Annotated in this window: 56 protein-coding genes, 4 tRNA genes and 1 pseudogene (2 of these 61 running past the window's edge); 40 read left to right on the top strand and 21 right to left on the bottom strand. The window is 57.2% G+C overall.

What is annotated here, in order from left to right:
- Nucleotides 1–302 carry the start of an AraC family transcriptional regulator N-terminal domain-containing protein gene (locus ABUK12_RS12815; RefSeq protein ID WP_410012198.1) on the bottom strand. It extends 601 nt beyond the left edge of the window, so 302 of the gene's 903 nt are visible here — the first part of the coding sequence; the start codon lies at nt 300–302; its stop codon lies beyond the left edge, outside the window.
- A 135-nt stretch (nt 303–437) separates the two neighbouring features.
- Between ABUK12_RS12815 and ABUK12_RS12810 the strand changes: the two genes are divergently transcribed.
- Genes ABUK12_RS12810 through ABUK12_RS12800 form a run of 3 tightly spaced genes read left to right on the top strand, consistent with a single transcriptional unit; the run spans nt 438 to nt 1974 of the window.
- Nucleotides 438–572: a hypothetical protein gene (locus tag ABUK12_RS12810; RefSeq protein WP_410012197.1), complete on the top strand. Its 135-nt coding sequence runs from the start codon at nt 438–440 to the stop codon at nt 570–572.
- 17 nt (nt 573–589) lie between these two features.
- A complete protein-coding gene (locus ABUK12_RS12805; RefSeq protein WP_410012196.1) occupies nt 590–994 on the top strand; it encodes a VOC family protein in 405 nt (134 codons plus the stop codon).
- Complete coding sequence (locus ABUK12_RS12800; protein WP_410012195.1) at nt 991–1974, top strand: saccharopine dehydrogenase family protein; 984 nt, start codon at nt 991–993, stop codon at nt 1972–1974. Before ABUK12_RS12805 ends, ABUK12_RS12800 begins: the two co-directional genes overlap by 4 nt.
- Before the next feature lie 246 nt (nt 1975–2220).
- Here ABUK12_RS12800 and ABUK12_RS12795 read toward each other — a convergent pair whose 3' ends face one another.
- From ABUK12_RS12795 to ABUK12_RS12780, 4 genes are all read right to left on the bottom strand, one after another.
- Nucleotides 2221–2940, bottom strand: a complete 720-nt coding sequence (locus ABUK12_RS12795) for an SDR family oxidoreductase (RefSeq protein WP_410012194.1) — start codon at nt 2938–2940, stop codon at nt 2221–2223.
- Between the two features lie 46 nt (nt 2941–2986).
- Nucleotides 2987–3658, bottom strand: a complete 672-nt coding sequence (locus ABUK12_RS12790) for a peroxiredoxin-like family protein (protein ID WP_410012193.1) — start codon at nt 3656–3658, stop codon at nt 2987–2989.
- A gap of 97 nt (nt 3659–3755) precedes the next feature.
- A complete protein-coding gene (locus ABUK12_RS12785; RefSeq protein WP_410012192.1) occupies nt 3756–4526 on the bottom strand; it encodes an enoyl-CoA hydratase/isomerase family protein in 771 nt (256 codons plus the stop codon).
- Nucleotides 4527–4551: 25 nt separating this feature from the next.
- Nucleotides 4552–5190, bottom strand: a complete 639-nt coding sequence (locus tag ABUK12_RS12780) for a glutathione S-transferase family protein (RefSeq protein WP_410012191.1) — start codon at nt 5188–5190, stop codon at nt 4552–4554.
- A 69-nt stretch (nt 5191–5259) separates the two neighbouring features.
- On the opposite strand from ABUK12_RS12780, the gene ABUK12_RS12775 reads away from it, so the two are divergent.
- The 5 genes from ABUK12_RS12775 (at nt 5260) to ABUK12_RS12755 (ending at nt 8211) form a co-directional block, all read left to right on the top strand.
- Nucleotides 5260–6177, top strand: a complete 918-nt coding sequence (locus ABUK12_RS12775) for a LysR family transcriptional regulator (protein ID WP_410012190.1) — start codon at nt 5260–5262, stop codon at nt 6175–6177.
- Nucleotides 6178–6309: 132 nt separating this feature from the next.
- The gene (locus ABUK12_RS12770) at nt 6310–6648 is read left to right on the top strand and encodes a metalloregulator ArsR/SmtB family transcription factor (protein ID WP_410012189.1); all 339 of its coding nucleotides are present in this window, start codon (nt 6310–6312) and stop codon (nt 6646–6648) included.
- Nucleotides 6638–7066, top strand: coding sequence for a YeeE/YedE family protein (locus tag ABUK12_RS12765; protein ID WP_410012188.1), 429 nt, complete (start codon nt 6638–6640; stop codon nt 7064–7066). The genes ABUK12_RS12770 and ABUK12_RS12765 overlap by 11 nt, the downstream gene beginning before the upstream one ends.
- Before the next feature lie 22 nt (nt 7067–7088).
- Nucleotides 7089–7514, top strand: coding sequence for a DUF6691 family protein (locus ABUK12_RS12760; RefSeq protein WP_410012187.1), 426 nt, complete (start codon nt 7089–7091; stop codon nt 7512–7514).
- A gap of 70 nt (nt 7515–7584) precedes the next feature.
- A complete protein-coding gene (locus ABUK12_RS12755) occupies nt 7585–8211 on the top strand; it encodes a class I SAM-dependent DNA methyltransferase (protein WP_410012186.1) in 627 nt (208 codons plus the stop codon).
- Nucleotides 8212–8860: 649 nt separating this feature from the next.
- Here ABUK12_RS12755 and ABUK12_RS12750 read toward each other — a convergent pair.
- Entirely contained in the window at nt 8861–9562 is a 702-nt protein-coding gene (locus ABUK12_RS12750; protein WP_410012185.1) for a hypothetical protein, read from the bottom strand.
- A 350-nt stretch (nt 9563–9912) separates the two neighbouring features.
- Here ABUK12_RS12750 and ABUK12_RS12745 point away from each other — a divergent pair, with 350 nt between their 5' ends.
- From ABUK12_RS12745 to lepA, 3 genes are all read left to right on the top strand, one after another.
- Nucleotides 9913–10596: a TetR/AcrR family transcriptional regulator gene (locus ABUK12_RS12745; protein WP_410012184.1), complete on the top strand. Its 684-nt coding sequence runs from the start codon at nt 9913–9915 to the stop codon at nt 10594–10596.
- A gap of 42 nt (nt 10597–10638) precedes the next feature.
- Nucleotides 10639–11439, top strand: coding sequence for a MipA/OmpV family protein (locus tag ABUK12_RS12740; RefSeq protein ID WP_410012183.1), 801 nt, complete (start codon nt 10639–10641; stop codon nt 11437–11439).
- A 394-nt stretch (nt 11440–11833) separates the two neighbouring features.
- A complete protein-coding gene (gene lepA / locus ABUK12_RS12735) occupies nt 11834–13627 on the top strand; it encodes a translation elongation factor 4 (protein ID WP_410012182.1) in 1794 nt (597 codons plus the stop codon).
- 409 nt (nt 13628–14036) lie between these two features.
- Here the strand turns inward: lepA and ABUK12_RS12730 are convergent, their stop codons facing one another.
- Complete coding sequence (locus ABUK12_RS12730) at nt 14037–14627, bottom strand: malonic semialdehyde reductase (RefSeq protein WP_410012181.1); 591 nt, start codon at nt 14625–14627, stop codon at nt 14037–14039.
- 102 nt (nt 14628–14729) lie between these two features.
- Between ABUK12_RS12730 and ABUK12_RS12725 the strand changes: the two genes are divergently transcribed.
- On the top strand, nt 14730–15056 hold the full coding sequence (locus ABUK12_RS12725; RefSeq protein ID WP_410016633.1) for a winged helix-turn-helix transcriptional regulator: 327 nt from the start codon (nt 14730–14732) through the stop codon (nt 15054–15056).
- Between the two features lie 392 nt (nt 15057–15448).
- Here the strand turns inward: ABUK12_RS12725 and ABUK12_RS12720 are convergent.
- The 6 genes and pseudogenes from ABUK12_RS12720 to aspA all read right to left on the bottom strand — a co-directional run bounded on the left by ABUK12_RS12720 (nt 15449) and on the right by aspA (nt 20906).
- Nucleotides 15449–16124 (bottom strand): annotated as a pseudogene (locus ABUK12_RS12720) (integrase arm-type DNA-binding domain-containing protein).
- A gap of 326 nt (nt 16125–16450) precedes the next feature.
- Nucleotides 16451–16526, bottom strand: a tRNA-Phe gene (locus tag ABUK12_RS12715).
- A 107-nt stretch (nt 16527–16633) separates the two neighbouring features.
- The gene (gene dicD / locus ABUK12_RS12710) at nt 16634–17209 is read right to left on the bottom strand and encodes a division control transcriptional repressor DicD (RefSeq protein WP_410012179.1); all 576 of its coding nucleotides are present in this window, start codon (nt 17207–17209) and stop codon (nt 16634–16636) included.
- Nucleotides 17210–17252: 43 nt separating this feature from the next.
- Nucleotides 17253–18980, bottom strand: a complete 1728-nt coding sequence (locus ABUK12_RS12705) for a protein-disulfide reductase DsbD (protein WP_410012178.1) — start codon at nt 18978–18980, stop codon at nt 17253–17255.
- Entirely contained in the window at nt 18956–19264 is a 309-nt protein-coding gene (gene cutA, locus ABUK12_RS12700) for a divalent cation tolerance protein CutA (RefSeq protein WP_410016632.1), read from the bottom strand. The genes ABUK12_RS12705 and cutA overlap by 25 nt, the downstream gene beginning before the upstream one ends.
- A gap of 208 nt (nt 19265–19472) precedes the next feature.
- The gene (gene aspA / locus ABUK12_RS12695; protein ID WP_410012177.1) at nt 19473–20906 is read right to left on the bottom strand and encodes an aspartate ammonia-lyase; all 1434 of its coding nucleotides are present in this window, start codon (nt 20904–20906) and stop codon (nt 19473–19475) included.
- Nucleotides 20907–21273: 367 nt separating this feature from the next.
- Between aspA and ABUK12_RS12690 the strand changes: the two genes are divergently transcribed.
- The 4 genes from ABUK12_RS12690 to ABUK12_RS12675 all read left to right on the top strand — a co-directional run bounded on the left by ABUK12_RS12690 (nt 21274) and on the right by ABUK12_RS12675 (nt 24518).
- The gene (locus ABUK12_RS12690; RefSeq protein ID WP_410012176.1) at nt 21274–21750 is read left to right on the top strand and encodes an FxsA family protein; all 477 of its coding nucleotides are present in this window, start codon (nt 21274–21276) and stop codon (nt 21748–21750) included.
- 218 nt (nt 21751–21968) lie between these two features.
- A complete protein-coding gene (locus ABUK12_RS12685) occupies nt 21969–22262 on the top strand; it encodes a co-chaperone GroES (RefSeq protein ID WP_132925602.1) in 294 nt (97 codons plus the stop codon).
- A gap of 45 nt (nt 22263–22307) precedes the next feature.
- Entirely contained in the window at nt 22308–23957 is a 1650-nt protein-coding gene (groL, locus tag ABUK12_RS12680; protein WP_410012175.1) for a chaperonin GroEL, read from the top strand.
- A 204-nt stretch (nt 23958–24161) separates the two neighbouring features.
- Nucleotides 24162–24518, top strand: coding sequence for a DUF4156 domain-containing protein (locus ABUK12_RS12675; protein ID WP_410012174.1), 357 nt, complete (start codon nt 24162–24164; stop codon nt 24516–24518).
- 44 nt (nt 24519–24562) lie between these two features.
- Here the strand turns inward: ABUK12_RS12675 and epmB are convergent, their stop codons facing one another.
- Nucleotides 24563–25591 carry an EF-P beta-lysylation protein EpmB gene (epmB, locus tag ABUK12_RS12670; RefSeq protein ID WP_410012173.1) on the bottom strand — a complete coding sequence of 343 codons (1029 nt, stop codon included), beginning with the start codon at nt 25589–25591 and terminating at the stop codon, nt 24563–24565.
- A gap of 40 nt (nt 25592–25631) precedes the next feature.
- On the opposite strand from epmB, the gene efp reads away from it, so the two are divergent.
- The 4 genes from efp (at nt 25632) to sugE (ending at nt 27320) form a co-directional block, all read left to right on the top strand.
- Nucleotides 25632–26198, top strand: coding sequence for an elongation factor P (efp, locus tag ABUK12_RS12665; RefSeq protein ID WP_410012172.1), 567 nt, complete (start codon nt 25632–25634; stop codon nt 26196–26198).
- Between the two features lie 81 nt (nt 26199–26279).
- Complete coding sequence (locus ABUK12_RS12660) at nt 26280–26417, top strand: entericidin A/B family lipoprotein (protein ID WP_410012171.1); 138 nt, start codon at nt 26280–26282, stop codon at nt 26415–26417.
- A 180-nt stretch (nt 26418–26597) separates the two neighbouring features.
- Nucleotides 26598–26729: an entericidin A/B family lipoprotein gene (locus tag ABUK12_RS12655; protein WP_162364129.1), complete on the top strand. Its 132-nt coding sequence runs from the start codon at nt 26598–26600 to the stop codon at nt 26727–26729.
- Between the two features lie 276 nt (nt 26730–27005).
- Nucleotides 27006–27320 (top strand): quaternary ammonium compound efflux SMR transporter SugE, encoded by a 315-nt coding sequence (gene sugE, locus ABUK12_RS12650; protein WP_410012170.1) that lies wholly within the window; start codon nt 27006–27008, stop codon nt 27318–27320.
- 6 nt (nt 27321–27326) lie between these two features.
- On the opposite strand, the gene blc is transcribed toward sugE, so the two are convergent.
- Entirely contained in the window at nt 27327–27851 is a 525-nt protein-coding gene (gene blc, locus ABUK12_RS12645) for an outer membrane lipoprotein Blc (RefSeq protein ID WP_410012169.1), read from the bottom strand.
- A gap of 167 nt (nt 27852–28018) precedes the next feature.
- On the opposite strand from blc, the gene epmA reads away from it, so the two are divergent.
- Nucleotides 28019–28996: an elongation factor P--(R)-beta-lysine ligase gene (epmA, locus tag ABUK12_RS12640; RefSeq protein ID WP_410012167.1), complete on the top strand. Its 978-nt coding sequence runs from the start codon at nt 28019–28021 to the stop codon at nt 28994–28996.
- An 84-nt stretch (nt 28997–29080) separates the two neighbouring features.
- On the opposite strand, the gene mscM is transcribed toward epmA, so the two are convergent.
- The 3 genes from mscM to rsgA all read right to left on the bottom strand — a co-directional run bounded on the left by mscM (nt 29081) and on the right by rsgA (nt 34420).
- Complete coding sequence (mscM, locus tag ABUK12_RS12635; protein WP_410012166.1) at nt 29081–32386, bottom strand: miniconductance mechanosensitive channel MscM; 3306 nt, start codon at nt 32384–32386, stop codon at nt 29081–29083.
- Nucleotides 32387–32414: 28 nt separating this feature from the next.
- Nucleotides 32415–33302, bottom strand: coding sequence for an archaetidylserine decarboxylase (gene asd / locus ABUK12_RS12630; RefSeq protein ID WP_410012165.1), 888 nt, complete (start codon nt 33300–33302; stop codon nt 32415–32417).
- A gap of 71 nt (nt 33303–33373) precedes the next feature.
- Nucleotides 33374–34420, bottom strand: coding sequence for a small ribosomal subunit biogenesis GTPase RsgA (rsgA, locus tag ABUK12_RS12625; RefSeq protein ID WP_410012164.1), 1047 nt, complete (start codon nt 34418–34420; stop codon nt 33374–33376).
- Nucleotides 34421–34522: 102 nt separating this feature from the next.
- On the opposite strand from rsgA, the gene orn reads away from it, so the two are divergent.
- From orn to ABUK12_RS12610, 3 genes are all read left to right on the top strand, one after another.
- Nucleotides 34523–35068 carry an oligoribonuclease gene (gene orn, locus ABUK12_RS12620; protein WP_410012163.1) on the top strand — a complete coding sequence of 182 codons (546 nt, stop codon included), beginning with the start codon at nt 34523–34525 and terminating at the stop codon, nt 35066–35068.
- A 270-nt stretch (nt 35069–35338) separates the two neighbouring features.
- Nucleotides 35339–35413: transfer RNA gene (locus ABUK12_RS12615), tRNA-Gly, on the top strand.
- A 93-nt stretch (nt 35414–35506) separates the two neighbouring features.
- Nucleotides 35507–35581 (top strand) — tRNA-Gly (locus ABUK12_RS12610).
- Nucleotides 35582–35729: 148 nt separating this feature from the next.
- On the opposite strand, the gene ABUK12_RS12605 is transcribed toward ABUK12_RS12610, so the two are convergent.
- Nucleotides 35730–36602: a phosphonopyruvate hydrolase gene (locus ABUK12_RS12605; protein WP_410012162.1), complete on the bottom strand. Its 873-nt coding sequence runs from the start codon at nt 36600–36602 to the stop codon at nt 35730–35732.
- A 419-nt stretch (nt 36603–37021) separates the two neighbouring features.
- Here ABUK12_RS12605 and ABUK12_RS12600 point away from each other — a divergent pair.
- Nucleotides 37022–37096: transfer RNA gene (locus tag ABUK12_RS12600), tRNA-Gly, on the top strand.
- 300 nt (nt 37097–37396) lie between these two features.
- Here the strand turns inward: ABUK12_RS12600 and queG are convergent.
- Nucleotides 37397–38536 carry a tRNA epoxyqueuosine(34) reductase QueG gene (queG, locus tag ABUK12_RS12595; RefSeq protein ID WP_410012161.1) on the bottom strand — a complete coding sequence of 380 codons (1140 nt, stop codon included), beginning with the start codon at nt 38534–38536 and terminating at the stop codon, nt 37397–37399.
- On the opposite strand from queG, the gene nnr reads away from it, so the two are divergent.
- The 13 genes from nnr to rlmB all read left to right on the top strand — a co-directional run bounded on the left by nnr (nt 38535) and on the right by rlmB (nt 54919).
- Nucleotides 38535–40049: a bifunctional ADP-dependent NAD(P)H-hydrate dehydratase/NAD(P)H-hydrate epimerase gene (gene nnr / locus ABUK12_RS12590; protein WP_410012160.1), complete on the top strand. Its 1515-nt coding sequence runs from the start codon at nt 38535–38537 to the stop codon at nt 40047–40049. The genes queG and nnr overlap by 2 nt on opposite strands.
- A gap of 9 nt (nt 40050–40058) precedes the next feature.
- Nucleotides 40059–40538 (top strand): tRNA (adenosine(37)-N6)-threonylcarbamoyltransferase complex ATPase subunit type 1 TsaE, encoded by a 480-nt coding sequence (gene tsaE, locus ABUK12_RS12585; protein ID WP_410012159.1) that lies wholly within the window; start codon nt 40059–40061, stop codon nt 40536–40538.
- Complete coding sequence (amiB, locus tag ABUK12_RS12580; protein ID WP_410012158.1) at nt 40535–42250, top strand: N-acetylmuramoyl-L-alanine amidase AmiB; 1716 nt, start codon at nt 40535–40537, stop codon at nt 42248–42250. Before tsaE ends, amiB begins: the two co-directional genes overlap by 4 nt.
- 19 nt (nt 42251–42269) lie before the next feature.
- Nucleotides 42270–44195 carry a DNA mismatch repair endonuclease MutL gene (gene mutL / locus ABUK12_RS12575; protein ID WP_410012157.1) on the top strand — a complete coding sequence of 642 codons (1926 nt, stop codon included), beginning with the start codon at nt 42270–42272 and terminating at the stop codon, nt 44193–44195.
- Between the two features lie 4 nt (nt 44196–44199).
- Nucleotides 44200–45132, top strand: a complete 933-nt coding sequence (gene miaA / locus ABUK12_RS12570; RefSeq protein WP_410016631.1) for a tRNA (adenosine(37)-N6)-dimethylallyltransferase MiaA — start codon at nt 44200–44202, stop codon at nt 45130–45132.
- Nucleotides 45133–45247: 115 nt separating this feature from the next.
- Nucleotides 45248–45559, top strand: coding sequence for an RNA chaperone Hfq (hfq, locus tag ABUK12_RS12565; RefSeq protein WP_331121869.1), 312 nt, complete (start codon nt 45248–45250; stop codon nt 45557–45559).
- Between the two features lie 96 nt (nt 45560–45655).
- A complete protein-coding gene (gene hflX, locus ABUK12_RS12560; RefSeq protein WP_410012156.1) occupies nt 45656–46936 on the top strand; it encodes a ribosome rescue GTPase HflX in 1281 nt (426 codons plus the stop codon).
- Nucleotides 46937–46993: 57 nt separating this feature from the next.
- Nucleotides 46994–48259, top strand: coding sequence for an FtsH protease activity modulator HflK (gene hflK, locus ABUK12_RS12555; protein WP_410012154.1), 1266 nt, complete (start codon nt 46994–46996; stop codon nt 48257–48259).
- 3 nt (nt 48260–48262) lie between these two features.
- Complete coding sequence (gene hflC / locus ABUK12_RS12550; protein WP_410012153.1) at nt 48263–49279, top strand: protease modulator HflC; 1017 nt, start codon at nt 48263–48265, stop codon at nt 49277–49279.
- 303 nt (nt 49280–49582) lie between these two features.
- Complete coding sequence (locus tag ABUK12_RS12545) at nt 49583–49783, top strand: DUF2065 family protein (protein ID WP_410012152.1); 201 nt, start codon at nt 49583–49585, stop codon at nt 49781–49783.
- Between the two features lie 100 nt (nt 49784–49883).
- Nucleotides 49884–51182: an adenylosuccinate synthase gene (locus ABUK12_RS12540; protein WP_410012151.1), complete on the top strand. Its 1299-nt coding sequence runs from the start codon at nt 49884–49886 to the stop codon at nt 51180–51182.
- A 409-nt stretch (nt 51183–51591) separates the two neighbouring features.
- Nucleotides 51592–54099, top strand: a complete 2508-nt coding sequence (gene rnr / locus ABUK12_RS12535; protein ID WP_410016547.1) for a ribonuclease R — start codon at nt 51592–51594, stop codon at nt 54097–54099.
- Between the two features lie 82 nt (nt 54100–54181).
- Complete coding sequence (gene rlmB / locus ABUK12_RS12530) at nt 54182–54919, top strand: 23S rRNA (guanosine(2251)-2'-O)-methyltransferase RlmB (RefSeq protein ID WP_410016546.1); 738 nt, start codon at nt 54182–54184, stop codon at nt 54917–54919.
- Nucleotides 54920–54989: 70 nt separating this feature from the next.
- Here rlmB and bsmA read toward each other — a convergent pair whose 3' ends face one another.
- Nucleotides 54990–55295, bottom strand: a complete 306-nt coding sequence (gene bsmA, locus ABUK12_RS12525; RefSeq protein WP_410016545.1) for a biofilm peroxide resistance protein BsmA — start codon at nt 55293–55295, stop codon at nt 54990–54992.
- Nucleotides 55296–55367: 72 nt separating this feature from the next.
- Between bsmA and yjfP the strand changes: the two genes are divergently transcribed.
- Complete coding sequence (yjfP, locus tag ABUK12_RS12520; RefSeq protein ID WP_410016544.1) at nt 55368–56114, top strand: esterase; 747 nt, start codon at nt 55368–55370, stop codon at nt 56112–56114.
- Between the two features lie 451 nt (nt 56115–56565).
- Nucleotides 56566–56759 carry the start of a 30S ribosomal protein S6 gene (rpsF, locus tag ABUK12_RS12515; RefSeq protein ID WP_162364108.1) on the top strand. It continues 202 nt past the right edge of the window, so the window shows 194 of its 396 coding nt (coding positions 1–194); it begins with the start codon at nt 56566–56568; its stop codon lies beyond the right edge, outside the window.

Raw genomic sequence — 56759 nt, 5'->3', positions numbered from 1 at the left:
GTCAGGCTCACGGCCAGATAGGGCTCCCCCGTCGCGGACGGATGAACCGCGCCCACCGCGGGTAAATCAACCGACATCACAAAATACGAGGCCGGGTCATAGTTAAAGACCCGTTCTCCCACCGTCATCGTTTTGCTTCCCCTGAGGATCAGGTTGACCATGGGCTCATATACCGCGGCAAGCGCCGCTGGCGGAACATTCCCCTGCACCATCGCCACGCGTGGAATGCCGGTTTCCGTGCGCCAGTGACTGGCATGTGCGGCCAGGCCGCACAGCTCGTCAAGCTGGGATTGCAACGCCATGTCCCACATCCTCGGCATCGGTATTTAAAAAGAGCATAAAGCAGAAACAGGTAAGAATCGAGCAGGAACACGGAAGCGCTTGTGCCGTCCTTCCTTTACTCTCACGTCATGGCTGGCAAAGAGAGAGGAAACATCATGAAAGTTATTCTTATAACGGGCGGAAGCGGCGGTATCGGCGCCAGTACGGCAATCCAGTGCGCGGCGCGCGGCATGGGTGTGATACTCACCTACCATCATCATGCCGACGCCGCCGGCGGCTACCCTATTTAATGGTTTGAGGAGATTTCATGCTCGATCATATCTTTTTATCGGTGAGCGACCTCGATCGTTCGGTGGCGTTTTACACCGCGGCATTGGCGCCGCTCGGCATTAGGACGCGAGTGGACTATGACGGCCGCGACGGACCGCCGGGGCATCCCGATCTCAAGGGTTTTGGCGCGAACGGGCGTATTTTTTTCTGGCTGCGCGCGGGGACCGCCGCCGGCGGTAGCACGCATGTCGGTTTCGTCGCCGAGAGTGAAGCCATGGTTGACGAGGCCTATGCTACGGCAATGCGCGCGGGAGCCGCCGACAACGGCGCGCCGGGCGCGCGCCTTTATTATGATCCCCGCTATTATGCCGCCGGTGTTATCGATCCCGACGGCTATACCCTGGAATTCGTCTACAAAAGTTGGCAGCACAACCCATCATGAAAACATTACTTATATACGGCGCCACCGGTTATACCGGGCGCATGATTGCCGAACAGGCAAAAGCAGCCGGTCTTGACGTTGTCATTGCCGGCAGAAATAAAGAAAAACTGGCTGAGTTGGCCCAGATATTAAACGTCGGCGCCGCCGCCTTTGCGTTACAACACGGCGAGGCCCTCTCCCGCAGCCTGGACGGCATAAGCGTGGTGCTGAACTGTGCCGGGCCATTTGCCAGCACGGCGGAACCATTGATGAGGGCCTGTATACAACGCGGAATCCATTACCTGGACATCACCGCTGAAATCAATGTCTACCGGCTGGCGGAGTCACTGCATGACCTGGCTGCCGGGACCGGGAGCATGCTGATGCCCGGCGTGGGCTGGGATGTGGTGCCGACCGACTGTCTCGCGGCGACGCTTGCGGTAAAGGTCCGCGAACCGGTACGGCTGAGAATCGCGCTTCAGGTGGCGGGCGCCATGTCGCGCGGATCGGCGGTGAGCGCCGGGGAAATTATCAGCGCTGGCCTGCTGGCCAGGGTTAACGGGTCGCTGATGACCAAAACACAGGCGGAAACCGACTTTTTCGATTTTGGCGCGGGGAAAGTAGCATGCATGCCGTTTTCTTTCGGCGATCTTGTCACTGCCTGGCATTCAACCGGCATCCCCAACATTGAAATGTATGTCCACGTTAGCGGCGACGCCTTTCCTTCAGGGGACTTAACCCGCTTGCCCGATGGCCCCTCGCCGCAAGAGCGCGCAGCCAATCCCGCCCGCGCGGCGGTGGAAATTACGGGCGCCGGCGGCGATAGCCATTATGCCGTCATCGAGACGGTCAATGGCTATTCCTATACGCCGCTCGCTGCCGTCGAAGCCGCGAAACGGGTACTTACCGGCGCCGGCCAACCCGGATTTCAGACGCCGGCGAAAATCTTCGGTGCCGATTTTGCGCTCAGTATTCCGGGAACGCGTATTTTCACCCTCTGACCTTTGAAATCCGGTCCCTGGCGCACCGTTACGAAAACCCCTCCCGAATTAAGTTTAGCGCTGAAGGGGGCCTGTTTTTTCAGCGTGCCGCGAACGCGTAACCGCCTTCTATTTGTAATGAATTCGTCGCTGACAGGCAGATACGCGGCAGTACGGACCATCGCCCGTCGTGATAGCCAACATTTCGTCGGCAAGACAACGCGTTGGTTCCCCGTACCGCGGGTTTTACTGCGGCTGCCTTTTCCCTCAGAACGCGGATTTTCCCGTGGAAGCGCCGCCATCCACGTGCAGCGTTTGTCCGGTAATGAATCCGGCATCTTCCGACAACAGGAAGGCAATCGCGGCGGCAATTTCATCAGGCTTGCCGAAGCGGCCCATGGGAACCGCGGCAAGGTAACGGCGCTCGCCGTCGCTGCCGGGGGCATTGCCGGCGCGAAACAGCGCGGTTTCCGTCGGACCCGGTGCCACGGCATTCACGGTGATGCCGGTTGTGGCCGTTTCCAGTGCCCAGGTGCGCGTGAAGCTCACCAATGCCGCCTTTGCCGCGGCATAGGCAGTGCGTTCGACGGCGCCAAGGACGGTCAGGCTGGAAATGTTCACGACACGTCCCCAGCGGCGCGCCTTCATGCCCGCAAGCGCCGCTTGCGTGGCAATAATGGCCGGATAAAGGTTGACCCGCATCACCTCGGCAAGCTGTTCCAGCGTCACCTCGTCCAGGGGCTGTGGTCTGACCAATCCGACATTATTCACCACGCCGTCAATCTGGAAGCGATCGGCAAGGCGGGCAAATTCCGTCCTCGCCGTTTCAGCCTCGCTGAGGTCCATGGCAACGAAGTGGCCGGGGAAACCTTCCGCCGGGGCGGTGCGGGCTACCCCTATCACCTGGTGGCCGTCCCTGGCCAACCGTGCCGAGAGCGCCAGCCCAATACCTTTGCTGGCGCCGGTAATAAGAAATGTGCGTGACATCGTTTTTCTCCTGCCCCGCCTGGCGCGGGGGTGGTTTTGCTGGTGATCAGGCGCGGTCGTTTGCACGGCGTATGGCGGGCAGCAGATCTCGCGGTTCGGGACGGCGGGTATAATCCGGATTGACCTCGGCATAGACGATAGTGCCGTCCGGCGCCACCACATAGCGTGCCGGCATGGGCAGGGTCCAGCCGGGATCGTCATTGAAGGCGGGCAGATCGTTTTTCAGCTTTTTGTACAGATCAATCAGATAATCGGGTAACGCAAAGCGCAGGCCGAATGCCGCGGCTACGCTATTTTCACCATCGGACAGGATAGGAAATGCCAGTTTATTCTGGCGGACGGATTTGCGGCTGTTGGCCCGGGTTTGCGGGGAGATGGCCACCAGGCTGGCGCCCGCCGCGTAAAAATCGTCCAGCACGGCCTGCAATGCCTGTAATTCCATATTGCAGTAGGGGCACCAGACGCCGCGATAAAAAGTGATGGCCAGCGGCCCTTTTTTGAGCAGCTCAACGGAGGATATCCGGTTGCCGTCGGCATCGTCCAGGGTGAAGGCCGGCGCTTTACCGCCGGCCTGCAACGCCCGTTGCGCGGCGCCGGAAGCAATAAGCTCCGCGGTGGCGCGGTGCATGACGGCAATGTCGGTTGGCGGCATATTGTACGGCGGTTTTCCCGCCTCGAAATCAGCTTTGAACGCATCGAGTTTCATTTGCAGCGACATATTTTTTCCTTTTTGCATAAAAGTGATTATGCGGACCGCCTGGGGCCGTCCGCCGACGGCATGACCAGAACCGAAATCATCGCTATAAATAGCGGGGTCAGTTTTGCCGAGCCATGGCGAGCGCGACGTCCGCTGCGCTGATGCCTTCCAGCGCCAGGCCATACCCGGCCCCGTCATCGACAATGCGGCGCAGTTTTTGCGTTAGGGCGATGCGCGTATAGCGCCCGGTGAGCGGGGGCAGGGCGGCGAGCGATTCGGCTATCTCATGGGCACGGGCCAGCAGGTCGCCCGACGGCACCACTTCATTTACCACGCCCCAGTCCTTGGCAGTCTTGGCGTCCAGTTCCTGCCGGGTGAGCAGGAAATAGCGGGCGCGTATGCTGCCGATAACTTCCGGCCAGAGCAGATTGACGCCGTCCCCGGGCACGATGCCGAAGTCGAAATGGGGTTTGTCCTGGAATACCGTGGCGGGAGTGGCCAAGACAATATCCGCCAGCAGGACATATTCGGAATGCAGGCGTACCGGGCCGTTAAGCGCCGCAATCATCGGTACCTCGATATCCAGAATATTCATCAGCACTTTTTTGCCTTCGCGGAATATTTTGTCGTAGCCGCGGGGTGTGAAAAAATCAAAGCCTTCGGCGCTGATGGTTGCCATAAACGCGTCGCCGGCGCCGGTAAGGATCACCACGCGGTTGTCCGGATCCGCGCCGATGTCATGAAAAAGATCGACAAACTGTTCATGGGTATGGCCGTTGAACTGCAGCGTATCGCCATCGGTATGCAGGGTCACTTCCAGTACGCCGCTGGCGGAGCGTGTCAAACGGGCGTTGGGAAATGAATGGCGATAGTCTTCAAAATGCAACATGGTTTATTACTCCGGTAATGAGAAATCAGGCCTGAGGTACCAGCGCGTTGAGACGTGTAATGGCGCGGCGGACCGCCGGACGCTGGCTCATCTGGTCGTACCAGCGTGCGATATTGGGATAGCCATCCAGGGTGACGCCGGCGAATTCGCGCCGCCAGAACCAGCCGAAATGGGCAATGTCGGCGATGCTGTAGATGTCGCCCGCCACGAACCGGCGTTCATGCAACACCCTATCCATCAGGCCGGTAACCCGTTCGGCCTCGGTACTGAAGCGCAGCTCCGCCAGGGGTTGCGGCTCGCTTGCCAGGCGTTTGAAAAATCCCGCCTGGCCGAAGCTTGGGCTCAGCGCCGAGGCATGAAAGAACAGCTGCTCGAAGACCCTTGCGCGTTCGGCGCCGCCGTTCGGCAAGAGCCGGCCGTGCTTTTCAGCCAGATAAACCAGAATGGCCGAGGACTCGGTCAGCACCAGCGGTTCATTCCCTTCGGCACCGGCTTCCACCAGTACCGGCACCTTACCGTTGGGGTTCAGTGCGAGGAACGTATCGCTCTTTTGGTCACCCTGTTTCACGTTGATGGGGCGCAGCTGATAGTCCTGAGCCAGTTCCTCCAGCATGATGACGGCCTTGACGCTGTTAGGCGTGGCGAAGGCGTAAAGGTGGTACATGGCAACTCTCCGTACGTTGTGGGCTAGCGTGTGGACAGAGTATCTGCTATTACTACGCAGGAATGGCAGATGGCACGAAGCGATAACGCTCATTCCCAGGGGGAATATATGGATCGGCTGCAGGCGATGATCGTATTTATTCGAGTGGTGGATGCCGGCTCTTTTTCCGGCGCGGCGAGAATATTAAATATCGGCCAGCCGGCGGTTTCGAAAACCATTGCGCAACTGGAGGCGCGGCTGCAGGTGCGTTTACTGCTGCGTTCAACCCACGGCCTGACGCCCACCGAGGCGGGGTTGCGCTATTACGAACGCGCGCGCGTCGTTATTGAGGGGGCGGATGAAGCCGATATCGCTGCCAAGGGGGCCGCGGCGGGTCTGACTGGCAATTTACGGATTTCCGCCGCGCCGACGTTCGCCCGCCTGCATGTGATTCCCCATTTGCCGCAATTTATGGCGCAACATCCCGCCCTGAGCGTGGATCTCATTCTGGATGACCGGCCCATTGACCTGCTTGCCGAAGGTATCGACATCTCCCTGCGCATGGGCCGGCTTGCGGATTCGAACGCCGTGGCGCGCAGGCTGGCCACCTCCCGTCGTTCGGTGCTTGCCACGCCGGAATATCTTGCCCGGTTCGGGGAGCCGGAAAAGCCCGCCGATCTGGCGGAGCATGAGGCGATTGGTTTTAGCCAGACAAGCGATGTCTGGCGTTTTACCCGCGGCGGCAGCGACATTTCCGTCGCTATGCGGGGACGGGTGCGCCTCAGCGCCGCCGAAGGCATCCGCGCCGCCGTGCTTGCGCATATGGGGCTCACCATCGCCTCCGACTGGATGTTTGCCCGGGAATTGGCCAACGGCGGCGTCCGTCGGTTGCTGGAGGCATGGTCGCTGCCGGATATTGATGTGTGGGCGGTATTTCCCACAGGGCGGATGACCAGTGCGAAAGCCAGACAGTTTGCGCTTTTCGTGGAAGAGGTGTTAAGGCGATAACAGCCGGGACACAGCAAGGCGGCTGTCGCCGGAAGATCATCAGGAGGCTGGCTATTTCATCTCGATATACAATATAATATTATATTAATTTATAAATTGTTAACAACTATACCTTAAGGCGTCCGACAGCAGATGAACCACCGGAGCGAGCGGGAAAGGATGCGGTTAGCCGCCGCCAGAACCCTTGGCGTATTAAAATCACTGGCGAACGAAGATCGTCTGCTGCTGTTATGCCACCTCAGTCAGCATGAGTCTTCGGTCGGCGAGCTGGCAAGCGCGCTGGGGATAGTTCAGCCGACGTTATCCCAGCAACTGGGCGTCCTGCGCAGAAAAAAAATGGTTGCCACGCGCCGTGAAGGAAAACAGATTTTTTATCGGATAGGCGACCCGGACATCGTGGTATTACTCAAGACATTATATCAGCTTTACTGCCCGGGACCGGCAGAGGAGGGCGTGGGCAATGATCATTGATATGCAGCACTTCACCCCCGGGCAAAGTTTTGCCGGGGGCCTGCTGATCGGTGGGGCGGCGTGGGTTTTGATCCTGTTTTGCGGCCGGATCGCCGGAATAAGCGGCATCCTGGGCGGCTTATTATCGCTGAAAACCGCCGATCGCGCATGGCGGCTGGCCTTTCTGCTCGGCATGGTCGCTTCCCCGCTGGTGTATAAACAATTTTCCCCACTGCCTGAAAGTACCGTCGACGCGTCCTGGCCTCTGCTGATCATTGCGGGACTGCTGGTCGGCATCGGTACCCGCTACGGGTCAGGTTGTACCAGTGGTCACGGGGTCTGCGGCCTCTCACGGTTATCGCCGCGATCGCTGGCGGCCACCGTTACGTTTATGTGTGTTGCTGCGGTGACCGTTTGGCTGAGAGGGTATTTACGGTGATTGCACCCATCCGGAGACGGCAATGAACGTGTTTTTCTCTTTGATCGCCGGGTTATTATTCGGCGTCGGGCTTCTCGTCAGCGGTATGGCGGATCCAGGCAAGGTCATTGGCTTCCTTGATATCACCCGGGTATGGGATCCGTCTTTGGCGTTTGTGATGGGGGGAGCCATCAGCGTCGGTTTTTTGGCGTTCCGTTCCGTAAAAAAACGTTCGCGCCCGGTCTTTGCCGAGACACTGTCTCTCCCCGATAACCGCCGGATTGATAAGCCGCTGATTGGCGGCGCGGCTTTATTTGGCATCGGCTGGGGCCTGGCGGGTATTTGTCCCGGACCGGCCTTGGTCTTACTGGGCACAGGATCACTCAAGGGGGCCATCTTTGCGGCGGCGATGATAGCCGGCATGGCTCTCTTCGCGCAACGGGAAAACCGCGGGTTAAAGCGCGTTTGAGCACTCCAGGACGTCTGGAAGCATTGCCTGAGCGGAATTGTAAAAATGAAAATAGCGGGGGGGGGGGATTGTGGACAAATACGCGGCAAAAAATATTCTTTCCCTCTACCAGCGCCATGCTGATGCCTTTGCCCGCCAGCGCTCGCGCACGCTCGTTGAAAAAAGCTGGCTGGATAAGTTCATCACCGCGATCGGCGGGGAGGGGCACATTCTCGATATCGGTTGCGGTAATGGTCAGCCCATTGCCGGGTATTTTATTCAACTGGGTTTTCAGCTCACCGGTATTGATGGCGCTACCGCGATGCTGGATCGCGCCCGCGCGCGTTTTCCCGCGCAGCGCTGGCTGGCGCTGGATATGCGCAAGCTGGCGCTGGATATGCGCAAGCTGGCGCTCGGCGAAACCTTTGCTGGCCTGATTGCGTGGGACAGTTTTTTCCATCTCACCCAGCGGGACCAACAAAAGATGTTCCCGATCTTTGCGCGGCACAGCCACCCGGGCAGCGCGCTGATGTTTACCAGCGGCCCAGGGAAGGGGATCGCAATGGGACAATTTGAGGGCGAGCCGCTGTTCCATGCGAGCCTGGCGCCGGAAGAATACCGCGCGCTACTGGATGCGCATGGCTTCGATGTCATCGACATGGTGCCGGAAGATCCCCACTGTTCGGGGCATACGGTTTGGCTGGCGGCAAAAAGATAAGGCGGAGCCCGCGCTTCGCCAATGGTGAAAATCAGTGGCCTTGTACCTGTCTGATGCGGCTGAAACTGAATACACCAGACAGCATCAATGCCGCTACCAAATAAGAAATACCGATGGATTCGCGGGAAACCGCATAGAACCCTTCGGTACAGCGGGGTGCCTCTGGGGGACCGGCTTTTGCCGGTCCCCCGTTGCCCTAATTGCCATGTCACGCGCTACCGCGCATGCCATTCTCTGGTCGGCAAGGGTAAAGACATAACGCCCCTGTTTGCCCCATTCGGTCAATTTTCGAAGCGCAGTTGAGCGGTTCATAAGTGGACGCTAATGCTATGTTTATAGGGTTTTGGTGTCTACATAACTACAGTGTGATTTTAAGTAGACGTCAAAACCCTATTTTTATGTATGCCATACCGGGTTCGAGCTACTGAGACGGCGAGTGACGAGTCCCCTGGATCCCCCCAAGTTGCGGAATCCCCTATTTTTGCCGAATTTATTGCCACATTGTCTTACGGCCGATCAAACCTATTGATTTAAGCCATAAAATCAAGCAGTAATGACTATTATTATAGTTGTACTGAGCAAATTTATTTTTAAAACTCAGGGGAATGAGATCAGGGATGACCGCTAAATGGACCCCAGACTCATATTATTATGGTAACGCGTTCACTTTCAGATGGCGAAAATAGGCAATGGTGCCGGACTCGAGCCAAACGCCGACACCGCCGCGCTGATTTGCGCCCAGTTTCATATCATTCACAATAAGAGCCGGCTGTGGTTTTTTGTCGAGATACAGCACTGCTTTTTGTCCTGAAATCACGATTTTCATGTGTATCCATCGTTCCAGATCCAGTACTGCATAGCTCTCATATTTGCCCGGTGATTCTTTTCTAAGCCGGTCAAATCGATAATCAGGGTAGGCAACGTACTGGACACTATGGTTACGGCGAACTTGATCTTCGGCAAGGCTGTTTGTCGGCCGCAGATAGATGCTTTCAAATCGCCCATCGCGGTCAATGCGGAAAGTCAATCCAATAAAGCCCCGGGCGTAGGCTGGCGCATCGGCCACTAACCGGCTCGCCACATCCACTTCCACCACGCCATCGGCGAAATCGACCGGCAGCCAGGCCATGAAGTCCCGGTCGGAAAGCGGCTCTTTTGCCGGGTTTTGTATCTGCGCCGAAGGCATCGTCATTTTATACGCCGGCTCACTTTTAAAGGTGCTGTGCTCAAGAGACACGCCCGATAAAATAAAATCATCAATCGATTTTCCCGACGCACTACTTGCAGCATGTGCTTGCGCGGCACACAAAATACCGATTGCCAGGGGTACTCTCCTTATCAAACCCATCATATATCTCCTGCTGTTCAATCGTTATACCGACCCATACCACAACGACAGCCCGATATTAAGTTTAACCAGCGACAGCTAAACGGATAAAGAGATGTTTTTACTGGGCAATCAAAACAAGCTGTTTCGGATAGAAACGACGCGGAAGTAGCACAAGATTTGCGGTACGGCTCTTGGGAACGCCTGCCGAGGGGGCTGACCAGTGGGCCGCTGCGCTTACCCTTGCCAAGCCATCACCACCATCACATAAAAGAGAGCGGGAGAGATATTGACAATAACGAAACGAAACAGTATCGTTTCGTTATGATGTGGATAACCTGATTTATCAGCATAACAAGATTTGAGGAGTAGATATGCCCAGAAGCAAAACAGAAACTGTCCGTAACGCCTTTCTGGTGGCCGCAAAAGAAGTATTCCTTGAGGTTGGTTTTGATCAGGCCAGCATGGACACCATCGCCGCGAGATCGGGTAGCGCAAAATCGACGCTGTATCGCTATTTCGATTCTAAGGAATCGTTATTTTCTGCGTTGATAACGGAAGTTTCCCGGGGCGAGGGCAGCGAAATGATCAATTTTTTGTATCGCAGCGGTAACGGGCCTCAAGTTGATAATAACTCGGTTAATTTTGTCGACGCACTCGCCTTCCCGGACAATCAAGCGGACTGTAGGCAGGCGTTGATCAGATTCGGTCAATATATTCTTACCCACTTTCATACTCCGCAGGTTCTCGCCGTGCGGCGGATGATGATTGCGGCTTCCACCAACCCGGAAACAGGCCGTTTGTTTTACCAACAAGGTTCTGCGCGGGTAATACAGCACCTGGAGCATTACTTTAAACCCCTTATTGATAGAGGATATCTATACCAAGCCGATCCTCATGTAGTTGCTTGCCATTATTTTGGACTGCTGTTGTCTGAGGTGAGCGAGGCAGGCTTATACAATGTAATAACCCAACTTGATGACGAGAAAATCACGGCCATGGTTTCACGAACGGTAGAGGTATTTATTCGGGCCTATGTGCGCGACGTTCCGGAGTAACCAGCCAGTTAGCCTCTCCATTACTTTTTGCAGGAACAGACTGTGAATACAATCAAATCACGCTTAATTGAAATAAAATATTCAAGAATAACGCTGGCGTTAACATTTGCTTATTCCGTATTGTGGATACCACCTACAGCAGCACTGGAAGCTAATCCGGCAGAGGTCAAAAGTTCACGATTGAGTCTGGGGATAGGGGCCGCCGTGGTGCAAAAAGCCTATCGGGATATTGACCCTGAGGTGCTGCCAATTCCTATCATTTCATATGAAAACCGTTGGCTCGATGTATCGGTGCCTCGTGTCGATTTAAAAATATATTCGACAGATTCATTTTCCATGCGTTTGCGGGCACGATACGCCGGAGATGGATATGATGCTGACGATTCACCCTTTCTGCAAGGCATGGCCGACCGTAAGGGGAGTATTTGGGCCGGCGGGGCCATGACTTATGATACGACATTTGCCCGCTTATCCGCCGAGGTACTTGCGGACATGTCAGGATATAGCGAAGGCTATCGGGCAAAACTCGCCATCGACCGTCGTTTTTCTTCGGGTGCTTTTGGCATCACGCCAAGGCTAGGCATCGAATGGGTAGACAGTAAATTCGTCGATTATTACTATGGCGTTAAATCAGCAGAAACGCGTCCCGGCAGAGAGTTCTACGAAGGCAAGTCAACAGCTAACGTCGATATTGGCGTGCGATTGGATTATCGCCCAGCTGTACGGCATATGTTATTTATTGATGCGGGCGCTACATTATTTGGCTCGGCGATTAAGGACAGCCCATTGGTTGATAGTTCGACGCAGACTATGCTTGGTATTGGTTATGTTTATCGATTTTAATAGTTCTGCTTCATTATCCTCTGTGTCAGGTTAGTTATCGCCTCAATTTTTCATCGGAGGGCATGAGGGCCTATAATGGCCAATAACCGTAATGCTCCTGAACCAAGGGAAATACCGCTGAATAATAGCGTTACCACCAATATGCAAAAAATTCACTAAAAGCCCATTCCCACTGGAATAGGAGAATGGGTTTTTTTTGCCTAGCTTATACCTTTACAACTATTTTTTCCTGAGAGTTAAATCTAGACCTAAGCGTTTTTTGGGATTAAAATAATCACGGCTAAAAATTGTATCGAAAAAGCGCTTTGACAGCGCTACAGAAAATCTCAGCACTTCAATTAGAAGTGCCAGTTTTTTTGTGGATTTTATCCACAGTGATACAAGGCCACCCTTCATGAACATCGCAAATATTCGTAATTTCTGTATTATCGCCCATATTGACCATGGCAAATCAACGCTTGCTGACCGTATGATTGAGCTCACGAAAACGCTCATGACCCGTCAAATGAGAGGTCAGATCCTGGACTCAATGGATATTGAGCGGGAACGAGGCATTACCATAAAGCTGCAAACGGTACACATGCTCTGGCAGGATGAAGCGGGTAAAACATGGCAATACAACCTCGTCGATACTCCCGGCCATGTCGATTTCTCTGCCGAAGTCTCCCGCAGCATTTCTGCCTGTGAGGGGGCGATATTGCTGATCGATGCCACGCAGGGGATTCAGGCCCAGACACTAGCCAACCTGCGCCTCGCCAGACTACATGGGCTGAAAATATTACCGGTCCTTAATAAGATTGACAGCCCGTTGGCCGATATTGCCCGCGTTAGTTCTCAATTGGCCGCGATAGAAGGGTTGGGACTCGAACATCTAATGAGCGTGTCGGCAAGAACGGGTCAGGGCGTTGAAGCCTTGCTTTGCGCAATTCCCCGTATTTTTCCCCAACCTGATACGCAAAAAAACAGTGCGCTCCGAGCCTTTATTTTCGATTCACATTATGACAGCTACCGTGGGGCCATCCTGCATGTTCGGATGGTCGATGGCACACTGAAATCAGGTGACAGCCTGATGTTTATGTCCAGCGGCAAGTCATTTGACGTTATTGAAACGGGTTTTTTTGTACCTGAAATGACAAGAACGAACGTATTGCAAGCCGGTGATGTTGGTTATATCACCGGTGCGATAAAAGACCTTCGCACCGTTAATGTCGGAGATACATTAACCCATTCACAGGCTCCTGCCGTTGCGTTGGTGCAAAAATTCACTGAAATAAAACCCATGGTGTTCTGTGGTATCTATCCTGACGTGCAGGGTGATGCTGAAATTCTACGCAGCGCCATTAAAAAACTTCAACTTAATGATGCTTCTCTATACGTTGAGCCGCATGTGTCAGAGTCGCTGGGGGCAGGATTTCGCTGTGGATTTCTCGGGATGCTGCATAGGGAAATTATTCAAGAGCGGCTTAAAAGAGAATATCGCCTAGAGGTGATTACCACTGCACCGGCGGTCATTTACCGCTGTGCGCTGAAAAACCACAGCACGATTGAAATTGACAATCCGGCCCTCTTCCCTTCAGACGACATGTTGCTCTATGCCGAAGAACCCTTCATGCACACTCTCATCACAACACCTTCAGCTTACGCCGGACGTGTACTGGAACTGTGTGAGAAACAAAGGGGATCTTATGTCAACATGACGTATTTGCCAGCGGGGGATGTGTTCATCGAATACCGCATGCCTCTTTCCATGATGATTGATGGTTTTTTTAGCCATCTTAAATCCGCAAGCCAGGGATATGCGACGCTGGATTATCAACATGACGGTTACAGACGATCTGAATTGGTTAGAGTCGATATTCACATCGACGCCCAGCCCGTTGATGCGTTGACATTTATTAGCCATACCGATACAGCATTCGAACGCGGAACCGGTGTGCTATACAAATTAAAAAATTTGATGCCGCGTCGGCTTTATCCTGTACCGGCTCAGGCCATCGTCAATAATAAATCGATTGCCCGTGTGGATATTCCCCCCTTACGCAAAAACATGCTCGCATCCGGATTTAACGGTAGCGTGTCGGCCAAACAGCGAATGATAAGACACCAGCGGGAGAATCGTAAAAACAGCCGTGGAACATCAAGGATGGATATACCCAAAGAGGTATTTACGGAAATTCTCTCTGTCTAAAACAGACAAAGGCCTCGTGAATATCGGAAGACGATATTAATATGGACTGAATCTAACAAACCGGAAATGGCGGTGAATTCGATGGGATTCACCGCACTCCAGGATTCTATCCTCCAGTGCCGGCATAGCTTGGATTTTCGTCAGGCCGGTGGCGTAAGGGGCGCGCATGCGAAGGTTGAGCTCGCCGCCCGGACTCTGCGCCACCACCGCTTTGATGTGGCTGAAGCGGTGACCCTATCCCAATATTCTGCTCCACCCAGAACTGGAAATCCGGCAGGATAAACACTCCCCGCAGCGGAGGTGGTGCCGATGAAAAAGTCACGATTCACTGAAGAGCGGATTGATATCCGTTCGATATAGCCCCGGTCACTGATGACATGTGATTTCTTGTAAAAGTAAAAATCGGTAATCAGATAATCTGATTCACTTCTTCAAAGCTAAAGCGTGGAGCCCGAGGATATAGTGTGGACGGCTCGCCATATCCGAGCGTTGACACCATATTGACGCGGATATTGCTGTCCGGGAAAAAAGCAGCATTCAGCGCCTGCTCATCAAAACCCAGCATCGGATTGGTATCCAGACCAAGCAGCCTGGCTGCAATAATAAAATATCCTGCCTGCAAAGATGAATTCCTCAGCGCAGAATCCCAGCGGACTTTCGGGTCGTCCCCATACCATGAACGTGCATCCGCATGCGGGAACATCCGCGGCAGATGATTGACGAAATCTAGATCCATACCAAGAATGGTTGTGACCGGTGCCTGAAGTATTTTTGGGGCATTTCCACCGGCAGCACATTCAGCAAGTTTGCATTTTGACTCTTTACTGACGCACCAGATAAGGCGCAGGGGTTGCTGGTTTGTCGAAGTTGGCCCCCATTTAAGCAGGTCATAGAGTTCCCGTAATGATTCAATGGCAACTGGACGGTCAGTAAAGCTATTAAAGGTTCTGGCTTTACGGAAAGCAAGATCAAAGATTTCCTCGGAAATATGACTGGTCATAGCATCTCCTTAACAATATCAACACTGGAAAGAGGATAAAATAGATGGTATTAAAATGATAGTAGGCACCTTTTTGATACCACTTTGGAGGATACTTTGAAAATGCCCCCTGCCTGCCCTCTTTCTGCATTTGTTAATATTGTTTCCGGTAAATGGGCGATTCCTGTGCTTTATCGCCTGATCGTAACCGACTTGCCAATTCGCTTTCGAGATTTGCAGCGACGAGCTTCTCCCGTTACACAAAAAGAACTCACACGCCAGTTACGACATCTGGAAGAGTGCGGGCTGGTTAAACGAACCGTGCTGCCAGTATCTCCTCCGCACGTGGAGTATGAAGCCACGCCTGTTGCCCGTGAACTTCTGAATTCGCTGGAAGGCATTGCAGAGTGGATGCGCCGCAATGGCGATAAGTTGCAGGCTAAGGTGTAATTTTTTAAATTTAAGGATAGCCGGTTGTCCCGATAGCTAACCTGCGTTATTAGCTCTGGTTGCAATAAATATAATTGAATTCAGGCGTAAACAGTCAATTAACGCTTTCATTAATGGGTGCCGATTTCAGTTTATTTGTATGAAGCAAGGGAAACGTCAGCTTCACGCCCTTAGGCACTCACAAAGTGAAACTCGCCCTTGCTGGCGGCATAACAAGCGTGTCGAAAGTCTCAGGGTGCGAATGACTATATCTCGCTCTCAGCAGTCCACCGAGTCTAGTCATTCTCTGTTATTGGAAAGCGCCGGGTTGAGTGATGACTGCTCCAGATTATTAGTTAGGCCATTTAAACAATTGTATGCTGCCGGGCATATATATACGGCGCGACATAACCCTAGCGATTCACGTCCAGATAATCCGACCACCATTGCATCATTTCCATCCGTGCTGCCAGATGTTCCGCTTTGTGGACATAGGCCGCCCGTACACCGTTGCGCTCCTTATAACTCATCTGTCGCTCTATGGCGTTCTTTGACCACAGCCCGGACTCGTTTAGGGCGCTACAGGCCATCGCTCTAAACCCGTGGCCGCAAACTTCGGTTTTGGTGTCATAGCCAATCACACGTAGCGCTTTAATAATGGTGTTTTCGCTCATCGGTTTGTCCAGACCACGCACACCCTAAAAAACAAATACTGATTTGCCGGAAATCTCCTGAATCTGTTTCAGCAGGTCGACCGCCTGGCGGGACAGAGGCACCAGATGCCCGTCCTTCATCTTTGCGCCACGCTCTGAAAATCTCACGCCTTTGTCGTCAATGGCCTTGATAAGCTGCGCCAGATGCCAGATGCCGGATGCCAGCAGCTTGCGGGCAGCGTCGCGCTTTTCACGGGCCTCCGCCGGCGTCACCTGCGGATAGGCGCCTAAGGCCAGGCGGGATTCTTTGCCGCCGAAGCGGTAGCGCAATACCACAGACGCGATCCGCCAGTAGACACAGACCGTGGGCAGCGGTGATTTTGTAGGATTTTACGAAGGTTTTCGCAGCGCGGATTTTACTGTCAGTCAGAGCCATGTGAGGGTCACCCCATTCATCGCACTGAATGACCCGCAATTTGACCCCATATTTTCCGGATACCTAGGGATAAATCAAAGCGTATCGGAAAGGGTTTCTACGCCAACCTATTGAATTGCAATACCATAGGGATTCATAAGAAAGCATAAAAAAGAATAAGTGGTGCCCGGACTCGGACAAAAACGCCGGGAGCGTTTTTGCACAGCGCGTCAGCGCTGGCCCGCAGGGCGAGCCTCATGGATGAGGCGAGTCATCGAACGCCGTTCGATGGAGAGTCCCGATGCCAGAAAGCAAAAAACCAGCTGCTAAGCTGGTTTAATCAAAAATGGTGCCCGGACTCGGAATCGAACCAAGGACACGGGGATTTTCAATCCCCTGCTCTACCGACTGAGCTATCCGGGCAACGCGCCGCATTAAACCGTATTGACCGCTGTTCGTCAATGGATTTATTGAGGATTTATGCGTAACCCCACTCAATCGCTGACTTTTCAGGCAAAAGAGCGCGCAATTCAGCTCAACGCGCCGTTTTTACGGCACAACGCCAGCCGCAGGATATCCTCCGCCAAACGGCGCGCCACGGCCACATCCTGCAGCTGATGCTTCACCAGCAGCTTGCTCAGGCAACCCTCCAGGATCAGTTCCATTTGCTGCGCCACCATGGTGGGATCATCGGTTTCCAACTGGTCGAGCAGTTCGCGGGTGTAGGCGTAGGACGCCTGTTTTTGCCGTTCGGCCAACTGATGGATCGGATGGTCGGCGGCCGGATAAAAACTACAGGCGGCAACAAACAGGCAGCCGGGGTAACGCTGCTGGCGCACCTGCTCGTCCAGTACCTTATAGCGCGCCAGCAGCTTTTGCTGCGGGTCAAGGGTCGCATCCAGCAGCAGCTGGCTGCGCCAGCCGTCCACCTGCTCGCCGTGGTAGCGCAGGCAGTCCAGCAGCAGCGCCTCCCGGTCCGGCCAGTACTGCTCAAGCTCGGCGCGCGGAATCGCCAGGCCGTCGGCAAGCATCTCCAGTGAAACGAGGGTAAAACCTTTTTGTTCCAAAAGGTTCAACGCATAATCCAGTACCTGTTCGCGTTGCACGTATGCCTCCTAAAAGCTTGCGGTTGCCAGTCCCTAGTGTCGGTTATGGGGCGACTTTCTGCAAATGGCGCTGAAAGTCATCGGCATCCAGAAAGCCGGTTACCCTTGAGCCAGGAATTTCCCGTCCCTGGCGGTCGAAAAACAGGATGGTGGGCAGGCCTAAAACCCGCAACTCCTTGAGCAGGGCCTGTTGCTCCGGCGAATTGGCCGTGACATCCGCCTGTAATAACGTCAGCTTGGCAAGCTGACGTTTCACCCCATCGGCGGGGAAGGTGTATTTTTCAAATTCTTTACAGGCGACGCACCAGTCCGCATACAAATCCAGCATCACCGGCCGGTCGGGCGAGGCGTTCAGCGCCTGGTTAATCTGCGCGCTGGTGGCAACGCGCCTGAAGACGGGCGCCGCGCCGTCCATGGCGGCATTTACGCCCGCCGTGGGCGAAAATGCCCAGTCCTGCAGCGGCCTGGCCGCCACGACCATCAGCACCAGCAGGATCATTTGCAGCAGTCGGGCGCCGCGAAAACGGCCCTCCCGGCTGGCGAGCAGCGCCCAGGCGAAAAAAGCGACCGCCAGCCCGCTCCACAGCCGCAGTCCCCAGGTATCGCCAAACACGCGCTCCAGCAAAAACACCGGCAGCGCCAGGATAACAAAGCCCATGCCTTGTTTGATCTGCTGCATCCACGGGCCGCCGCGCGGCAGCAGGCGGTGGCCGAACACCGCCACCAGGATCAGCGGGATCCCCATGCCCAGGGCATACAGATAAAGCGTCACGCCGCCGACGGCCAGGTTACCGCTTTGAGCAATATACAGCAAAATAGCGCCGAGCGGCGCGGTGGTGCAGGGCGAGCAAAACAGCCCCGCCAGCGCGCCCATGATAAAGACGCCGAGCAAGGCGCCGCCCCGCTGCCGATTGCTCCAGAGCGTCAGGCGGGTTTGCAGCGCCACCGGCAGTTGCAGGGTAAATAACCCGAACATGGACAGCGCCAGGAGGATAAACAGCGCCGACAGGCCGATCAGCACCGCGGGCTGCTGCAATGCGGCCTGGAACCGCAGCCCGGCGGCGGCCACCGCCATGCCGAGCGCGGTATAGGTCATCGCCATGCCCTGAACATACACCCCGGCAAGCGCCAGTACCCGTCCGGTGCTGAGCCGCGCCGTGCCGGCGCCGAGGATAATGCCGGAAATAAGCGGATACATGGGCAGCACGCAGGGCGTAAAGGCGATACCGATACCGATAAGCAGTGCCCATAGCGGGGAAAAGGGCAGGGCGCCGGCGTCCGGCGGCCGGGACGGCGTTATCGCCGCCGGTGCGGATGGGGCGCCGCTGCCGGCAACCGCCGATAACGGCACTACCCGGGTCTCGGGCGGATAGCAAAAACCGGCGTCGGCGCAGCCCTGGTAGGTAACCCGCACCGTCGCGCCGCCGGACGCGTCCAGCAGCGGCACGTTTAACCGCAGGCTGGTGCGGTAGATTTGCACGTCGCCGAAAAATTCATCGTGATGGTTCAGCCCTGTGGGCATGGCGGGGTCGCCCAGCCGGGCGCCGGCCGGTTCCAGCTTGATTTGTTGGCGGTAAAGATAATAACCGGGGCGGATCTGCCAGCTCAGCGCCAAATCGGCGCCCTGCTGGTGAAAATCAAAACTAAACGCCTGGTCGACCGGCACAAAGGTCGTGGCCGGCGAATTGCCGAACAGCGCGGCGGCGGCGGGCGGCGGCAGGCCGATGCCCAGCCATGCCAGCAGGATCAGTGTAAGGACGCGTTGAGCCATGATAGATAATCTGGATCGCCACCCTGGACGGGTAATACCAGTAACTCCGGAGTTTGATAAGGATGGTGTTTTTTAATGCAGGCAATCAGTTCTTGCTGATGGCGGACATGGCTTTTTATCAGCATCTGCACTTCGTCTTCCTGTTCCAGCTTGCCTTCCCAGAAATAAAACGAGGTCGCCCCCGGCAGCAGCGTGACGCAACCGGCCAGCTTCGCGCCGAGCAGGGTGCCCGCCAGCGCCTGCGCGGTGGTTTTATCCGGGGCGGTGCAAAGGATGATGATGATGCCGTTTTCAGCGGCGCCGCATGCGGTGGAGCTGTTTTCAGATGTTTGGGTTTCAGTCGTGTCCGCGGCGCCGGGATCGGCTGCCGGGATACGTTTTCCTGCCGGGAATTTTGCTGCCATGACAACCTCGCGGTATAGCGCCGACCGGCAGTATAACCCGGCCGGCGCTACGGCGACAGCAATGAAAAACGCAAGAGGCTACCCGCGGCTACTCGTTGTCATCGGTATAGCGTACGGCTTTATAGGTCGGATGCATCAGGTTTTCCAGCGAAAAGATGTCATCCAGCTCGGCCGGCGTCAGCAACCCGCGCTCCAGCACCACCTCACGCACGCTTTTACCGGTTTCGGCACAGATTTTACCGACGATATCGCCGTTATGGTGGCCGATAAACGGGTTGAGGTAGGTGATGATGCCGATGGAGTTGAACACATAAGCTTCGCATACCGCCCGATTGGCGGTAATGCCGTTAATGCATTTATCCAGCAGGTTAAAGCAGGCGTTGGTCAGGATATGCACCGATTCAAACATCGCCTGCCCGATAACCGGCTCCATCACGTTCAGCTGCAACTGACCGGCTTCGGCCGCCATGGTAATGCAGGTATCGTTGCCGATAACCTTGAAGCACACCTGGTTGACCACCTCCGGCACCACCGGATTGACCTTGGCCGGCATGATGGACGAGCCCGCCTGCAGCTGCGGCAGGTTGATTTCGTTAAGACCGGTGCGCGGACCGGAGGACAACAGCCTGAGATCGTTACAGATCTTGGAAAGTTTTACCGCCAGGCGCTTTAACGCGCTGTGTACCATGACATAAGCGCCGCAGTCGGAGGTCGCCTCGATAAGATCTTCCGCCGGCAGCAAGGGCAGGTTGCTGATTTCCGCCAGTTTCTGCACCGCCAGCGCCTGGTAGCCGTCGGGCGTGTTCAGCCGGGTGCCGATGGCGGTGGCGCCCAGGTTCACTTCCAACAGCAGCTCGGCGGTGCGCAGCAGGTTTTTATTTTCTTCTTTCAGCAGCACGGTAAAGGCATGGAATTCCTGGCCGAGGGTCATCGGCACGGCATCCTGCAGCTGGGTGCGGCCCATTTTCAGGATAGTGGCGAATTCCTGCGCCTTGCGCTCGAACCCTTCTCCCAGCTGGCCCACCGCCTCGACCAGCTTGAGGATGGAAATATAGACCGCGATACGAAAGCCGGTAGGGTAGACATCGTTGGTCGACTGGCATTTATTCAGGTGATCGTTGGGGTTAAGGTATTGGTATTCCCCCTTTTGATGGCCCATCAGCTCCAGGCCGAGATTCGCCAGCACCTCATTGGTATTCATGTTCACCGACGTGCCGGCGCCGCCCTGGAAAACGTCGATGGGAAACTGATCCAGGCAGCGGCCTTTATCCAGTACTTCGTCACAGGCGGCGACTATCGTATCGGCAATGGCGCGCGGCAGGGTATGCAGCTCCTTGTTGGCCAGCGCGGCCGCCTTTTTCACCATCACCATGCCGCGAACGAATTCGGGAATGTCGCTGATTTTGGTATTGCTGATATAGAAGTTTTCAATGGCGCGCAGCGTGTGGATGCCATAATAAGCTTCAGAAGGAACTTCACGTGTTCCCAACAGGTCTTCTTCTATACGAATGGTATTCGCCATGAGTACTTCCTTAATAAGCGATGTTTTTAACGATTGACGCTGGATAATTTCAGATTAATTTTATTATCCAGCGCGTTGCACTGACAATGCACTTGTGCTCATCATTATATGCTGCTTAAACACTGACACTATTAAGTTGATCACGATTATCTAACAGAATTATTTTAATGGCTTGCCATTCGTCCGGCCTGGGTGCCGGCAGGGCGCGCGGCAAGTCCGCGTGATGTAAAGTGCGGTAAATAACCCGCGCCGACACCCGCGCTTCAGGATACCATAACCACAGGCACGTTTTTATCATCAGCCCGCCGCCGTCCGCCAGCATCCAATGAGGCGCCCGCGCCGGGCCAGTCAACCCAAGGAGAATTCGGTGCGTTGGATACCCTTATTACTGATATTTCTCGTGGCCTATATAGAGATCACGATTTTTATACAAGTCGCGCATGTCATCGGCGTGCTTTTTACGCTGCTGCTGATTGTGCTGACCTCGTTTATCGGCGTGTCGCTGGTGCGTACCCAGGGGCTGAAGATCCTGGGCCAGATGCAGATCAAGATGGCCAACGGCGAAAGCCCGGCCGCTGAAATGATCAAAAGTGTCTCCATCCTGCTGGCGGGATTTCTGCTGCTGTTGCCCGGCTTTTTTACCGATTTTCTCGGCCTGTTGCTGTTGCTGCCGCCGGTGCAGAATTCACTGACCCTGAAACTGCTGCCCCACCTGCGGTTCCAGCGCGGCGCGGCCGGCGGTTTTGCCTCCCATGATGCGGGCGGCGATACCTTCGAGGGCGAGTACAAACGTAAGGATATTCCGCGCGACGCCATCGAACACCGGCCCGAAGATGATAAATAGATGTTAATTTTTTTGGCACAGGCTGCTTTTTAACGCAATGAAAATACTGAGGTTTTATTTACGGCGGCTAAAAAACAGCCGCTCAGGCAAAAAAATTCTTTTTTTTCCCCTTGAAGCGTAACCGAACGCCCCCATCTTAATCACCACGAGGCAGGGCATGAGGGCATGCCCGGCATTCATCCCGAAACAGATACGGACTTTCTTAAGGAGAGCTTTCAATGAAAATTCGTCCATTACATGATCGCGTTATCGTCAAGCGTAAAGAAGTTGAATCAAAATCGGCTGGCGGCATCGTTCTGACCGGTTCCGCGGCGGGTAAATCCACCCGTGGCGAAGTGCTGGCAATCGGCCATGGCCGCATCCTCGAAAACGGTGAAATCAAAGCACTGGATGTGAAAGTCGGCGATATCGTGATTTTCAACGACGGCTATGGCGTGAAAGTAGAAAAGATCGATAACGAAGAAGTCTTGATCATGTCCGAAAGCGACATTCTGGCCATCGTCGAGGCGTAATTCTCGCGTAATCATCTGAACTGAACGAATTTAAGGGAAATTCAAATGGCAGCTAAAGACGTAAAATTCGGTAACGAAGCCCGCATCAAAATGCTGCGCGGCGTGAACATTCTGGCAGACGCGGTCAAAGTTACCCTGGGTCCCAAGGGCCGCAACGTGGTGCTGGACAAATCCTTCGGCGCGCCTGTCATCACGAAAGATGGCGTGTCCGTGGCGCGTGAAGTCGAACTGGAAGACAAGTTCGAGAACATGGGCGCCCAGATGTTGAAAGAAGTTGCCTCCAAAGCGAATGACGCTGCGGGCGACGGCACCACCACCGCCACCGTTCTGGCTCAATCCATCGTCAATGAAGGTCTGAAAGCCGTTGCCGCTGGCATGAACCCGATGGACCTGAAACGGGGTATCGACAAAGCGGTTATCGCCGCCGTCGAAGAATTGAAAAAACTGTCCGTACCTTGCTCTGACTCCAAAGCCATCGCCCAGGTAGGCACCATCTCCGCCAACTCCGACGAAACCGTGGGTAAACTTATCGCTGAAGCCATGGCGAAAGTAGGCAAAGAAGGCGTTATCACCGTTGAAGAAGGCTCAGGCCTGCAGGACGAACTGGACGTGGTTGAAGGTATGCAGTTCGACCGTGGCTACCTCTCCCCTTATTTCATCAACAAACCGGAAACCGGCGCTATCGAACTCGAAAGCCCGTTCATCCTGTTGGCTGATAAAAAAATCTCCAATATCCGCGAAATGCTGCCGGTACTGGAAGCCGTTGCCAAAGCCGGCAAACCGCTGCTGATCATCGCTGAAGACGTTGAGGGCGAAGCCCTGGCGACCCTGGTGGTCAACACCATGCGCGGCATCGTTAAAGTTGCGGCTGTCAAAGCCCCGGGCTTCGGCGACCGTCGTAAAGCCATGCTGCAGGACATCGCCGTCCTGACCGCCGGTACCGTGATTTCTGAAGAAATCGGCCTGGAACTGGAAAAAGCCACCCTGGAAGATATGGGCCAGGCGAAACGTGTCGTCATCACCAAAGACACCACCACCATTATCGACGGTATCGGCGATAAAGCCGTCATCGAAAGCCGGGTTGCCCAAATCAACCAGCAGCGTGACGACGCCACGTCCGACTACGATCGTGAAAAACTGCAGGAACGTGTTGCTAAACTTGCCGGCGGTGTTGCCGTGATTAAAGTGGGCGCCGCGACTGAAGTTGAAATGAAAGAGAAAAAAGCCCGCGTGGAAGATGCCCTGCATGCGACCCGTGCGGCCGTGGAAGAAGGCGTGGTTGCCGGCGGCGGCGTAGCGCTGATTCGCGTAGCCAACAGCATCACCGATCTGCGTGGCGACAATGAAGACCAGAATGTCGGCATCAAGATTGCCCGTCGCGCCATGGAAGCGCCTTTGCGCCAAATCGTGGCCAACGCCGGTGAAGAACCGTCCGTGATTGCCAACAACGTTAAAGCCAGCAACGGTAACATGGGCTATAACGCGGCAACCGAAGAATACGGCAACATGATCGAAATGGGTATCCTGGATCCAACCAAGGTAACCCGTTCCGCGCTGCAGTATGCGGCCTCCATTGCCAGTCTGATGATCACCACCGAATGTATGATCACCGATCTGCCGCGTGAAGACAAAGCAGATCTGGGTGGCGCCGGTGGCGGCATGGGCGGTATGGGCGGCATGGGCGGCATGATGTAATGCCCCTGTTGCGCTGATAGCGTTAAAAACCCCGGCTTGCCGGGGTTTTTTTTGGCAAAAAATTATCAACCGGACCGTTTTTAAGGTATAAACAGGTAGCGGTATGGGCAGGGTAAACAGCGGTTTATGCGCTGACGGTTGCCCAAGGGAAAATATGGCGCACAGCAAAATTTTTGCCGGACATATCACTATTCGAGGATAACGATGCGAATCAAATTTTTACTCTGTCTTGGTGCGGGCACTTTATTATTAGCGGGATGTGCCACTACTAATGAACTGTCCGCCGCGGGGCAGTCGGTGAAGTTCACCGAAGACCAGCCGGGCAGTAATTGCCAGGCGCTGGGCACGGTTACCGGCACGCAAAGCAACTGGTTGTCGGGGCAGGGCGGCGAAGGCAGCTCCATGCGCGGCGCGGCCAACGATCTGCGCAATAAAGCGGCGGCCATGGGCGGCAACGTTATTTATAAGGCCGCCAGCCCGGTCGGCTTTACGGAAACCTATCTCTCGAGTTTTGCCCCGCTGGACAGCAAGATCCAGGGCCAGGTCTATAAATGCCCGTAGCCGCTGGCTTCCTGATGCCGCCCGGCGGCGTCGGGAAGCACGGCTTAGCGCTGGCGTAGTTTTAAATCAAGCAGGGTTTTGCTGTTTTCCCCGCCGATCTCCCGCGCCAGCCGCGGCACCAGATAGCCCGAGACCTTCAACAGTAATTGCTGCATAATCTCCCGGGCTTCATGGTCATCCACCATAAAGTGCGCCGCGCCCTGTACCCGATCTAAAACATGCAGATAATAAGGCAGTATGCCGGCGTCAAACAGCGTTTCGCTCAGGGTCGCCAGCGTATCGGCGTTATCATTTACCCCCCGCAGCAGCACGCTTTGGTTGAGCAGCGTCACCTGCGCCATGCGCAGGTGTGTCATACTCTCGCGCAGCGGCAGGTCAATCTCGTTGGCATGATTGATATGGGTGACCAGCACGACATTGAGACGGCTGCCGGCCAGGCGCCGGCAAAGAGCGGGGGTGATGCGCGCCGGGATAACCACCGGCAAACGGGTATGGATGCGCAGGGTGCGCAGATGGGGAATGGCTTCCAGCTGGCCGATAAGCTCGTCCAGCTCATGATCCTTGGCCATCAGCGGATCGCCGCCGGAAAAAATAATCTCGTTCAGCTGCGGGTGCTGCCGGATATACTCCAGCGCCCCTGACCAATTGGCCCGGTTGCCCTGGTTATCCTGATAGGGGAAATGGCGCCTGAAGCAATAGCGGCAGTTAACCGCGCAGCCGCCCTTGACCAGCAGCAAGGCGCGGTTACGGTATTTATGCAGCAGGCCCGGTACTACGGATTGCTGTTCTTCCAGCGGATCGGTGCTGAAACCGGGCACCTGCAGAAATTCCTCGCGTAGGGTGAGGACCTGTCGCAGCAGCGGGTCGGCCGGATTGCCCGGCTCCATGCGCGCCACGAACGCCCTGGGCACCCGTAACGGGAATAACCGCCGCGCCGCCGCGCCATCGCGCAGGTCCGGATGGTCGCTGAGTTGCAATTGTTGCAAAAGTTCGATGGGATCGGTAATGACATCGGCAAGTTGACGCAACCAATCTTCTCTAGTTGGGGTGTTTCGGGTTACAATATCTGCCATTTTTTTGGCTTAACGACCACGTAATATTAAGAGGACCACCATGGCGTCTTATAGTACCAATGAATTCCGTTCCGGTCTCAAAATCATGCAGGACGGCGAGCCGTGCGCGATCATTGATAATGAATTCGTAAAACCGGGCAAAGGCCAGGCGTTCAACCGCGTGCGCATCCGTAAACTGATTTCCGGCAAGGTGCTGGAAAAAACGTTTAAATCCGGTGATTCCGTCGAGGCGGCCGATGTCATGGATATGAACCTGACTTACCTGTACAACGATGGTGAGTTTTGGCATTTTATGAATAACGAGACTTTTGAGCAACTGGCCGCCGATAAGAAAGCGGTGAGCGACGCCGCCAAATGGCTGGTTGAGCAGGCCGAATGCGTGCTGACCCTGTGGAACGGCGAGCCCATCGCCGTCACGCCGCCCAACTTTGTCGAGCTGGAAATCATCGAGACCGACCCGGGCCTGAAGGGCGACACCGCCGGCACCGGCGGCAAGCCCGCCACCCTGACCACCGGCGCGGTGGTAAAAGTACCGCTGTTCGTGCAGATTGGCGAAGTGATCAAAGTGGATACCCGCTCCGGCGAATACGTATCCCGCATCAAATAACCGTTCAACCGGCATGCCCTGAGGCGTTATCAGGGTCAGGGCAGGCCGGGCGTTTTCAGGCGTGCGGGGAATCCGGCGATTATGTTAGGAAAAACAGTTAAACTGATCGTTATCTCATTAGTCATGTCGGCGACGCTGAGCGGTTGCAATACCGCGCGCGGCTTCGGTGAAGATGTGCAACACCTTGGCGGCGCTATTACGCGTGGTGCCAGCAAGTAGCTCGCAGACATCGTGCAGCCAACATCCAGGACATTTTCCAGTAAATAGTCCTAAAAGTGCGCAACCGGCCATATGTTTAGTATGTTTTGCCGGTTTTTTACTATGCTTAAAAGGCAAGCTTTTATCCACAGCAGTGCTATTTCATTTAGACAAAAAGTGATTCTACAAAAGGAAATCGTTATGTTGAAGAAAAGTATAATTGCCCTTTTATCTGTTCTGGTGTTGTCCTCATTAACGGCTTGTAATACCACCCGCGGCGCCGGTGAAGATATTTCGGCAGGCGGACAGGCCGTACAGCGGGCTGCACAGTAATATACACGGCTGTATTCAGCTAATGCCTCTGTATCCTGGTGAAATAGCCGCTGTCAGCGGGTTATCGGGGAATGAGAACCGATAGTGACAGCGGTGTCGGACTATGACGCGGTCATTTTGATTAAAATGACCGTTTCGTCACATTTAACTAATCGATTAATTAAATTCATTGGTCATTTTGCTAACGGCGGCATAAGATTATCCTTCCTTAGCAGGACGACCTGGTAAGCTGTCTTTTCTTCTGGGGACGACCCCATCGTTATGAGGTCGTCTCACATGTCATGGTTATTACTTATCCTCGCCGGCCTGCTGGAAACTGTCTGGGCCATCGGCCTGAAATATACCGAGGGATTTACCCGCCTGCTGCCAAGCGTGGTGACGCTTATCGCGATGATCATCAGCATCACGCTGCTGGGCCTGGCCATGCGCACGCTGCCGGTGGGTACCGCCTATGCCGTCTGGACCGGGATAGGCGTGGTCGGCACGGTTATCGTCGGCATGCTGTGGCTGGGTGAACCCGCACATTGGCTGCGCATCGCCAGCCTGGCGATGATTATGCTGGGGATCCTGTGCCTGAAGCTGTCGCATTAGGCCGTTTCAGGATTGATCCACCCAGATAAGCCGGTCCACCGCAAAACCCAGCCGGGCGGCGGTAGCGACCAGGTGGTCGCGCGTGGCCTGCGGCAGCGTTTTGGCGCGGGCCAGGACCCAGAGATAATCGCGGTTGGGGCCGCAGACCAGGGCGTAATCATAGCCTTCATCCAGCGCGATCACATGGTAGCCGCCATAAAAAGGGCCGAAAAACGAGACCTTAAGCGAGGCCCGCTGCGGCGAAGCCAGGAAATAGGCTTTGCCGTTGCTTTGCCGGAAGCGTTGCGTGGCCGGGGAATAGCCTTTATTGATGACGTCGAGGCCTCCGTCGTCCCGCAGGCTATACTGCGCCGTGACATGATCGAGTCCGGTTTCGAAACGGTGATCCAGCCGGGCGATTTCATACCAGGTGCCCAGGTAGCGGTTAACATCGAACTTCTCCACCGGCCGGACGCCCGACGGCGGGTTGACGCTGCACGATAGCGACAGTAAGGACGAGGCGACCAGCGCGACGGTTCTCCATAGGGACATACATACTCCATCAATAGCCTGCCTGAACGGTAAGTGTACACCCATTGGCGGTACGCAGGCGGTAAAGCGGCAACCCGCGGACGATGCAGGCGACCGGATTGAACTAGGTTTGTCTGCCTGAACGGATAAAGGTAGACTTCATCCCCTGTTTAACGGGAGAAAAAGTTATGAGCGAAATGGCAAGCTGGTTACCGAGCGCCCCCATCGCTAATCTATTAAAAAGAGCGGTGGTGATGACCCAGCTCCGGCGGTTTTTTACCGACCGCGGGTTACTCGAAGTGGAAACGCCGGCCATGAGCCAGGCCACCGTCACCGATATTCATCTGGTGCCCTTTCAGACGCATTATGTCGGGCCGGGCGCGGCGCAGGGGCTGCCGCTCTATTTGATGACCAGTCCTGAATACCATATGAAACGCCTGCTGGCGGCCGGCAGCGGGCCAATATTCCAGATAGGGCGCAGTTTTCGCAACGAGGAATCCGGCCGGCACCATAATCCCGAGTTCACCATGCTGGAATGGTATCGCCCCCACTACGATATGTACCGCCTGATGAACGAAGTGGACGATCTGCTCCAGCAAATCCTTGATTGCGACAGCGCGGAAACCCTGTCCTATCAGCAGGTGTTTATCCGTCATATCGGCATCGATCCCCTGTCGGCCGACAAGGCGCAGCTGTGCGAGGCCGCCGCCAAACTCGAGCTGTCCGGCATTGCCACGGTCGAGGAGGATCGCGATACCCTGCTGCAGTTATTGTTTGCCATGGGCGTGGAACCCCACATCGGGCGTGATAAACCGACGTTCGTTTACCATTTTCCCGCCACCCAGGCCGCGCTTGCGGAAATCAGTACCGAAGACCACCGGGTGGCCGATCGTTTTGAAGCCTATTTCAAAGGTATTGAACTGGCTAATGGTTTTCGCGAGCTCACCGACGCCGCGGAGCAACGCCAGCGGTTTACCCAGGATAACCGCAAGCGCGCCGCGCTGAACTTGCCGCAGCAGCCCATTGATGAAAACCTGCTGGCGGCGCTGGCGCACGGCATACCGGAATGCTCCGGGGTGGCCTTGGGGGTGGACCGGCTGGTGATGCTGGCGCTGAAGGCGGACAGCCTGTCCGAGGTTATCGCATTTCCGGTCGAGCGGGCCTGAGCGCCGTCTTTGGCTCAACAACGGGCATGTTGCGCCGCCGCGCCCGTGACATCAGGCCGGCGGGAAAGAACCTGTCCTGCGCGGCTACAGGGACCCGGATCTGAACGTCGTTGCGCCTTTGGCGGTTTCCATGCGCACCTGGAAAGGCGGGAACGGCATTTCCAGGCCGTGTTCGCGGTAGCCTTCAAGAATCAATTGGTTCAGCTGATGGCGCAGCGGCATGCGGTGGCCCATTTCCGCCGCGTGCACCCGCAGATCGAATAGCATAATCCCCTGCTGTAAATCCACCAGATAGGCTTCCGGCGCCGGGTTATCCAGCACCAGCGGACAGCGCTGCGCCGCCTGGGTCAGGATGCGGGTGACTTCTTCGCTGTCGGCGTCCGGAGGCGCCGGGATGGTCAGCACGATACGGGTGACGGAATCCGATAGGGACCAGTTAACAAACTGCTCGGTGACAAAAGCCTTATTCGGCATGATAATTTCTTTGCGATCCCAATCGGTGATGGTGGTGGCCCGGGTATTGATGCGGGTGATATTGCCGGTCAGGTCGCGGATGGTCACGGTATCGCCGATGCGGATCGGTTTTTCAAACAAGATGATCAGGCCGGAGATAAAATTGGCGAAAATTTCCTGCAGCCCGATGCCCAGGCCAACGGTGAGCGCCGCCACCAGCCACTGCAATTTCGCCCATTCGATGCCGATCCACGAAAAACCGATCAACGCGCCAATCAGCATCAGCATATATTTGGTGATGGTGGTAATCGCATAGCCGGTGCCCGGCGTCAGCACCAGATGCTGCAGCAGGGCCAGTTCCAACAGGGCCGGTAGGTTCCTGACCAGTTGGGTGGTGATGATCAGCACCAGCACCGCGACCAGCACCGAGGCCAGCGAAATCGACTGGATCCCTTCCTCGCCCTTGATGGTGGAACTCACATCCCACAGCTGGATATTTTCCAGGAAGGCAAACGCCGAATGAATCTCCGACCATAACCAGATAACCGACACCAGGGCGATAAGCGTCAGGAGGGATCGCACCAGACGCAGCGACTGGGCGCTGATAACGTCCAGGTCGACTATCGGCTCATCCACTTCGGCGGCGGCTTCGGAAAGCTGCGACGGGGACAGATCTTCCTCGTGACGGGCGCGTTGCGCCAGCATTTCCGCGCGGCGCTGCTTGGCGCGCTCAAAGGCGATGCGCCGCCGCTGGATAAACATCCAGCGGCGGATGATATGGTAAATGACCAGCAGGAAAAACCAGATCGCCACCGAGGTTTCCAGTCGCGCCAGCAGGTCCTGCGCCGTGGCGAGATGGCCGAGCAGGGCGGCAATCGCCGCGACCAGCGGCGCGCACAGCATCAGGTTCCACAGGGTGCGGTTGACCACGTTGTCCCCGGTGCCGGATTTATCCAGGTAAAGCGGGATGCCGGCCCGTTTCAGGCTGCTGGTCACCAGGCTCAGGGCCGCGCACAGCAGGACAAAGCACAGGCGGCCCAGGGTACTGGAGAATTCGCGGTCATTAAGATTATCGAAGGTGATCAGGGCCATGATCAGCGGCACGATAAGGCCGATGGCCAGGGAATAATAACGCATCGCCCGCGCCACCCGTTTCTCCGGCCAGCCGAGATGCACGATAAACAGACCGCGCGCATGGGCAAAGTGGGCGCTGACCATAAACAGCCACAGCACCGGCACCGTGGCGATCACGCCGTCGCCGATGGCTACCGCCACCGGATAAGGCCATGCGTGCTGCAGGCCATAGCCCAGCGCCGCCCATAGCACCGGCAGGGGAAGGGCGGCCGCTATCGACCAGAACACGGTGCGCAGCGTCAGGTAAAAATAGTCTTGATTGACCTTGCCGACCTTACTGGCCGAGCGCTCGAGGAAGGCGTGGTAATGACGGCGGGAACTGATGCTGAAACCGACCAGCGCGATGGCGCAGAACAGCGGGATCAGCGTCTCCTGGCTGGTCGCCATCATGACCATGGCGCCGCTGAGCTGGGTGGCGGTATCCAGCGAGACCAAACGCCTGAGATCCTGGGCCACGTGGAGCGGAAACGCGAGGGTGACCGGGCTGACGTCCGCCACCCAGAACAGATAGCGGTGCGCCGCTTCCCGGATTTCCGCCATGGCGTCCACCAGCTGGCTGTTGGCTACCTTGAGCTTCGTCATTTCCAGTATCTGGTTATCGTAGCCGGACAACAGGGAATTGAGCAGCTCGCGCTGGGTACGCAGCTGCGCGTCCAGGATGCGCCGCTGCTCGGGGGTCAGCGGCGATCCGTCGTCCTGCTTGCTTTGATCCAGCTGGGGACGTTTGTTCATCAGATCTTCATAATGCAGGCGGCTTACGCGCAGCTGGGCCATATCGCTGTCGAGCTGCTGCGGTTTGGGCAGATCCGGCAGGCGCGACACCTGGGCGCGCAGCGTCTCGCCGAGCGCCGGCGAATCCCCCAGCCATTGCGCCTGCTCGCGCAGGGTGCTCAGCGCTTGCCTGACCTGCAGCGCCTGCGCCGCGGCCTGGCGCTGCTGGGAGGCGATTAAATCCATACGCTGCGCCTGCTCGTTAAGCGCCACCGACAGTTCGCGGTTTATCTGCAGTTGGCTGGTGATGACGGCGGGCAGGTCGCCGCTTTGCTCCGCCAGCTGTTCTGTGCGCTCCAGCGCGCGCTCCGCCTCCTGCTGGCGGAGACTGTTGAGCCGAAAGCGCAGCGCCTGCAGGTCCATATCCACCCGATCGTGGCGTTTTTTCAGCATATCCATCCGCAGGCGCGACAGTTCCTGGCGGTTGTTGGCGCTCAGTTGCGCCAGCTCCAGTTCGTTGACCCGCGCCCGCCGCGCGGCGGCTTCCGCCTGGATCTGCATGAGGTGCGCCTGCGCCAGCGGCGTCGCGGCGCTGGCGTTCTGTGCCTGCAGCCGCTGTTCGCTATCGCTCAGGGCCCGGCGCGCTTCGGTTTGCTGTTGCGGCAACTGGCCCAGCGAGTCGCTGATTTCCCGGGCCTGTTCCTGCTCCTGTTGCAGTTGACGCGCCAGTTCCTGCAGGTCGCTGCTGGTCTGCAGCACGCGCTGCTCCAGTTCGCTTAGCGAGAGTTTGCCGCTGACGTCGGCGGCTTTGTCCGGTTCGCTGTCGCGTTGATCGCGCAGTTCCCGCGTCAGTTGAGGAAAATTGTCGATGGCGCTGCGATATTGTCCGGCGCGCGCGGCGGATACCTTGCCGTCGTTGATAGACGAAAGCGCGCCCTGGAGGGCGTCGATGATTTCCGCTTGATTCGCCGCGCCCTTATTCGCTTCCGCCTGCTGAAGTTCTTTTTTAACCTGGGCTTCGTCGGGAAAAGCGGCGGCGAATGACGGGGCGGCGAGCAGCCACCCCAGCAATAGGATGATAATCGGGCGCAATCGGGTTCTCTCTGGTTACTCCGGCCGGTTAAGGCAACGGACTGTCCGCCTGGACGATGCCGGTGGCGAGACGTTCGCCGACGCGGGTTGCCGCGCGACTGTGAAGATGATCGCCCAGGGAAACGCCGCCTTTGGCAAACAGGTTGACCACCGTGGAGCCAAGCTTAAACCGCCCCATCTCCTGGCCTTTCAGAAATACCACCGCACCGTCTTCATCCGCCGTCGGATAGCGCCAGCGTTTGATAATGCCGTCGCGCGGCGGCGTCACCACGCCGGACCAGGTGGTCTCGATACTGCCGACAATGGTGGCGCCGACCAGGATTTGCGCCATCGGTCCAAAATCGGTGTCGAATACGCAGATCGCCCGTTCGTTGCGGGCGAACAGGTTCGGTATATTGGCCGCGGTCAGCGGATTGACCGAAAACAGCTCGCCCGGCACATAAATCATTTCCCGCAGGATGCCGTTGCAGGGCATATGCACCCGGTGATAATCGCGCGGCGCAAGATAGGTGGTGACAAACGCGCCGTCGCGAAAGAGTTCGACCAGACGCTCGTTGCCCGCCAGCAGCGCTTCCAGGCTATAGTGATGCCCCTTGGCCTGAAAAACCTGTTCGCCCGCTATCGGTCCCGATTGGGAAATGATACCGTCCGCCGGCATGACCAGCGTGTCGGGATCGCTGTCGATGGGACGCGCGTCATCGCGCAGCGGCCGGACAAAAAAAGCGTTGAAAGTAGGATAGGCCGACGTATCGGGCTGCTGCGCTTCCTGCATATCCACCCGGTAAACCCGCACGAACAGATCGATGACCAGTTTCGTCAGCCAACCTGCCTGCAGTTCGGCCCCCCAGCCGGCCAATTGGGTCAGCCAACGCTTGGGCAATAAATACTGCAATGCTATTTTGATCCTATCGAGCACAGAAACCTCGTACATGCGTGGGTGAAACAACAACGAACCGGGAGAAATTGTAGCGGCGCTCAGGATAAATGTCAGTGATCCGTTTCGGAAAAGGATTTACGTGTTTTTACCTGCGACATGCTGTCGAGTATCTGATGATAATTCTCGAAACGAATGGCGGAAATGTCGCCGCTCTCCACGGCGGCGCGGATGGCGCAGCCCGGATCGGTATCATGCCGGCAGTCGCGGAATTTACAGTTGCCCAGATAGGGCCTGAATTCAATAAATCCCTGGGTGACCTGTTCTGGTTCCAGATGCCATAAGCCGAATTCCCGCACGCCGGGGGAATCGATAACCTGGCCGCCGCTTTTAAAATGATACATGCGCGCCGTGGTGGTGGTGTGCTGGCCGAGTCCCGAGTTATCGGACACGGTATTGACCACGATCTGCGCGTGTTCAGGAGGCAGCAGGGCATTAAGCAAGCTGGATTTGCCCACCCCGGACTGCCCCGCGAAGATGCTGATGCGATCCGTCAATGCCGCCTCAAGCCCTGCCATCCCCTCGCGCGTCTGGCTCGATACCATCAGCACGCGATAGCCTATCCGGCTGTAGACTTCCATGGTGGTGTCCACCCAGGCCCGTTCCTTTGCGTCCAGCAGATCGATTTTATTGAGTACGATCAGCGGTTCAACCTCCACTGTCTCGCAGGCCACCAGATAGCGGTCGATAATGTTCACCGACAGCTCCGGCAAGATGGCCGATACAATCACGATTTGGTTCATATTGGCGGCGATGGGTTTGACGCCGTCGTAAAAATCCGGCCGCGTCAGCACCGAGGTCCGGGGATGAATCGCCTCGATGATGCCCTTGATGCCCGATGAGGCCTCGCTGCCGGGCCGCCAGACCACCCGATCGCCGGTCACCACCGAGCCAAGAGTGCGGCGCAGGTTGCAGCGGTGTATGATACCGTCCGCGGCTTCCACGTCGGCGTGCATGCCGAAGCGGCTGACGACCGTGCCTTCCTGGGCCTGGCCTAAAAGCGAGTCATCCCAATCGACGCCGCGATCGGTTCTCAGGCGGCGCTGATGATTTGCCTGTACGCGCCGCTGCTGGCCTTTGGACAGTTTATTTTTAGTCACCGTGCCTCACTTGTAGCTCATGAATCGCCCGTGGCGATGAAAACGTCTATGATACACAGTATTCTAACAGAAACGCCGTGAAACCTTAGCAACGAGAAAATCATGCCGGTAAATGACAACAACCTGATTTGGATCGATCTGGAAATGACCGGGCTTGATCCCGAACGCGATCGCATTATTGAAATCGCCAGCCTGGTGACGGACGCCAACCTGAATATCCTGGCGGAAGGCCCGGTATTGGCCGTGCATCAGACGCAAGAGCAACTGGCCGTCATGGACGAGTGGAACGTGCGCACCCATACCGCCAGCGGCCTGGTGGAACGCGTCCGGGCCAGCCGTATCGACGAGGACGGTGCGGTGGCGTTAACGCTGGCGTTTCTGCGGGAATGGGTGCCCGCCGGGAAATCGCCCATCTGCGGCAACAGCATCGGCCAGGACCGTCGTTTCCTGTTCCGCTATATGCCGGAACTGGAGGCCTATTTCCACTATCGTTACCTGGATGTCAGCACGCTTAAGGAACTGGCCCGGCGCTGGAAACCTCAAATCCTGGAGGGGCTGACCAAAAACAGCAGCCACCAGGCCCTGGATGATATCCGCGAGTCGGTGGCGGAACTGGTCTATTACCGCGAGCATTTTATTCGTCTTTGATTATTTATCGCCGGCGCCGCGCCGCTCACTGGCCGCGCGGATAAGCCGCTGATGTTTCATTGATTGCCGGTAAAAACGCCATATTGCTGTTTTTATCGGCAGTTGAGCGAAAAGCGCAGATTTTTGCCCGTCGGGGCTTGCAGGGAAAATGTTTTCTCGTATAATGCGCTCCCCGTACCGGTGCAAAATATTGTCGTGGCCGCGTGCGTAATCGGAATATAGCGTCAGCGATAGACGTGGACTTTATCACTCGGTGATAGAGCATAAAAAGCGGGAATAGCTCAGTGGTAGAGCACAACCTTGCCAAGGTTGGGGTCGCGAGTTCGAGCCTCGTTTCCCGCTCCAAACATTGCAACATCGGGTTTCGTCGGCATGACAAAACGCGATGCATAAAGAAAAAATGCCTTCCGGCATAAAAAAGTGATTCAGAATAACAATGCGGGAATAGCTCAGTGGTAGAGCACAACCTTGCCAAGGTTGGGGTCGCGAGTTCGAGCCTCGTTTCCCGCTCCAATTAGTACGTCGCGGGCGCCCGTTCAGGGCGGTGACGGATAGATGCCACAGGGCGAAAGCCCTGTGGCATTTTTCATTGCAGTCCCGGCACGCCACCCGACATTCCTCCCCGCAGGCAGGCCATACCACGGTCAGCGCCGTGAACGCCTCAGCGCAAAAAGCGTTTTTCAATAGCGCGCATATAAGCATCCCCTTGCCAGGTGATGATATCCTTGACCGCGGGAAGGGTGGTGTCGACATTCTGTATGCCGCCGTCACGGCGGATCTGCGCGAACACGGCGCGCATCGCGCCCGCGGCGGCGCGAATGGCGTGATTGCCGTAGATCACGATGCCCACCTTGCCGCTGGCGGCGATATCGGCCTCGGTAAGCTGTGGATACGCCGTGGGCACCAGCACCAGGGGAACCCTGCCTGTCCAGGCGGCGATAAAGGCCAGGATCTCGTCGGGCGTCTTCTGCCTGGAGTGGATCAGGATGGCGTCCGCGCCGGCTTCCTCATAGGCTGCGGCGCGGCGCAGGGCCTCGTCCTGGCCCAGCCCCGCGATCAGCGCCTCCACGCGGGCGATAACGACAAAATCCTTGTGCCGCCGGGCGGCGATCGCGGCGCCGATCTTGCCCTGGAATTCCTCGATGCGCACCAGTTCCTGGCGGCCCTGCGCGCGCAGGCTGGTGTCCTTGGGAAAGGTCTTGTCTTCCATCACCACGGCCGCTGCGCCGGCGGCCTCGTATTGCGGAATGATGTAGCTGACGTTCACCGCATTGCCGAAGCCGGTGTCGATATCGGCGATAAGCGGCGTCGACACGGTGGCGGCGATGGCGCGCATCATCTCCAGATGGGTGCCCATCGACAGGATGTTGGCATCGGGCACCGCATAGCTCGCCGACAGTTCAAAGCCGCTGCCCCAGATACCGTCAAAACCCGCTTCCTCGGCAAGCCGCGCCGCCAGCGGATTGTGCGCGGCCATGGCGGTAAACAGGCGGCGGCTGTCGAGCGCCGCGCGCAGGGTGTTGGATGTGTGCATTGGTATAGTCCTGATAGCAGTTGACGTGGTTGGATGTTACAAAAAGCAAGGCAATTCGCCAAGGGAATAAGGCCGGCGGCCGGCCCGTCCCGGATAACGATTCAGGTCGCCGGTCGCGCGCCGTAATGTAAACGCACCACCCGCCCTTCCGTTGCCGTAACGGGTAAATCGCCGTCTACGGTTCGCCGGGGAGAGACAATAAATTTCCGCCGAGTTATTGACTCTCTTAGGGTATCAGTCCATAATCTCGTCCATTCCTGAGCGGGGATTTGTAAAAAAAGCTTTCTATTTCAAATGGTTGAAAGCAGCTGTTTCGAAAAGGCGCCTTTGCTCGGTAAATGTTTTTTATCGGCGGTCGACGTGATGACCCAGGGTCATTCCCGCAACAGACAGCCAGACGTTACTCAGTCACACATAAAGCGGGAATAGCTCAGTGGTAGAGCACAACCTTGCCAAGGTTGGGGTCGCGAGTTCGAGCCTCGTTTCCCGCTCCAACATCAAAATCCGCTTACATTCAATGGCTATCATGCATTTGCGCATCGCGGCGGTTACAGCGCGGGCCAAAATGTTTTGAACAGAGTTATCCACAGCGCAGCCTCGTAATAATAATTTTCCCTTACCAGTGTTCAGATCAAAAGAAAAGTTTAGTCCTTTGATATTTATCAATTAAAATTTATTTAAAAACGTCGGTGGCGCCTATTGCCTTTTTTAGCGTGCTTGATTGCCAACGGTTTTTTAATTTTATCCACAGGCGGGAATTTTTAAAACATTGCGCTATAATCAGCTGCCGCGGCTTACGCGTCGCGAACTAAACCCTTTTCAATCGCCCTTACCAGCCGCTTTTGCTGCGCGGTCTGTACGCTGACCGTCCCGGCGTCCCGCCGCAGCAGTTGCTGATCGATGGCCCAGCGTATATGCACGTCAAGCATGGCGTTTTCGCCCAGCCGTTCCCGCAGGGCGAGCACGACATTATCTTCATAAGGGGCATTGCCCAGGGCTACCGCCACGTTGCGCAGCCAGCGCAAATGGCCGATGCGCCTGATGGCCGACCCTTCGGTAACGCGCAGGAACCGCGCCTCGTCCCAGGCAAACAATGCCAGTAATTCCGGGGTATGCAGTACCGCCCGGGGGCTGAAGTCCGGCTCGTCGGTTAATTGGGAAAAACGGTTCCACGGGCAGATTAGCTGGCAATCGTCGCAACCGTAGATGCGGTTGCCAATCAGCGGACGCAGCGCCTCGGGGATCTCGCCGTCCAGTTCGATGGTAAGATAAGAAATGCAGCGGCGCGCATCCACCTGGTAGGGCGCGACAATGGCGCCGGTGGGGCAGGTGGTCATGCAGGCGACGCAGCGCCCGCATTGTTCCTCCTGGGGCTGGTCTACCGGCAGGGGCAAGTCGATGAGTAATTCCCCGAGGAAAAACCAGGAGCCGGCCTCGCGATTCAAGATTAGCGAGTGTTTACCAACCCAGCCGATGCCGGCCTTGGCGGCCAGGGGGCGCTCCATGATCGGCGCTGAGTCGACAAACGGCCGAAAGTTTACCCCTTGGCACCAATCCTGAATTTTGTTGCCCAACTGCTTAAGACGCCGACGTAAAACCTTGTGATAGTCGCGTCCCAGCGCATAGCGGCTAACATAACCCATACGGGGATTATTCAGGGTACGGGCAAAGGCGGCCCCGGCCGGCAGGTAATTCATCCTGACGCTGATGACCCGCAGGGTCCCGGGCAGCAATTCATGGGGGCGCGCGCGCAGCATGCCGTGACGGGACATCCAGGCCATTTCGCCGTGATACTGGTTGTCCAGCCAGGTTTGCAAGGCGGGCTCATGGGCGGCCAGATCGGTATCGCAGATGCCGACCTGTTGAAAACCCAGTTCCCGCCCCCATTGCTTGATAAGCCGGGCTAATTCCAAAAGATCAAAAGGGTATGACATGGCGGACCATAAAAAGAAAACAAGCTCTGCAAGTTTACCACATTCCGTCTACGGGGCGGAGTGGCTGCGGGGCTGGGAACCGGAGGCGGCGGATCTTGCCGGGGTAACGCTGTATGAATTAATGGAGCGCGCGGGGGCCGCCGCCTGGCGCGCCCTGAGCTGGCTTTATCCGTTTGCTGGCCATTACCTGATCCTGGCCGGCCACGGCAATAACGGCGGCGACGCCTACGTGGTGGCGCGCCTGGCCCGGTCGCAACGCAGGCAGGTAACGCTTATCGAGTGTAAGGGGACCCACCCGCTGCCGGAACAGGCCCGGCTGGCGCGCCAGGCGTGGCTGGATGCCGGCGGGACTGTCCTGGGGGCCGACGCCGTCTGGCCGGAGCGAACGGACGTGATTATCGACGGTTTGCTGGGCACCGGCCTGGCGGCGGCCCCGCGCGCGCCTTATAGCACCCTTATCGCGGCGGCTAACGGCCATGCCGCCCCGGTCGTCGCGCTGGATATTCCCTCCGGCCTGAATGCGCAAACCGGCGCGGTGGCGGGGGCGGTGATAAACGCGGCGCATACCCTGACTTTTATCGCCCTCAAGCCCGGTTTGCTGACCGGCAAAGCGCGCAGCGTGACCGGACGGTTACACTATGACGACCTGGGACTGGCGCCCTGGCTGGCGCGCCAGGCGCCGGTTATGGAACGGCTGACCGCTTCGCAGCTGACGCGCTGGCTCACGCCGCGCGATCCCTGTTCCCATAAAGGGGATAACGGGCGTTTACTGATCGTCGGCGGCGATCGCGGCCTGTCCGGCGCCATTCGCATGACCGGAGAGGCGGCGCTGCGCGCCGGCGCCGGCCTGGTGCGGGTACTGACCCGTGAGGAAAATATCGCATCGTTGCTGACCGCCCGCCCGGAACTGATGGTCGAGCCCCTTAACGACGCGTCCCTGCGCCAGGGGCTCGAGTGGGCGGACGTCATTGTCATCGGCCCGGGGCTGGGCCAGACGGAGTGGGGGAAAAATGCGCTGCGCGTTGTGGAAAACTGCACTAAACCTATGTTGTGGGATGCGGATGCGCTTAACCTGCTGGCATTCAACCCACAGAAACGTCACAATCGTATTATCACCCCGCATCCCGGGGAGGCCGCCCGCCTGCTGAATACTAAGGTAGGCGACATTGAAAGTGACCGCTTACTCGCGGCGAAAAATATCATTAAACGGTACGGCGGCGTGGTGGTCCTGAAAGGCGCCGGCACGCTTATTGCCGACGATGAAGGCCGCATGGCCGTCGCCGATGTCGGTAACGCCGGCATGGCCTCGGGCGGCATGGGCGATCTGCTGTCGGGCATTATCGGCGGTTTGCTGGCGCAGAAACTGCCGCTGTATGACGCGGCCTGCGCCGGCTGTGTCGTGCATGGCGCCACCGCCGACCAGCTGGCGGCGGAAAAAGGAACGCGGGGTATGCTGGCCACGGATTTGCTGCCCGCGTTATCTCAATTTGTTAATCCTGAACGTATCGCATAGAAATCAGACATGGACAAACGTGTATTACCTTTGCCGGACGAAACGGCGACCATAGCATTAGGCGCGGCGCTGGCCGCGGCCTGCCGACAATCCTGTGTGATTTATCTCTATGGCGATCTGGGCGCCGGCAAAACAACGTTTTGCCGCGGTTTTTTACGCGCCCTGGGCTACGCGGGCAATGTGAAAAGCCCGACATACACCCTGGTCGAACCTTATGAATTAACGCCGAGGACGGTCTATCATTTCGACCTTTACCGTCTGGCGGATGCTGAAGAACTGGAGTTTATGGGCGTGCGTGATTATTTCGATCAGGATGCCCTGTGCCTGGTGGAATGGCCCCAGAAAGGCCAGGGAATACTGCCTGACGCCGATATCGTCCTGTCGCTTGAGTATGTCGGCGCCGGGCGCCAGGCGCAGCTGGAGCCCCGATCCGATCGCGGCGCGCATATCCTGGCGCGGCTGGCGTCACGCCGGGAAAATCATTCATGATGCTGAAGATCAGGACGATTTTATTCATTGTGTTCGGGTGCCTGATGGGACAGGCGTTAGCGGCAAACCTCAGCGATATCAATGTGACCAACGGCGACGAGCGCTCGACGGTGACGCTGGGTTTTGCCGCGCAGCCGGTGTATGCCTTCTTTTCCCTGCACAATCCGGAACGGGTGGTGGTGGATATCCGCGATAGCGCCGTGGCCCAAGGGCTGCCGCTGAACTTTAACGGCCAGAACATCATCAGCCGCATTCGCAGCAGCCAGGCGCCCGATGCGCAGAGTATCCGGCTGGTATTTGAACTGACGCGCAAATCGCGCGTGCAGGCCGCCGCCGCACAAGAGAACGGCCGCTATACCCTGGTCTTTACCTTGACCGGACAGCCCCGGCCGGCGCAGGCCAGGCCCGCGCAGGTTACCCCGTCGCCAAATCGCGCGCGCGTTACCCGCGCGGCGTCCGGCGAGGCGACGCCGGCGGCGCAGGACAATCCGTTTGACGGCGCGCCCGCCAACGCGGCGCCTGCCGCACGGGGACCGCGGCGCGCGGTGGCGTCCGGCGATCGGGTGGTGGTGGCCATCGATGCGGGGCACGGCGGGCAGGACCCCGGCGCCATCGGGCCAAACGGCCTGAAGGAGAAGAATGTCACCATCGCCATTGCCCGCAAACTGAAAGCGCTGCTGGATGCCGATCCGATGTTCAGGCCGGCGCTGACCCGCGACGGCGATTATTTTATCTCGGTCATGGGCCGCTCCGATGTGGCGCGTAAACAGGGCGCCAGCGTGCTGGTGTCGATACATGCCGATGCCGCGCCAAACCGCAGCGCCAACGGCGCGTCGGTTTGGGTCTTGTCCAACCGCCGCGCCAATAGCGAAATGGGCAACTGGCTGGAACAGCATGAAAAGCAATCGGAACTGCTCGGCGGCGCGGGGGATTTGCTGGCCAACAGCGCCGCCGATCCGTATCTCAGCCAGGCGGTGCTGGATTTGCAGTTCGGCCATTCACAGCGGGTAGGGTACGACGTCGCCACCCGGGTGCTGCGGCAGTTGCGCAACGTCGGCTCGCTGCATAAAGCGCGGCCGGAGCATGCAAGCCTTGGGGTATTGCGTTCACCGGATATTCCATCGCTTCTGGTGGAAACCGGTTTTATCAGCAATACCGGCGAAGAGCGGTTGTTGGGCAGCAGTGATTACCAGGATAAAATTGCCAACGCCATTTATCTCGGTCTGCGGGCGTATTTCGCGTCGCATCCGCAGCAAAACGGTCCGAAGCTGGAGAACCGGCCGCAGGGCGTCAGTTCGGCGATGGATGCCGGCGCCAGCGGCGTGCAGGCGGTGTCGCAATCCACCGCCGGCGCGGTACAGCCCGCGGGCGGCACGGCGGCATCGGCAACGGTGACCCGCCATACCGTGCAACGGGGCGAGACCCTGTCCGGCATCGCGGCGCAATATGGCGTCAGCATGGCCGCGCTGCGCGATCTAAATAAACTGAAACGGGATGTCGTCTGGGTAGGACAGCGGCTGAAAATTCCGGCGGGCGCCGTGCCGCAACAAACGCAGGCCGCCCGCGCGCGCCGTCATAAAGTGGCGGTGGGGGATTCGCTGACCGGCATTGCCGCAAAATATGGGGTGCGCAGCGATACCCTGAAACGCGTTAATAAGCTTAAATCCGATAATGTCATGTTAGGTCAGACGTTGATTATTCCACCCGCATAATGCCAGAGGTAATGCCGTCATGCCCATTCAGGTGCTGCCGCCACAGCTAGCCAACCAGATCGCCGCGGGCGAGGTGGTGGAACGCCCCGCGTCCGTGGTGAAGGAACTGGTGGAAAACAGCCTGGACGCCGGGGCCACCCGCATCGATATCGATATTGAAAAAGCCGGCGCCAGGCTTATCCGCATCCGCGATAACGGCTGCGGCATCGATAAAGACGAGCTGGCGCTGGCGTTGGCGCGCCACGCCACCAGTAAAATTGTTACGCTCGACGATCTCGAGGCGATCGTCAGCCTGGGTTTTCGCGGCGAAGCGCTGGCCAGCATCAGCTCTGTGTCGCGCCTGACCCTGACCTCGCGCACCGAGGCGCAAAGCGAAGCCTGGCAGGCCTATGCCGAAGGCCGCGATATGGACGTGACCCTGAAGCCGGCCGCGCATCCGGTGGGCTCGACGGTGGAAGTGCTGGACTTATTTTACAATACGCCGGCGCGGCGCAAATTTATGCGCACCGAAAAAACCGAGTTCGCCCATATCGATGAGGTGGTAAAACGCATCGCCCTGGCGCGTTTCGACGTGACCTTTACCCTTACGCATAACGGCAAGCCGGTGCGGCAATATCGCGCGGTGACCCAGGAAGCCCAGCATCTGCGCCGGCTGGGCAGTCTGTGCGGACCGGCTTTTGTGCAGCGCGCGCTGGCGGTGTCGTGGAGCCATGGCGATCTGACCATTCGCGGTTGGGTTGCCGACCCCCGCGGCGGCGGCGAGCTGCCGGAAATGCAATATTGTTACGTTAACCAGCGCATGATGCGCGATAAGCTGATTAACCATGCCATCCGCCAGGCCTATCTGGAGCAACTGACCGAAGGCCAGCAGCCGGCGTTTGTGCTGTATCTCGAGGTGGACCCGCATCAGGTGGATGTCAACGTCCATCCGGCCAAGCATGAGGTGCGTTTCCACCAGGCGCGCCTGGTGCATGACTTTATTTACCAGGCCATTATTTCGGTGCTGCAACAAAGCGCCGCGCCGGCGCTGCCCCTCAATGACGAGGCGCAATCCGCCGCGCACTGGTCGCCGGAAAATCGCCAGGCCGCGGGTAAAAATACCCTGACCGCCCCCGCCACGGCGCCGCTATTCCCCGCCGCCGAACGCCCGGGGCGCGCCGGTGGCCCGGCCCGGGGGGCCGTGTCTGCGGGGGCGTCCGGCAGGGGCGCCCTGCGCGAACCGGCGGCGGCTTATCCCGCCGGCCCCGGTTACCAGAAAAAAGAGGGCGAATTATACCGGCGGCTGATCCAGCCGGGCGCGCCTGCGCGGGAGGATCGCGCGGCAGGGGCGCGTGATGCGCGCCAAACCGCGGCGCTGCCGTCGACCGCCGCGCCGGATGATACCGGCGACGCGCAGAGTTTCGGCCGGGTATTGTCCATTTACCCGCCCTGTTATGCCCTGGTGGAATTTCGCCGGCGCCTGGCGCTTATCGCACTGCCGGTGGCGGAGCGCTGCCTTAAGCGCCGGCAACTGACGCCGGAGGGCGAAGGGCTGCGCGCGCAGCCGCTGTTGATTCCCTTGCGCATGGCGCTGCAAGAGCCCGAAGTGGCCGCCTACCATCGCCATCAGGCTTTATTGACTGAACTGGGGATTCAATTGCAGGTTCATCAGCTTCAGGCCACGCTTAATGGCGTACCTTTACCATTACGCCAACAAAATTTACAAAACTTGATTCCAGAACTGTTAGGCTATCTGTCGGGAAAGGAAGCGGTTTCCACCGACATTATCGCCGGCTGGATCGCCGGCCGGTTGAGCAGCGAGCAGCATGACTGGAGCCTTTCCCAGGCAATCCAACTGCTCGCCGAGGTAGAGCGGCTGTGTCCGCAATGGGTTAAAAATCCGCCCGGCGACCTGCTGGTGATGCTGGATCTCGAGGCCGCCGTAGAGGCCCTGAAGCATGAGTGACGTGATGAACGACGCGCACCGTCCCACGGCCCTGTTCCTGATGGGGCCGACCGCCTCGGGTAAAACCGCCTTGGCCATGGCGCTTTGCCGGCATTTGCCCGTAGAGATCATCAGCGTGGATTCGGCGCTGATCTATCGTGGCATGGATATCGGCACCGCAAAACCCGGACCGGAAGAACTGGCGCAGGCGCCGCATCGGCTCATCGACATTAAAGATCCGGCGCAAGCCTACTCGGCAGCGGATTTTAGCCGAGATGCGCTGCAGGCGATGTCAGAAATCACCGCATCCGGACGTATGCCGTTACTGGTTGGCGGTACAATGCTCTATTTCAAGGCGTTGCTCGAGGGATTATCCCCCTTGCCCCCGGCAAATCCTGAAATTAGGGAACGTATCGCCCTGGAAGCGGGTCTTAAGGGATGGGAGGCTATGCATCGTCAGTTGCAGACCATCGATCCGGTGGCGGCAACGCGTATTCATCCTAATGATCCCCAGAGACTGTCCAGAGCACTGGAAGTTTTTTTCGTTTCAGGTAAAACTCTAACGGAACTGACGAAAATATCTGGCGAAGCATTGCCTTATCGGGTTCATCAGTTTGCGATTGCGCCGCAAAACCGCGAAGAGTTGCATCAGCGTATCGAGCAACGTTTCCACCAGATGCTGGCCGCCGGTTTCGAGCAGGAGGCCAGGGCGCTTTACCTGCGCGGAGATTTGCACGCCGATCTGCCCTCCATCCGTTGTGTGGGTTATCGCCAGATGTGGTCATATCTCTCAGGTGAAATCGATTACGATGAAATGGTGTTTCGTGGGATTTGCGCAACCCGTCAGTTGGCCAAGCGCCAAATGACATGGTTGCGCGGTTGGCGGTCAGTGCACTGGCTCGATAGTGATAAGCCCCATTCAGCCTTAGATACGGTATTACAGGTTGTTAGTGCATAGGTCGGGTGATTGTGTACAATTGAAAAGTACTGAACGCGTTTTTTTTTTACATCGTTAATTTTAGAGCCACACATGGTTCTTGTTACAAACAACAAGCACATAAGGAAAAGATAGAATGGCTAAGGGGCAATCTTTGCAAGATCCGTTCTTGAACGCATTGCGTCGGGAAAGGGTTCCGGTTTCTATTTATTTGGTGAATGGTATCAAATTGCAGGGCCAGATTGAGTCATTTGACCAGTTTGTCATTTTGTTGAAAAACACGGTTAGTCAGATGGTTTATAAGCATGCCATTTCTACGGTAGTACCATCGCGTGCGGTGTCGCATCACAATAACAATCCGGCCAGTGGTGCCAGCAGCAGCAATTATCATCATGGCAGCAATCCTGCGGCGCCTGCACAGCCCCAGGAAAGTGATGACGTCGAATAAGGCGCATCCGGCTTAACCATACCGCGGTGCTTTAGCGTGTCGCTGACGCTAAGGCTCCGTTACAACTGCGGATTATCCGTTTGAGAGGTTGTACGCTTGTTTGACCGTTACGATACCGGTGAGCAGGCCATACTGGTTCACATTTTTTTCTCACAAGACAAAGACACGGAAGATCTACAGGAATTTGAGTCGCTGGTATCTTCCGCCGGGGTAGAAGCGTTGCACGTCATCACCGGGAGCCGCAAGGCACCCCACCCCAAATATTATGTCGGTGAGGGAAAGGCCGTTGAAATCGCCGAAGCGGTTAAAACCAGTGGTGCGTCTGTTGTATTATTCGACCATGCGTTGTCGCCGGCCCAGGAACGAAATCTTGAGAGCCTGTGCCAATGCCGTGTTATCGACCGAACCGGACTGATTCTGGATATCTTCGCGCAGCGCGCGCGTACCCATGAGGGTAAGCTGCAGGTTGAGCTGGCGCAATTGCGTCATCTTGCCACGCGCCTGGTGCGGGGATGGACCCACCTTGAGCGGCAAAAAGGCGGTATCGGTTTGCGCGGGCCGGGTGAAACCCAGCTTGAAACCGACCGCCGGTTATTACGCAACCGCATTACCCTGATACTCTCGCGCCTGGAGCGGGTGGAAAAAACGCGCGAGCAGGGGCGCCGCGCCCGCAACCGCGCCGATGTCCCCACGGTATCGCTGGTGGGATACACCAATGCCGGTAAATCCACCCTGTTTAACCGGCTGACCCAGGCGGGGGTGTATGTCGCAGACCAGTTATTCGCCACCCTTGACCCCACGCTCAGGCGTATAGAAGTCGACGATGTCGGCGATACGGTCCTGGCGGATACCGTCGGTTTTATCCGCCATTTGCCCCATGATCTGGTGGCGGCGTTTAAGGCCACGCTGCAGGAAACGCGCGAAGCCACTTTATTGCTGCATATCGTGGATGCGTCGGATGTGCGCAGCCAGGAAAATATCGCCGCCGTGGATGCGGTGCTGGCTGAAATAGACGCGGATGAAATACCGGAATTATTAGTCATGAATAAAATCGATATGCTGGACGATTTTGTGCCGCGTATCGATCGCAATGAGGAAAATGTGCCGGTACGGGTATGGTTGTCCTCCCAGACCGGCGAAGGAATTCCGTTGCTTTTTCAGGCGCTGACCGAGCGCCTGTCGGGCGAGATTGCTCAGCACGAGCTGCGCTTGCCTCCGCAGGCGGGACGTCTACGCAGCAGGTTCTACCAGCTTCAGGCAATTGAAAAAGAATGGATCGAAGACGACGGCAGCATGGGTTTGATAGTCCGGTTACCCATCATCGACTGGCGTCGTCTTTGCAAGCAGGAAAACGAGTTGGCGGACTATCTTGTCTGACCGTCCTTTGGGAACAAAAGCCTGAAGACTACTAATTAAGTAAAATGGAGCTAAAACATGGCGTGGAATCAGCCCGGTAATAACGGACATGACCGCGACCCGTGGGGGAGCAGCAATAATAATAGCGGCAACTCTGGCGGAAATAATAATAAAGGCGGACGTGAACAAGGACCTCCCGATTTGGACGATATCTTCCGTAAGCTCGGCAAGAAGCTGGGCGGGTTCGGCGGCAAGAAGTCACCGGATAGCACCGGCGGCGTCAGCGGTCCCGCGCGCGGCGGCCGTTATGTCGGTCTCGCTGTCCTGGCGGTGGTCATCATCTGGGCCGGCAGCGGTTTTTATACCATCAAGGAAGCGGAGCGCGGGGTTGTCACACGTTTTGGCAAATTCGATCGCCTGGTCCAGCCCGGCCTGAACTGGAAACCCACCTTTATTGATCAGGTGGTGGCCGTGAACGTCGAATCGGTACGGGAGCTGGCCGCCTCCGGCGTGATGCTGACCGCCGATGAAAACGTGGTGCGCGTGGAAATGAACGTGCAGTACCGGGTTACCGATCCCGAGCGCTATCTGTTCAGCGTCACCAATGCCGATGACAGCCTGCGCCAGGCAACCGACAGCGCCCTGCGCGGCGTGATCGGCAAATACACCATGGATCGTATCCTCACCGAGGGTCGTACCGTGGTCAGAAGCGATACGCAGCGTGTGCTGGAAGAAACCATCCGTCCTTACGACATGGGCATTACCCTGCTGGACGTCAACTTCCAGGCCGCCCGCCCGCCCGAGGAAGTCAAAGCCGCGTTTGACGATGCCATTGCCGCCCGCGAAAACGAGCAGCAGTATATTCGTGAAGCCGAAGCCTACGCCAATGAGGTGCAGCCACGCGCCAACGGCCAGGCCCAGCGCATCCTTGAGGAAGGCCGCGCCTACCGGACCCGCACCGTGCTGGAGGCACAAGGCGAGGTGCAGCGTTTCGCCAAGCTGTTGCCTGAATACAAAGCCGCGCCGGAAATTACCCGCGAGCGTCTTTACATCGACTCGATGGAGCGTTTATTGAGCCATACCCGTAAAATTCTGGTGAACGATAAAGGCGGCAACAATGTGATGGTGCTGCCGTTGGATCAACTGCTGCGCAATCCGCCGGCCCCCGACGCCAGCCGTAAGGATACCAGCGCCAGTACCCTGCTGCGCCTGCCGCCGCTGTCCGTCAACGCCGCTGGAGTGGCGGAGCCGGGCCAGAATGAAAACAGCGGTTCCGGTTCCGTCATGGACCAGCGCAGGGCCAACGCCCAGCGTGACACCACCACTCGCGTAGGGAGGGAATAACCGATGCGTAAGCCTTTAATCCTTATTGTTGTCGTGGCGCTGGTGGTGTTGTACGCCTCGTTGTTCGTGGTGCAGGAAGGCCAGCGCGGCATCGTGCTGCGCTTTGGCAAGGTATTGCGCGATAGCGAAAACAAGCCGGAAATCTTCTCGCCCGGCCTGCATTTCAAGATTCCGTTTATCGAAACGGTAAAAACCCTTGACGCGCGTATCCAGACCATGGAAAACCAGGCCGATCGTTTCGTCACCATGGAAAAGAAAGATCTGATTGTCGATTCCTATATCAAATGGCGTATCAGCGACTTCAGCCGGTATTACCTGGCGACGGGCGGGGGCGATGTGTCCCAGGCCGAGGTGCTGCTGAAACGTAAATTCAGCGACCGGTTGCGTTCCGAACTGGGCCGTCTGGACGTGAAAGGGATCGTTACCGATTCGCGTAACCGTCTGATGACCGATGTGCGCGAGGCGCTTAACAGCGGGACCGCGGGCGATGGCGAGGTGGAAACCACCGCGGCGGATAACGCTATAGCGTCGGCGGCGGCGCGTGTGGAACGGGAAACCAAGGGCGCGCAGCCGGCGGTGAACTCGAACAGCATGGCGGCGCTGGGTATCGAAGTGGTGGATGTGCGTATTAAGCAGATCAGCCTGCCGGCCGAAGTGTCGGACGCCATTTTCCAGCGGATGCGGGCGGAGCGTGAGGCGGTAGCCCGTCGCCATCGCTCGCAGGGACAGGAAGAGGCGGAAAAGCTGCGCGCCGCCGCGGACTATGAAGTGACCCGTACGCTGGCGGAGGCTGAGCGTACCGCGCTTATCACCCGCGGCGAGGCCGATGCGGAAACCGCCCGGCTGTTTGCCGACGCGTTTAGCCAGGATCCGGCGTTCTTCGCTTTTATCCGCAGCCTGCGGGCTTACGAGAACAGCTTTAGCAGCAATAACGACATCATGGTGCTGAGTCCGGATAGTGATTTCTTCCGATTTATGAAATCACCGGCCACGACCACCACGACGCCGTTGGGCCGTTGAGTTGCTAAACCCCAGGCACGGTCTCCCTTTAACACGCCTGCCTGGCGATGGGTGTTGGCGGGCCTACCCTGCCATGGGGTCTCGGTCGGGCGGGAAAACCACGCCCGATTCGACCCCATCGGCATGGTCTCCCTTTAACACGCCTGCCTGGCGATGGGTGTTGGCGCGGGCCTGCCCTGCCATGGGGTCTCCCTTTAACACGCCTGCTTGGCGATGGGTGTTGGCGCGCTCCTGCCAGGGTTAACACGGTATTGTTATCAAGTACGGGCCCGTTTGTACGGGCCTTTTTTTTATGAGGTCGTCATGAATCCTACTGTATGGATGGCGTTGGGGCTGGTATTGGTGCTGGAAGGCCTCGGTCCTCTGCTGTTTCCGGGCGCCTGGCGCAAAATGATCGGCGCCATGACCACGCTGCCGGATAAATTATTACGTCGCTTCGGCGGCGGTCTAGTGGTGGCCGGCGGTGTAATCTACTACATGTTGCGAAGCAGAATGGGAGGATGATCGCACAGATAAAAAACAGTCCGGCCTGAGGTTAAAAAGTACTGAAAGCCCGGGACTGAGATGTTAGAATCCTTTTTTAAGCAATCTGGTGAATTGAGAGATGGGTAAGAACGTTGTCGTACTGGGCACCCAATGGGGTGACGAAGGTAAAGGCAAGGTCGTAGACCTGCTGACTGAACGGGCAAAATATGTGGTTCGCTACCAAGGCGGACATAATGCCGGTCATACTTTAGTTATCAACGGTGAAAAAACCGTACTTCATTTGATCCCCTCTGGTATTTTGCGTGAAAACGTAACCAGCATCATTGCCAACGGCGTCGTATTATCGCCGGAAGCCTTAATGAAAGAGATGGGCGAACTTGAAGCGCGCGGCGTACCGGTACGTGAACGTTTGCTGATCTCCGAAGCCTGCCCGCTGATCCTGTCCTACCATGTTGCTCTTGATATGGCGCGTGAGAAAGCCCGTGGCGACAAAGCCATCGGCACCACGGGACGCGGCATCGGCCCCGCCTACGAAGATAAAGTTGCACGCCGCGGCCTGCGCGTCGGCGATCTGTTCAACAAAACCACCTTCGCCGCCAAGCTTAAGGAAATTGTTGAATACCATAACTTCCAACTAGTGAATTATTATAAAGTGGAAGCGGTGGACTACCAGACCATCCTTGACGACGTTCTCGCGGTTGCCGATATCCTCACCGGCCTGGTGGTTGATGTGTCCGAGCTGCTGGACACCGCCCGTAAAAACGGCGAGCTGATCATGTTTGAAGGCGCCCAGGGCACCTTGCTGGATATCGATCACGGTACCTATCCGTATGTCACCTCATCCAATACCACCGCGGGCGGCGTTGCCACCGGCTCGGGTATCGGCCCGCGTTATGTAGACTACGTGCTGGGCATTGTTAAAGCCTATTCCACGCGTGTCGGCGCAGGCCCCTTTCCCACCGAGCTGTTCGATGACGTCGGCGAATACCTTTGCACCAAAGGCAACGAATTCGGCGCGACCACCGGCCGCCGCCGCCGTACCGGCTGGCTGGACGCGGTTGCGGTGCGCCGCGCGGTGCTGATTAACTCTCTTTCCGGTTTCTGCATGACCAAGCTTGATGTGCTTGACGGCCTGAAGGAAGTGAAAATCTGCATTGCCTACCGCATGCCGGATGGCCGCGAACTTAAGACCACCCCGCTGGCGGCCGAAGGATGGGAAGGTATCGAACCTATTTATGAAAGCCTGCCGGGATGGAGCGAATCCACCTTTGGCGTAAAAGAGTTTGATAAGCTGCCGGAAGCGGCCAGGCGTTATATTCGCCGTGTCGAGGAAGTCACCGGCGTACCGGTTGATATTATCTCTACCGGTCCGGATCGCACGGAAACCATGATTTTACGTGATCCTTTTGACGCGTGATCGCGGTTAAATCGTAAAAGCCAAAAAATGTAACAAACCGGGCATTGCCCGGTTTTATATTTATTATCAATAAGTTAGCCCGTCGGTAGCCCCTGTCTCCTCCCCAGCAGTTGACAAGTCTTATAGCCTGATTGGTTCCTAAAGGTTACTCTTATTACCATCGTTTTCTTGTTATCTGTCCTCTTGTCGCCATGCCCGCTGTTAGGGATAGCAGAAGTGCGGTTAGCAGGACGTAAACCCCGATCAATAATATTGATCTGTTGTAGTGCGGATATAGCGTGGATGTTGTGCGGAACGTGGTCGAATCGTCCCAGCCAGCTGTTTAAAACAGGAAATCCGCCGCTCTACACATTATTGCTTGTTGAATGATATCGGCACAGCAACCTGTTTTGGACAATGGAGGTAGCGCATGTCACAAGATCCCTTTCTCGAACGAGAGGCAGAAAAATACGAATTTCCCATCCCCAGCCGGGAGTTTATCCTGGCGCACCTGGCCAAACGGGAAACGCCCGTCAGTCGCGAAGAGTTGGCGCAGGATTTGGGCATTACCGGCGAAGACCAGGTTGAAGGCCTGCGCCGCCGCCTGCGCGCCATGGAGCGCGACGGCCAGCTGATTTTTACCCGCCGGCAGTGCTATGCGCTGCCTGAACGCCTGGATTTGCTGCGTGGCACGGTTATCGGCCATCGCGATGGTTTTGGTTTTTTACGAGTGGAAGGCAGCAAAGACGATTTTTACCTGTCCGCGGAACAGATGAAAATGGCCATTCATGGCGACGTGGTAATGGCGCAGCCCCTGGTGTCCGATCGTAAAGGCCGGCGCGAAGCGCGCATTGTGCGCGTGCTGGTGCCCAAGACCAGCCAGATTGTCGGCCGCTATTTTACCGACGCCGGCAGCGCCTTTGTGGTGCCCGACGACAGCCGGTTGAGTTTTGATATCCTGATCCCGCCGGAAAGCACCGGCGGCGCTCGCATGGGTTTTGTGGTGGTGGTCGAACTGACCCAGCGCCCCACGCGGCGCACCAAGGCGGTCGGCAAGGTGGTGGAGGTGCTGGGCGACAATATGGGTACCAGCATGGCGGTGGATATCGCCTTGCGTACCCATGATATTCCCTATGTCTGGCCGCCGGAAGTGGAAAGCCAGGTCGCGGAGCTGAAGGAAGAGGTGCCCGAGGCGGCAAAACGCGGGCGGGTGGATCTCCGGAGTCTGCCGCTGATGACCATCGACGGCGAGGATGCCCGCGATTTCGATGACGCCGTGTTCGCCGAAAAGAAACGCGGCGGCGGATGGCGTCTGTGGGTGGCCATCGCCGACGTCAGTTATTACGTCCGTCCCAATACGCCGCTGGACAATGAGGCGCGCGGTCGCGGCACGTCGGTGTATTTTCCATCGCAGGTCATCCCGATGCTGCCGGAAAAACTCTCCAACGGCCTGTGTTCCCTGAATCCGCAGGTGGACCGTTTATGCATGGTCTGCGAAATGACCATCTCCGCGCAGGGACGGCTCTCCTCCTATAAATTTTACGAGGCGGTGATGAATTCCCATGCGCGGCTGACCTATACCAAGGTATGGCAGATCCTGCAGGGCGATCGGGAACTGCGCGAGCACTACCATCCGCTGGTCAAGCCGATCCAAACGCTGCATGAAATGTACCAGACGCTGGAACAGGCCAGGGTACAGCGCGGCGGCATTTCGTTTGAAACCGACGAAGCCAAGTTTATCTTTAACGCCGAGCGCCGCATCGATCGCATCGAACCGGTGAAGCGCAACGACGCGCACAAACTGATTGAAGAATGCATGATCCTGGCCAATATCGCCGCCGCGCGTTTTGTCGAGAAAAACGACGAGCCGGCGCTGTACCGGGTGCATGACCGTCCCAGCAACGATCATATCACCGCGCTGCGCACCGTATTGGCCGAACTGGGCCTGACGCTGGGCGGCGGGATTAAACCGGAGCCGAAAGACTACGCCGAGATGATGAATATCGTCTCCACGCGTCCGGATCACGAGATGCTGCAAACCATGCTGCTGCGCTCGATGAAACAGGCGATTTACGACCCGGAAAACCGTGGTCACTTCGGTCTGGCGCTGCAGGCTTACGCGCACTTTACCTCGCCCATCCGCCGTTATCCGGATCTGTCTTTGCACCGCAGTATTAAATATCTGCTGGCGAAGCAGGAAGGCGAGGCCAAAGGCCGGTCCACCCCTACCGGCGGCTGGCATGCCGAAATGGCGGAAATGCTGCAGTTGGGCCAGCAAAGCTCCATGAACGAGCGGCGGGCCGACGAAGCGACCCGCGATGTGGCCGATTGGCTGAAATGTGACTTTATGCAGGATCACGTCGGCCAGACCTTCAGCGGCATTATCGCAAGCGTCACCGGCTTTGGCTTTTTTGTGCGTCTGAATGATTTGTTTATCGACGGCCTGGTGCACGTTTCAACCCTGGATAACGATTATTACCGCTATGACAATATCGGCCAGCGCTTGATTGGCGAGTCGGGCGGACGGGTCTATCGCCTCGGCGACGTGGTGGAAATCAAGGTTGAGGCGGTCCATATGGATGAGCGTAAAATCGATTTCTCCCTGATCTCCAGCAAGCGGCAGCCCAGAGGCGCGGGTAAAACCGAACGTGTGCGCACGCAGCAGGCCGCACGCGGCGCCACTGGCGGCACCGGTAGCGACGGCAAGCCGCCGCGCCGCCGCCGCTCCGGCCCAAAGGCGGGTAACTTCGAACCGGACAGCGCCTTTCGGCCGAACGATGGCAAAGGGAGCAAACCTAAAAGCGCGCCGTCCAGGGCGGCCAGCGCAGGCGCGTCGGACGCCGCCACCGGCGATAACCCGCCTAAAAAGCCGTCGGCCAGCAAACCACGGCGCAGCAGGAAAAAAAGCGGCGCGGAAAGCAAGCCGGACCAGCAATAAGTCCGGGCGCCAGCGTGCCGGCGACCGCCGGCAGACCTTAATCCATGGGCCGTTACGGCCCATTCGGTGATAAAAGAGCAACATGAGCGAAATCATTTACGGTATTCATGCCGTTAAAGCTTTACTGGAACGCGATCCGCAGCGTTTTCTCGATGTGTATATCATGAAGGGCCGCGACGATCGCCGCCTGCATGAGCTGGTGGTGGCGCTGGAAGCCAACGGTATCGTCATCCAGGTGGCCAATCGCCAATGGCTGGATGAGGCCGCGGAAGGGGCGGTGCACCAGGGCATAGTGGCAAGGGTGCAGGAAGGGCGCCAGCTGCAGGAAAATGATCTGGAGGGGCTGCTGGCACAGCATGCCGCGCCTTTCCTGTTGGTGCTGGACGGTATTACCGACCCGCATAACCTCGGCGCCTGCCTGCGCAGCGCCGATGCCGCCGGCGTACATGCGGTTATCGTGCCGCGCGATCGTTCGGCGCAGCTCAACGCCACCGCCAAGAAAGTGGCCAGCGGCGCGGCGGAAACCGTACCGCTGATTCGCGTCACCAACCTGGCGCGCACCCTGCGCATGTTGAAGGAACACAACGTCTGGATCGTCGGCACCGCGGGCGAGGCGGATCATCATCTGTATCAAAGCAAGCTGACCGGCCCGCTGGCGCTGGTCATGGGCGCGGAAGGCGAGGGCATGCGCCGCCTGACCCGCGAGCACTGCGATGAGCTGATCGGTATCCCGATGGCGGGCTCGGTCTCGTCGCTTAATGTCTCCGTGGCGGCGGGCGTTTGCCTGTTTGAGGCCGTGCGCCAGCGCCAGCTTCCCTGAATGGGCCTGCCGCCGCCGGCGCCGGACAACGTGGCTGGCGGCGAGCGTCCGGCGCCATGACCCTTCCCGCTTAACGATATAAAATGGCCTCGCCGCGCCAGATGCCGGCGATAACGTCTTCCGACAGCATAATGATCTGATAATAGCGGGCCTGGCGGGCATTGGCCTGCGCGCGCAGCGCAGCTTCGGCATCCATCGGGCTGCCGCGTTCCTCGACGGCGATCCGGCCTATTTTGGTCAAGGCGCCGGCCTGATTGCGGCTGATTTCCTGCGCCTGGGCGGTGGGCGCAGGCGGCGGGACCGGCTTGCCTTCAAGCACGCTGCAGCCCGCCGTCAGCATGCTCAGGAGCAGGATTATAGGGTAAAGTGGTTTCATCAATGTCGGCCATAAAAAAACAACGCAGTGAGATAGAGATAGTATAAAAGAATAATGCGAAGGGGGGGCAATATGGTTGAAATGCATCAGGAGTCCGTCGGCGGTATCGACGTCATCCATGCGGTGCCGGCGGGGGGATACCCGCTGCCGCTGCCGACAATTTTCTTTTACCACGGCTATACCTCGTCAAAAGAGGTATACAGCTATTTTGGTTATGCCCTGGCAAAGGCCGGATTTCGCGTTATCCTCCCGGATGCCGCCATGCATGGCGCGCGGTTTGACGGCGACGAGCAGCAGCGCCTGGCCCATTTTTGGGCAATTCTACGCGCTAATATCGACGAGATGCCCGCCATGAAAACACATTACCAGCAGCGGGGGCTTATCGATGACGGACGCATCGGCGTATGCGGCGCGTCCATGGGCGGCATGACCGCGCTGGGCGCTATGGCGCGCTATGACTGGCTGCGCGTGGCGGCGGACTTTATGGGCTCGGGAGATTATCTGCGGCTGGCGAAAACCCTGTTCCCGCCCGTGGCGCTAACGTCAAGCGCCGGGCAAAAAGAGTTTGAGCGCCAGATGGCCCCCCTGGCCGGCTACGAAGTCTTCCATCAGCTCGAGAAGCTGGCAAACCGGCCGCTGTTGATTTGGCATGGCGAAGCCGACCCACTGGTCCCGGCCACGGAAAGCCGCCGCCTGTACCAGGCGCTGGAGGCGCGTGGGCCTCATCAGGCGACATACCTCACCGAACCCGGCATCGGCCATAAAATTACGGTAAGCGCGCTGTCCGCCGCCGTGACGTTTTTCGGGCGGCACCTTTAACCCGGCATCCGGCGTCGACGGCCAATAAAAAAGCCCCACAGGGGGGCTAAAATAAACTTACTTTATAATTATTGATGATTCCCTGGTGTTGGGGATTCTATCGCCGCCTTATCCCGGCGGCGCCGGCGACTGTTCACCGTCGCCAGTGATTTATTATTAAACAGTATATGCCAGCGCGCAGGGGAGGGAAATAACACTTTATTGATTGAATAAATCAGTTTTTTTGAACAAAAAACATACATATTGAATAGTTTTTTTGCTAATTAATGCTTTTCTATATAACTGTGCCCGTTCACCGCCGCTTTCCCTGCGCATCGGTCCTTGTATTTGCCGCCGCATAAATGTAAGATTGCGCGTCATTTTTCAGCCGCACAATTATCACGTTCCTTGCTTCCATGGGCCGCGGTTGACCCTGACAGGAGGCTGAATAATCCGTAAGGAGCAATTCTGTATGCGTCATTACGAAATCGTTTTTATGGTTCATCCTGACCAAAGCGAACAGGTTCCAGGAATGATCGAGCGTTATACCGGTGTTATCACCAACGCGCAGGGCATCATTCATCGTCTGGAAGACTGGGGCCGCCGTCAACTGGCTTACCCGATCAATAAACTGCACAAAGCCCACTATGTTCTGTTGAACGTAGA

The sequence above is a fragment of the Sodalis sp. C49 genome (genome assembly GCF_046352915.1).
Taxonomy (GTDB): domain Bacteria; phylum Pseudomonadota; class Gammaproteobacteria; order Enterobacterales; family Enterobacteriaceae; genus Acerihabitans.
The sequence above is the reverse complement of the archived record's forward strand: the minus strand, read 5'-3'. Positions and strand labels throughout refer to the sequence as shown.

Bases quoted from the DNA above. Each gene is read 5' to 3' on its own strand.
- amiB (WP_410012158.1), top strand. From the start codon at position 40,535: ATGATGCTGAAGATCAGGACGATTTTATTCATTGTGTTCGGGTGCCTG.
- nnr (WP_410012160.1), top strand. From the start codon at position 38,535: ATGGCGGACCATAAAAAGAAAACAAGCTCTGCAAGTTTACCACATTCC.
- hflC (WP_410012153.1), top strand. From the start codon at position 48,263: ATGCGTAAGCCTTTAATCCTTATTGTTGTCGTGGCGCTGGTGGTGTTG.
- ABUK12_RS12540 (WP_410012151.1), top strand. From the start codon at position 49,884: ATGGGTAAGAACGTTGTCGTACTGGGCACCCAATGGGGTGACGAAGGT.
- ABUK12_RS12790 (WP_410012193.1), bottom strand. From the start codon at position 3,658: ATGTCGCTGCAAATGAAACTCGATGCGTTCAAAGCTGATTTCGAGGCG.
- lepA (WP_410012182.1), top strand. From the start codon at position 11,834: ATGAACATCGCAAATATTCGTAATTTCTGTATTATCGCCCATATTGAC.
- ABUK12_RS12705 (WP_410012178.1), bottom strand. From the start codon at position 18,980: ATGGCTCAACGCGTCCTTACACTGATCCTGCTGGCATGGCTGGGCATC.
- ABUK12_RS12605 (WP_410012162.1), bottom strand. From the start codon at position 36,602: ATGCACACATCCAACACCCTGCGCGCGGCGCTCGACAGCCGCCGCCTG.
- ABUK12_RS12795 (WP_410012194.1), bottom strand. From the start codon at position 2,940: ATGTCACGCACATTTCTTATTACCGGCGCCAGCAAAGGTATTGGGCTG.
- hflK (WP_410012154.1), top strand. From the start codon at position 46,994: ATGGCGTGGAATCAGCCCGGTAATAACGGACATGACCGCGACCCGTGG.
- tsaE (WP_410012159.1), top strand. From the start codon at position 40,059: ATGGACAAACGTGTATTACCTTTGCCGGACGAAACGGCGACCATAGCA.
- ABUK12_RS12730 (WP_410012181.1), bottom strand. From the start codon at position 14,627: ATGACCAGTCATATTTCCGAGGAAATCTTTGATCTTGCTTTCCGTAAA.
- mutL (WP_410012157.1), top strand. From the start codon at position 42,270: ATGCCCATTCAGGTGCTGCCGCCACAGCTAGCCAACCAGATCGCCGCG.
- ABUK12_RS12725 (WP_410016633.1), top strand. From the start codon at position 14,730: ATGCCCCCTGCCTGCCCTCTTTCTGCATTTGTTAATATTGTTTCCGGT.
- bsmA (WP_410016545.1), bottom strand. From the start codon at position 55,295: ATGAAACCACTTTACCCTATAATCCTGCTCCTGAGCATGCTGACGGCG.
- epmB (WP_410012173.1), bottom strand. From the start codon at position 25,591: ATGGCAGATATTGTAACCCGAAACACCCCAACTAGAGAAGATTGGTTG.
- miaA (WP_410016631.1), top strand. From the start codon at position 44,200: ATGAACGACGCGCACCGTCCCACGGCCCTGTTCCTGATGGGGCCGACC.
- orn (WP_410012163.1), top strand. From the start codon at position 34,523: ATGCCGGTAAATGACAACAACCTGATTTGGATCGATCTGGAAATGACC.
- ABUK12_RS12780 (WP_410012191.1), bottom strand. From the start codon at position 5,190: ATGTACCACCTTTACGCCTTCGCCACGCCTAACAGCGTCAAGGCCGTC.
- ABUK12_RS12810 (WP_410012197.1), top strand. From the start codon at position 438: ATGAAAGTTATTCTTATAACGGGCGGAAGCGGCGGTATCGGCGCCAGT.
- aspA (WP_410012177.1), bottom strand. From the start codon at position 20,906: ATGGCGAATACCATTCGTATAGAAGAAGACCTGTTGGGAACACGTGAA.
- blc (WP_410012169.1), bottom strand. From the start codon at position 27,851: ATGTCCCTATGGAGAACCGTCGCGCTGGTCGCCTCGTCCTTACTGTCG.
- ABUK12_RS12760 (WP_410012187.1), top strand. From the start codon at position 7,089: ATGAACGTGTTTTTCTCTTTGATCGCCGGGTTATTATTCGGCGTCGGG.
- ABUK12_RS12745 (WP_410012184.1), top strand. From the start codon at position 9,913: ATGCCCAGAAGCAAAACAGAAACTGTCCGTAACGCCTTTCTGGTGGCC.
- ABUK12_RS12655 (WP_162364129.1), top strand. From the start codon at position 26,598: ATGTTGAAGAAAAGTATAATTGCCCTTTTATCTGTTCTGGTGTTGTCC.
- ABUK12_RS12545 (WP_410012152.1), top strand. From the start codon at position 49,583: ATGAATCCTACTGTATGGATGGCGTTGGGGCTGGTATTGGTGCTGGAA.
- ABUK12_RS12775 (WP_410012190.1), top strand. From the start codon at position 5,260: ATGGCACGAAGCGATAACGCTCATTCCCAGGGGGAATATATGGATCGG.
- hfq (WP_331121869.1), top strand. From the start codon at position 45,248: ATGGCTAAGGGGCAATCTTTGCAAGATCCGTTCTTGAACGCATTGCGT.
- ABUK12_RS12750 (WP_410012185.1), bottom strand. From the start codon at position 9,562: ATGATGGGTTTGATAAGGAGAGTACCCCTGGCAATCGGTATTTTGTGT.
- epmA (WP_410012167.1), top strand. From the start codon at position 28,019: ATGAGCGAAATGGCAAGCTGGTTACCGAGCGCCCCCATCGCTAATCTA.
- ABUK12_RS12765 (WP_410012188.1), top strand. From the start codon at position 6,638: ATGATCATTGATATGCAGCACTTCACCCCCGGGCAAAGTTTTGCCGGG.
- ABUK12_RS12685 (WP_132925602.1), top strand. From the start codon at position 21,969: ATGAAAATTCGTCCATTACATGATCGCGTTATCGTCAAGCGTAAAGAA.
- ABUK12_RS12660 (WP_410012171.1), top strand. From the start codon at position 26,280: ATGTTAGGAAAAACAGTTAAACTGATCGTTATCTCATTAGTCATGTCG.
- ABUK12_RS12785 (WP_410012192.1), bottom strand. From the start codon at position 4,526: ATGTTGCATTTTGAAGACTATCGCCATTCATTTCCCAACGCCCGTTTG.
- sugE (WP_410012170.1), top strand. From the start codon at position 27,006: ATGTCATGGTTATTACTTATCCTCGCCGGCCTGCTGGAAACTGTCTGG.
- groL (WP_410012175.1), top strand. From the start codon at position 22,308: ATGGCAGCTAAAGACGTAAAATTCGGTAACGAAGCCCGCATCAAAATG.
- rnr (WP_410016547.1), top strand. From the start codon at position 51,592: ATGTCACAAGATCCCTTTCTCGAACGAGAGGCAGAAAAATACGAATTT.
- efp (WP_410012172.1), top strand. From the start codon at position 25,632: ATGGCGTCTTATAGTACCAATGAATTCCGTTCCGGTCTCAAAATCATG.
- yjfP (WP_410016544.1), top strand. From the start codon at position 55,368: ATGGTTGAAATGCATCAGGAGTCCGTCGGCGGTATCGACGTCATCCAT.
- ABUK12_RS12770 (WP_410012189.1), top strand. From the start codon at position 6,310: ATGAACCACCGGAGCGAGCGGGAAAGGATGCGGTTAGCCGCCGCCAGA.
- ABUK12_RS12800 (WP_410012195.1), top strand. From the start codon at position 991: ATGAAAACATTACTTATATACGGCGCCACCGGTTATACCGGGCGCATG.
- ABUK12_RS12805 (WP_410012196.1), top strand. From the start codon at position 590: ATGCTCGATCATATCTTTTTATCGGTGAGCGACCTCGATCGTTCGGTG.
- rlmB (WP_410016546.1), top strand. From the start codon at position 54,182: ATGAGCGAAATCATTTACGGTATTCATGCCGTTAAAGCTTTACTGGAA.
- ABUK12_RS12675 (WP_410012174.1), top strand. From the start codon at position 24,162: ATGCGAATCAAATTTTTACTCTGTCTTGGTGCGGGCACTTTATTATTA.
- queG (WP_410012161.1), bottom strand. From the start codon at position 38,536: ATGTCATACCCTTTTGATCTTTTGGAATTAGCCCGGCTTATCAAGCAA.